The sequence below is a fragment of the Empedobacter sp. GD03797 genome (assembly GCF_029842105.1).
Classification (GTDB): domain Bacteria; phylum Bacteroidota; class Bacteroidia; order Flavobacteriales; family Weeksellaceae; genus Empedobacter; species Empedobacter falsenii_C.
Genome location: NZ_JAOCFS010000025.1, coordinates 1 through 48,888, shown reverse-complemented (window position 1 = coordinate 48,888; position 48,888 = coordinate 1). Strand labels below are relative to the sequence as shown.

Genomic DNA, 48,888 nt, shown 5'->3' with positions numbered 1-48,888 from the left:
GATGTTAGATGTTAGATGTTAGATGTTAGATGTTAGATGTTAGAAAGTTAAAATTTTAGTACAAAAAAAGCCATCTCGTTGAGATGGCTTTATTCAGTATTATTTTTAAAAATTCGATTATAAATCTTTCGCTTCCATAATCAACTCAGCTAAGTCTTTTACCATAACCGTTGATTCTTTTTCGAAGTGTTTTACACCGTCAGTCATCATTGTATTACAAAATGGACAACCTGTTGCGATAATGTGTGGCTCTTTCTCTAAAGCCTCTTCTGTACGCTCGATATTGACGTCTTTGTTTCCTTTTTCTGGTTCTTTGAACATCTGCGCTCCACCAGCACCACAACATAATCCACGTGTTTTACAACGTTTCATTTCGACTAACTCGGCATCTAATTTTTCGATTAATTCGCGAGGCGCTTCGTACACATCGTTACCGCGTCCTAAATAACAAGGATCGTGGAAAGTGATTCTTCTTCCTTTGAACGTTTCAGAACCTTCTAATTTCAATTTACCTTCGTTGATTAACTGTTGTAAATATTGAGAATGATGCAAAACTTCATACTCTCCACCTAAACTTGGGTATTCATTTTTTAAGGTATTGAAACAATGTGGACAAGTTGTAACGATTTTTTTCACTTCGTAAGCATTCAGAACTTCTATGTTCATTATGGCTTGCATTTGGAAAACAAATTCGTTTCCAGCACGTTTTGCAGGATCACCTGTACACGATTCTTCTGTTCCTAAAACGGCGAATTCTACGCCAATATTATTTAAAATCTTAACGAATGCACGTGTTATTTTTTTGGCTCTATCATCAAAACTTCCAGCACATCCAACCCAAAACAAAACTTCTGGTTGTTTGCCTTCGGCCATATATTGAGCCATTGTTTTAACTGTAATATTTGACATATTTTTTTGTAGTCTTTGTGTTATTTGAATGGATTCGGTTTAATGTTTTCCATCATCAAAAACTTGAATCGAAACATTTTTTTCTACCAAATCTGTAAATTTACCATTGTATCGTGTCGCTTTCACTAAATGGTTGTCTACCCAATGATAATTTCCTCCACGAGGTTTTCCCATTAAAAGTCCATGATATTTGAAACCATGTTTTTTCAACCAAATTTCTGTGTACTCACGATGTTCTTCTGTACGTGATGTAAAAAATGTGATAATATGTCCTTCGTCGTACCATTTGTTTAACGTTTCTAAAGCATCAGGATATAACTCCGCTGTTAGCATACGTTCTGGTTCTTCGTTAGGAATATCATCGCAAATTGTTCCATCAATGTCAATTAAATAATTCTTGACATTTTCTGGTAAAATAGGACTTACTCTTTCTCCGTTTTCAATTTTTTCCTCTAAGAAATTTTCCATGTGTGTTGTGTTTGTGTGTTATGTATAAAAATTAATAGTTCTTTGAGAATGAGTAATTGTATTTTACAATTTTAATCGTTTGCCCAATTCAATCTATCCGCATTGTTAAATTGCCAAGGAGCTCCATTGTTTTCGACATTTGTCATCATCATGTTCAACTCGTTTGGTGCAGCAGATTGTTCCATTACCAAATAACGACGTAAATCAACAATAATTGATAACGGATCGATATTTACTGGACAAGCCTGTGTACATGCATTACAAGATGTACATGCCCATAATTCTTCTGGTGAAATGTAATCGTTGACAAGCATTTTACCATCATCCACAAAACTTCCGTTTGCATCGATGTTTTTACTTACTTCTTCTAAACGATCACGAGTATCCATCATAATTTTTCGAGGAGATAATTTTTTCCCTGTCAAATTTGCTGGACATTCAGATGTACAACGCCCACACTCCGTACATGTGTAGGCATTCAATAATTGTACTCTGTTTAAATCAAAAATATCTTTTGCTCCAAATGTTTCTGGCTCTCCCTGTGGTTCGGCAGGTGCTGCGTAAGGATCTGCATTTGGATCCATCATCATTTTTACCTCATCTGTTACAGATTGTAAATTATTGAATTCTCCTTTTGGTTCTAACTTAGAAAACCATGTATTTGGAAAAGCCAAAATGATGTGTAAATGTTTTGAATAATACAAATAATTTAAGAAAAAGAAAATTCCGATGATATGAAACCACCAAGCTGCTCTTTCTATAATTGTAATAAATGTGATGTCGTTGAATTGACTAATAATTGGTGCTGTTAACCAAGAAGAAATTGGAAAAGATCCTGTTTCGATATAATGAGGTGCACCCATTTTTTGTAACACTTGATCTGCACCATTCATTGTAAATAAAGCCAACATAAATGCAACCTCCATAATTAGGATATAATTAGCATCGTCTTTTGCCCAGCCTTTCATTTCTGGTTTCCAAAAACGTCCAACTTTTACAAAGTTTCTTCTACAGAAGAAAATGATACACGAAACCATCACCAAAAAGGCTAAAATCTCGAAAAACCCTATCATTCCGTTATAGAAACCTCCTAAGAAACTTAGAATACGGTGTGTTCCGAATACACCATCGATGATAATTTCTAATACTTCGATATTGATTAAAACAAATCCTACATAAACAAAAACATGTAGAATACCAGCAAGAGGACGAACAGTCATTTTACCTTGTCCTAAAGCCACACGAGCCATCGTTTTCCACCTTTCCGCAGGATGATCGAAACGATCTATTTCTTTCCCTAATTTGATGTTACGTATAAGTTTCTTTACGTTTTGCGCAAAGAACCAAATACTTCCTATCATAATTAGAAGAAAGATTACATTTGGAATGTACTTCATCATTTTTTATTAGTTTTTTTTGAGTTTTGAGTATTTAAATTTTAGTTTTGATTTTATGGCTGAACTGGTTGCTTTTTACCAAAAACAGAGATGTTCACATAACGACTTGGGTTTTTCTTTAAGTCTGTTACCAATTCATTCATATTTTTGATTGTTGCTTCAAGTTCGTTAGCAAGCGTTTCATCTTTTGCTAATTTTCCTAAAGAACCTTTTCCATTGTTCATATCTTCTAACAATGTATTTAAGTTTTTAGACGCATTTTCAAAATTCTTAATCACTTGATCTAATTCTAACGCGTTTAATTTATCCGCAGTTTTTCCAAATTTGTCAACCGTAGCTTTTGCAGAAGCCATTGTAGCACTTGCATTGTTAAGCGTTGTGTTCAATGTCTTTTCGTTTGTTTTGATCAAATTATTTGCACTATTTGATGTTGCAGTCAACGATTGCGCTGTTTTGTCGAACGAATCAATTGTATGATTCAAGTTTCTCAACATTGCTTTAATATCTTGTTGAGTTGACGGATCCAAAACATTGTTTACACTTCCTAATGTTTGATTAAAACTTAATAAAACACTATCTAACTTTGCTTGTGTTGGCGTTAATTGTTTCGTCAAACCATCTAACATTCCGCCTGCAATACGACCTTGTAAATAATCACCATCTTTTGCTACATCTGGTCCATAGTCTAATAAAAGTCTAACTTCTGGTCCAGACATAATTCCTGGTTCGTAAATTTCTGCAATTGTTTTTTTCGAAAATTGAATATCTTTTTCGACAGAAATCACGACTTCAAAATAGATAGGTTTTGCAGTATCTATAATTTTAATTTCTTTCACCTGACCAACTCTCAAACCGTTTACAGAAACAGGTTTAGAAGGAGCTAATCCGCTTACATTTTCGTATTTTACAGTAAACAAACGTCCTGATGAAAAAATATTTTGACCTTTTAAGAAATTGAATAGCATGAAAAAACCTACTAAGGTTAAGATGGTAACAACTCCTATTTTTAATTCTTTAGATAACTTCACTTGTTATGATTTTATGCAAAAATAAAATTTAATTTGTAAAGAAACATTTTATATTACGTTTACATTGGTTCTTCACCATTAAATGTAACGATAAAGGCGTTTCTAAAACCTTTGTCTTGTACTTGTTTCAATGTTTTTTGAGCAGATTCCATTGTTTTATCAGAGCCATAATAATATTTCTGAAGTCCACCTTCTTTTACTCGCAACACATTTGTCAATCCATTAAATTTTTCGTCTTTGTCTTTATATTTTTTATTTGATGTCATAAACTGAACACGATAATTTTTACCACCTTCTAATTTTTTATTCGTTTCAAATTCTACAATTTTTGCACCAGAAAATCCTTTACGTTTTACCGTTTGCAACAAATCATCTGCACGAGATTGTAAATCTGTTTCTCCGTAATAATACACGTAATTATCACCTTCCTGAATTACATCTAAATCTGTTAAACCTCTTAATTGCGGCGAAGTTGAAGAAAATTTCATTTTAGACTCCATTACCCTTACCTTCAATTTTTTTCCTTCTACAGGTTTTTCAACTTTTTTAACTGGTTTAGGTTTTTCGTCCTCGTCCTCTACTCCACTTCTACGATCATATTCTTTTTTGAATTGTTTAAAAGCTTCATAAATTGTAGTCGTCGTTTTATCTTTTCCTTCGTCTGATGCTAAAAATGTTCCTTCATCATAATTCGAAATAAATCCTAACTCTACCAAAACAGAAGGAGAAGCATTTCCTCTCAACACGTGAAAATTTGCTTGTTTAACACCTCTACTTTTTCTGAAATCACGATTTACGAAACCTTTTTCTACCAAATCTGCAAAACGAATAGATTGTTCTTTATAAGCTGCATTCATAATCTCAAAAGCGATAACCGCTTCCGGATCATTTGGATTAAATTTTTCGTAACGTTCTTGATCTTTCTCTAAAAACACAACCGAGTTTTCACGTTTAGAAACTTCATCTGTTTCGTTAGATCGTTTCAATCCCATTACAAATGTTTCTGTTCCCGTTGCGCTTTTGTTATCAGCCGAATTACAGTGAATCGAGACAAATAAATTCGCATGATTATCATTTGAAATTCGTGTACGTTCCCATAATTCTAAAAAAATATCTGTATCACGTGTTAAAACAACTTTAACATCTTTGTGATTTTTCTTAATTAATTCCGCCAATCTTTTCGAAACATCTAACGTGATATTCTTTTCATAATCAGCGACTCCCCTTGCTCCAGCATCATGTCCACCATGACCAGCATCAATAACAATTACAAAATTTTGCTTTTTTTGTGCAAATGAAAATGTAGAAAATACCATCATCATCGCAAAAAATAAATACTTTTGTATGTTAATCATTTTTAAACTCATACTATAGGTTTGTTTTTTTGATTAATTTTGACGCAATTTATAAAAAATAAGTTTTTCAATTTGTTTACAAAGGCAATTAAATCGATTTTATTTTTTAGTCCAGTTATGGTTTGCACCGTTTCTTTTGGACAAGTTAAGCAAAATAATAACGATAAAGATCACTCTAAGATAGTTTCTGATTCAGTAAAATTAGATACTATTATCCCTGTAAAAGAGAAATTAGAGTTTGTGGTAGAGCACAATTCCGAGGACGAAATACATAATCGTAAAAAACGTATGACTTACCTTTTGCGTAAGGCACATGTAGTTTACGGCGATATGACTATTGATGCAGATTATATCGAACTAAATTGGGATACAGGTGATGTATATGCCGAAGGTAAGCGCGATTCTATTGGGAATATTATTGAAAAAACTAAGTTTACACAAGGTCAACAAGAAATTTTGCAAGATGCTTTCAAAGTAAATTTCAAAACGAAAGTTGGAATTGCATATAACATTCGCATGACGCAAGAAGATGGAATCATCATTGCTGATAAAGCGAAGCGTGTCAATGATTCGGTAATGTTGTTAAAACGTGCCGATTTTACAACGGATACTTATTTTAAAGAAGGAAAAGATACTCGACCAGATTATTTTCTTCGCGCCAAAGAAGGAAAAATGATTGATAAAAATGGTAAGAAAACATTAATTACCGGACCTATCAATATGTGGATTTATGACGTACCAACGCCCTTAGCATTGCCATTTGGTTACATCCCAGCGATGGGTGCAAAACGTGCCGCAGGTATTTTGATGCCTCGCCCAGGTGAGCGTACAAATCTTGGTTTCTTTATCGAAGATTTAGGGTTTTATGTTCCATTTGGAGATAATTTTGATTTAAAACTTTCGGGAGATGTTTATACAAAAGGTAGTTGGGCTGCTAGAGCCGAATCTACCTATAAAAAACGTTATAAATACAATGGACGACTTGCAGCGAATGTAGAAAATCGTTTAACTGGTATCAAAGGTCTTACCGAAGGTTCTAATGCGTTTTCTAAACAAAATATGTTTGGTGTAATGTGGTCGCATAGCCAAGACCCAAAAGCAAATCCATATTGGTTGTTCAATGCGAACGTTAACTTTTCGAGTTCGAAATATTACCGTGAATCTGTACGAAATCAATACATCAATACTGGACAAGTTTTTACAAACAACGTTAACTCGTCTATCAACTTAACAAAAAACTTTGAGAATGCACCTCTAACAGCTCAATTGAGTATGTCTCACTCTCAAAACTATAATACTGGAGATATTAACATTGCATTTCCTCGTTTCAACTTGACGATGTCTCGTATTTTCCCATTTGCAAAGAAAAATATGCCAAAAGAAGGTTTAATTCAGAATCTTGGTTTAACGTATAGTATGCAAGCTGGAAATGAAGTTAACACCAACGACAAAGACATCTTTACGGACAAAATGTGGAAAGATCAAATGCGAATGGGTGCGAATCACAAAATTGGTTTGCAAACAGGTATTACACTTGCTAATTATTTCCCATTAACACTTTCTTCTGACTATAATGAAGTTTGGGGTGATAATCGTTTGATTAAAAATTACAATTCTGTTAACGGAAAAGTAGAAGATACAACATTGAAAGGATTCAATTCTTATCGAACATTTAATTTCAATGCTTCTGTTTCAACAAATATTTATGGATTATATCTTAATCCAAATAAAGATGCTAAGATTTTAGGAATTCAGCACGTAATTACACCATCTATTGGTTATAGTTATACGCCAGATTTCCAAAGTCAATCTTGGGGATATTACAAACCTTATCAAAACCAAAATCAAGAAGAAGTTTGGTACAACCAATATCAAAACATGTTATATGGTGTATCAATTCCTGGTTTAACAAATTCATTAAACTTTGGACTTTCGAATAACTTGGAGATGAAAATTAAGGATGCTAACGATCCGAAAGGTTTCAAAAAAGTAAAGATTTTTGAATATTTACGTTTGAGTTCATCTTATAATTTCTCTGCGGACGAATTTAAACTTTCTCCAATTAGTATTAATGGAATGACATCTTTGTTTGATAGAAAAGTTAATGTGCAATTCTCGTCAACTGTTAATCCATATAAAATTCAACGTTACATTAATGCTGAAGGAAATGAAGTTGCTCAATACATTGATGAACTTGGCTTAGGAAATCTTCGTATTTCTAATATGACATTAGGAACTGGTTATACTTTTGACAATAGTACATTTGGTGGAAAACGTTTCGATGCCAAGAACTATAAAAAGCGAGGAACAGTTCGTGACGAAAATTTCTATTACGACAGCGATAATTATGCTCAATTTGCTATTCCTTGGAGTTTAACAGCAAATTTAAGTTATAATTATAGCAAAGGAACAGAACGAAAAGGAAGTAGCACAGGTTCTATTGCAATGAATGGTAAAATTTCGCCAACACCATATTGGGCAATTTCGGCAAATGCAACTTACGATTTCATCAAAAGTGAAATTACCTATGTACGTTTTGGTTTTGAAAGAGATTTACGAAGCTTTACCTTATCGTTCAACTGGACGCCAATGGGAACATATAAAAGTTATGATTTCTTTATCGGAATCAAAGCATCAATCTTACAAGATTTAAAATACAACGACAGATCAAGACTTAATTACTAAAAAAAATATTAATATGAAAAAACAAATCGTTCATACAGAAAAAGCACCACAAGCAATTGGACCTTATTCACAAGGTGTAAAATACAACGGATTTATTTACACATCAGGACAAATTCCTTTCAATGTAGAAAAAAATGAGTTGGTTACGACTGGTATTCAAGATGAAGTTCATCAAGTCATGAAAAATGTAATTGCTATCTTAGGAGCTGGTGGAACAACAATTGATCAAGTTGTAAAAACAACTATTTTCGTTAAGGATTTGAATGATTTCAATGCTGTTAACGAAGTTTACGCTTCTTATTTTAATGATGAAAATTATCCTGCACGCGAATGTGTAGAAGTTGCTCGTTTACCACGCGACGTAAATGTTGAAATTTCTGTAATCGCCATTGCAGACTAATAAAATATTATGCTAAAAGACAAAACTGTATTAAGAAACACAATTGCTGTAATAGTAGGATTAGCTGTAATCTATGCTATCATACAATTTGGTCTTATATACAACGCGGATAGATTAGGATGGGACGACAAAGTTTTTCCGGAATGGAGACACATCATCAAATATTTTTCGCACCAAGAAGGGAAAAAATTCGAAGTTCAATTTTTTGGATCAATGCTAGCAATTAGTGGAATTGCAGCTTTAGTTGGAGGTGTCATAACAGCACTTATCGTAAGAAGAGCTAAACAAGCTTACACGATGTTTGTAGGTTTTATTGTGCTAATCGTTGCTTTAGGCGACGTTCTTTTCACGCCTTATCACCCAACTTGGTACGAAATTGCGATCTGTCCAGTTTTATTCTTTTCATCATGGATTGGAGGTTTAATTGTAGATTTGATTTACAAGAAATTTTTCAAAAAATACAAACCATCCAGCCAATCATATTAAACTAACATTATGTCTGAAAAAGATAGAAAAATTAGAGTTGCCATTTCGATTGGCGATTATAACGGAATCGGAATTGAGGTTATCTTAAAAACCTTACAAGAAAAAGAAATAACTGAGTTTTTTACACCTGTTATTTTCGGTTCTACCAAATTATTATCGTATCAAAAAGATCGTTTAAAATTTGACCGAATCAATTTTCAAGGTATTCAAGATGCAAATCAAATTGTAGACGGAAAAATCAATGTGGTTAATCTTTGGAAAGATCAAATTGATGTACATTATGGTAAAGTAACCAAAGAAGCTGGTGAACACGCTTATCAATCATTAAAAGCGGCTGCAAAATCTGTTTCAGATGGTTTTACAGATGTTTTGGTAACAGCTCCAATTAATAAAGATAATATTCAGTCCGAAGAATTTCATTTCCCAGGTCATACCGAATATTTAGGAGAAGTTTGGGGAGGAAAACCTTTGATGTTCTTAGTTTCAGAGAAATTGAGAGTCGGTTTAGTGACGCAACATATTCCGATTAGCGAAGTTGCCAAACAGATTAATCCAAAATCTGTTTATGCAAAAATTCAACAAATTCATAAAAGTTTGATTGAAGATTATGCCATCGAAAAACCAAAAATTGCAGTTCTTGGACTTAATCCTCATGCAGGTGACAATGGTCTGTTAGGATCAGAAGAAAAAGAAATTATTTCGCCAGTTATCGAGCGTTGCATTAACGAAAATCAATTAGTTTTCGGACCTTATTCAGCAGATAGTTTTTTCAATCCAAGTAATTTAGACGCTTTTGATGCTGTTTTGGCCATGTATCACGATCAAGGATTGGTGGCTTTCAAAACAATTAGTTTTGATGAAGGAGTTAATTATACAGCTGGATTAAAATTTGTACGAACTTCGCCAGATCATGGTGTAGCTTACGACATCGCAGGAAAAGGAATTGCAAACGAAGAATCATTTAAGGAAGCTATTTTTTCGGCAATCGAATTATATAAAAATCGAAACGAATACCAAGAGCTAACAAAAAATGTATTGCAACATATTCCTCTAAAATTAGAAAAAGGCGATAATAAAGAATAAAAATTTAAAATAAGTTGCAAAGAGCTATTAATTTTAAATAAATTAGATTATCTTTGCACACCTTTTTGTGGTATGGACAAGTTAAAAAATTATAATATTGTATTTACAAGCTTGCCTTTTGGTAAGAGTGATTTTACATTCGAATTATCACAATCGTTCTTTGATTTATTTGAAATTGAGCAAGATTTTGACAATCCTAATTTAATTGCAACAATTATTTTAGATAAAAAATCTACAATGCTTGAGTTAGAAATCAGCTTAAAAGGGGACATTACAGTTCCTTGTGATTTGACTGGAGAATTGTTTCAGCAAGAAATTTCGAATAATGCAGAATTAATTGTTAAATTTGGCGACGAGTTTGACGATACTGATTTTGAGATGTGGGTAATTCCAAGAGAAGAATACCAAATCAATATTGCGCAAGTTCTTTATGAATTGGCAATGCTATCAGTACCAACAAAACGAATTCATCCCGATGTCTTGAATGGCAAAAGCGATTCTGAAATGATTGAATTGTTAGACCAATACAGCATTTACGAATTAGACGAAGATGCAGAAGACGAGCATTACGATGAAGACAACAACAATGATGACGATGACGATAATAACGACATTGATCCTCGTTGGGCAAAATTGAAAGATTTGAAACCTTAATTGGTTTTTATTATTAAAATAAATTATAGAAATAAAGAAAAAAAAGTAGTTAGATATGGCACATCCTAAGAGAAGACAGTCGTCAACAAGAAGAGATAAACGTAGAACACACTACAAAATCGAAGCTCCACAATTAGCAATCGATAAAACAACAGGTGAAGCACACTTATACCACAGAGCTCACTGGTCTGACGGAAAATTATACTACAAAGGAAAAGTAGTATTAGAAAAAGTACAAGAAGTTACTGAATAATATAATCTTCAAAGATTTTGAAGCTGTTTCTAAAAAGAAACAGCTTTTTTTATTTTTTTTTCAATACCTTTGAAATCGTTTTATAGAAAACAAACATAAAAGGTCAAATAAAAAACCGCATTATATGGACATTAAAGACATTCAAAATTTAATTAGATTCGTATCAAAAGCAGAAGTTGCTGAAGTGAGCATCAAACAAGATGACATTGAAATCAAAATCAAAACTTTAGCAAGCGTACCTGCACAAGTTGCATCTCAACAAATTTATGTACCACAAGCTCCTGTAGCTCCAGTTGCCGCTACTCAAGCGTCTGCAGCTGCACCAGCAAATAACTCTACAACATCAACAGAAGAAGAAAACAGTAATTTAATTACAGTTAAATCTCCTATGATTGGTACTTTCTACCGTTCTGCAGGACCAGGTAAAGAACCTTTTATTAATGTAGGTGATGCTATTGCTCCAGGTAAAGTTTTATGTATTGTTGAAGCAATGAAATTATTCAACGAAATCGAATCAGAAGTTTCTGGAAAAATTGTAAAAATCTTAGTGGACGACGCTAGTCCAGTTGAGTACGATCAACCATTATTCTTAATTGATCCAGCTTAATCAATTACATCTAAAAAATTATGTTTAAAAAGATATTAATCGCTAATAGAGGTGAAATTGCAATGCGTATTATACGTACTGCAAAAGAAATGGGAATCAAAACGGTTGCTGTTTACTCTAAAGCAGACGAGACTTCATTACACGTACGTTTCGCTGACGAAGCTGTGTGTATTGGTCCTGCTCCAAGTAAAGATTCGTACCTAAAAATGGCTAACATCATCGCGGCTGCAGAAATTACTGACGCGGATGCTATTCACCCAGGTTACGGGTTTTTATCTGAAAACTCTACTTTTTCTAAAATCTGTGCTTCTAACGGAATAAAATTCATCGGTGCTTCTGCAGACAATATCGACCGTATGGGAGATAAAGCTAATGCGAAAGCTACTATGAAAGAAGCTGGTGTTCCTGTAGTACCAGGTTCTGATGGTTTATTAGAAAGTTATGAGCAAGCCTTAGAAGTTGCGCGCGAAATTAAATACCCAGTTATGATGAAAGCTACTGCCGGTGGTGGTGGTAAAGGTATGCGTGCAATTTGGAAAGAAGAAGATTTATTACACGCATGGGAATCTGCTCGTACAGAAGCTGCTGCAGCTTTTGGTAACGACGGAATGTACATGGAAAAATTGATCGAAGAACCACGTCATATCGAGATTCAAGTTGCAAGTGACCAAAACGGTAAAGCTTGTCACTTATCAGAGCGTGACTGTTCTATTCAACGTCGTAATCAAAAATTAGCAGAAGAAACTCCATCTCCAATCATGACAGACGAATTACGTCAACGTATGGGAGATGCTGCAGTTAAAGCTTGTGAATATATCGGTTATGAAGGTGTTGGTACAATTGAATTCTTAGTTGACAAACATGGAGATTTCTATTTTATGGAGATGAATACTCGTATCCAAGTAGAGCACCCAATTACAGAGCAAGTAACAGGTTTCGATTTAATTCGTGAGCAAATTATGTTAGCTGCTGGTGAGCCAATCTCTGGTCAAAACTATTATCCAAACGGACATTCTATCGAATGTCGTATCAATGCAGAAGATCCTTACAACGACTTCCGCCCTTCTCCAGGGAAAATTACAAATATTAATATTCCTGGTGGTAATGGTGTTCGTATAGATACACATTGTTATGCTGGATATACAATTCCGCCAAACTACGATTCTATGATTGCAAAAATCATTGTTACTGCACAAACACGTGAAGAAGCAATTGCAAAAATGAAACGTGCGTTAGGAGAATTCTATATCGAAGGTATCAAAACTACAATTCCTTTCCACTTACAGTTGATGGATCACCCAGATTTTATCGCGGGTAACTACACAACTAAATTTATGGAGGATTTTGTTTTTGACGAATCTTACGCAAATTACGGAGAATTATAAGAAATTAAATTTTCGAAATATTAAAAATCCAGAACGAATGTTCTGGATTTTTTTATGTCATTGTGTCAGCAAAAATCAAATGGCTTAATTGTTGAAAATATCACCTCAGAAAAGTAGTAAATAATCAATTCAATCATTGTATCTAAAATCAAAATCTAAACTATTTGATAAGATTCAATCCGAATTGTTAATTTATAGTGAATGAATTGATTGTAATATTACTTTTTACTATTAAAAATCATTAATAATTTATACATTTGCACTCCAAATTTAAGGTAGATGAATATTACTAAAAATACAACAGACAAATTAAACGCAGTATTAACTGTAACTGTTGATAAGGCAGATTATCAAGAAAAAGTAGTTGACGTATTAAACCAATACAGAAAAACAGCTAACATCAAAGGTTTCCGTAAAGGACAAGTTCCAATGAGCTTTGTAAAAAAACAATACGAACAAGCTGTTATTTTTGATACAGTTAACGAAATTTTACAAAAAAGTGTATCTGAATACATCAACACAGAAAAATTATCAATCTTAGGAAATCCAGTTCCTGTAATGAAAGACGTTGATTGGGATGCTGATCAATTATCATTTGATTTCGAATTAGGATTAGCTCCAGAATTTGATGTTGATTTATCTAAAGTAGAAGTTGAAAGCTACAAAGTAAAAGTTGCTGACGACGAAATCCAAAAATATGTAGATAATTTCGCTGCTCGTTTTGGATCATTAAAATCTTTAACTGAAGCTGAAGCTGAAGCTGTATTGAAAGTAGAAGCTGCTGTAGAAGGGCAAGAAGCTAAACCTACATTTATCCGTTTAGAAGAATTGAAAGATGCTTCTGCATTTATCGGTAAAAAAGCTGGTGATGTTGTAGAAGTAAATTCTAACGATATTTTTGACACTGCTGAAGAAGCTGCACAACAATTGAACACAGAAGTTTCTGAAGAAGGAACTAACGTTACGTATACAATCAAAGAAATTAACAAAGCTGAAAAAGCTGAAGTTAACCAAGAATTATTTGATAAAGTTTATGGAGAAGGAGCTGTAGATTCAGAAGAAGCTTTCCGTAACAAAATCAAAGAAGAGTCAGAAAACATGTACAACAAAGAATCTGACAAACAAATTATCAATGACGTTGTAGCTAAATTATTAGATACAGTTCAATTTGATTTACCAACAGAATTTTTAACAAAATGGTTAATCACTTCTAACGAAAATGTAACTTCTGAAGAGCAAGCAAAAGAAGAATTGGTAAAAATGGACAAAGGTTTACGTTACCAATTAATCGAAGCTAAAATTGCTGAAGTTAACAATGTAGAAGTAAATGCTGAGGAAGTAAAAGAAGCTGCTTTTGCTGCAATCAAGGATCAATTAAAAATGTACGGTCAAACTTCTATTCCAGAAGAAACATTACAACAAATTGCAATGTCTGCTTTACAGAATCAAGAAGAATACAACCGTTTATCATACCAAGTGTTTACAGACAAAATGTTAGACATTTTCAAAAACAATGTAAAATTGAACGAGAAAGAAGTAACATTTGACGAGTTTGTTGACATTATTACAGAAAAAAATAAAGAATTAGCAGAAGCTTAATCACTTCTAAAAAATTCTTTATACCTTTCATTTAAAATCTAAATTTAATAATGAAAAACGTAGGAGAAGAATTTAAAAAATATGCGCTGTTAGACAAAGGAATTAGCTCTTTACATATGGAGAGTTACATCCAAAATACAACGCCTTATATCGTTGAAGAAAGAAAATTGAACGTTGCACAAATGGACGTTTTCTCTCGTTTGATGATGGACAGAATCATCTTTTTAGGAACAGGAATCGATGATCAAATTGCCAATATTATTCAAGCGCAATTATTGTTCTTAGAAAGTGTGGATGCGACAAAAGACATTCAGATTTATGTTAACTCACCAGGTGGTGGTGTTTATGCTGGATTAGGAATTTACGACACAATGCAGTTAGTAAAACCAGACGTTGCAACAATTTGTACAGGAATGGCAGCTTCTATGGGAGCAGTTTTATTATGTGCAGGTGCAGCAGGAAAACGTTCGGCTCTTAAACATTCTCGCGTGATGATTCACCAACCTTTAGGTGGTGCTCAAGGACAAGCTACTGATATGGAAATTACATTGAAGGAAATCTTGAAATTGAAAAAAGAATTATACGATATTCTTGCAACTCATTCTGGTCAAACTTTCGAGCAAATCGAAAAAGATGGTGAACGTGATTACTGGATGACGTCTACAGAAGCAAAAGAATATGGAATGATTGACGAAGTATTATTACCTCGTAAATAATTTTAAATTCAATAAAATACAAAAAAAGGATACTCAAAATTTTGAGTATCCTTTTTTTCGTTTACAAATACTTAAAAATTTGTAAAATCATAAGAATGAAGCATAAAAAACAATAGTCTAAAATAGGATAATTTTATCCTTTATTTTACCATAATTTATACTGATAGAAATTAACAAATAAATATTTTCTATCTAAAAGAAAATAAATACCTTTGCATCTTAATTAAGTATAGAAAATTGGAAGAAAATAAGTGCTCTTTTTGCGGAAAAAGCAGAAACGAAGTAAATATTTTAGTGTCTGGAATCGACGGTAATATTTGTGATAATTGCATAGAACAAGCTCATGGTATAGTTTTAGAAGAATCGAAATTTAACGAAAATAACGATTTGATAAAACCATTAACGCTAAAATCTCCGAAAGAAATTAAAGAGTTTTTAGATGATTATGTGATTGGTCAAGACCAGGCAAAAAAAATATTGTCGGTTGCCGTATACAATCATTACAAAAGAATATTATTAGACAAAGAAAATGATGTAGAGATTGACAAATCGAACGTTATTTTAGTTGGAGAAACAGGAAGTGGAAAAACATTATTAGCAAAAACAATTGCTAAATTATTGAATGTTCCATTTGCAATCGTTGATGCAACTGTACTTACAGAAGCTGGATATGTAGGAGAAGATGTAGAAAGTATTTTGACGCGTCTTTTACAATCTGCTGATTACAATGTAGAGCTTGCCGAAAAAGGAATCGTATTTATTGATGAAGTAGATAAAATTGCACGTAAAAGTGACAATCCATCTATTACACGTGACGTTTCTGGAGAAGGTGTACAACAAGCTTTGCTTAAAATTTTGGAAGGAACTATTGTTAACGTGCCACCAAAAGGAGGACGTAAGCATCCTGATCAAAAATTTATAGAAGTTAATACAAAAGATATTTTGTTTGTGGCTGGTGGAGCTTTTTCTGGAATAGAAAAACACATTGCAGATCGTTTGAAGAAACACGTAATTGGTTTCAAGAATGAGGATCACAAAGAAATCGAAAATCTTTTGGATGAAGTAAATGCACAAGATTTGAAAAACTTTGGTATCATTCCAGAATTAATTGGACGTTTACCAATTATTACGTATCTTAAAGCATTAGATAAAGAAGCGATGAGAGCTATTTTGACAGAACCAAAAAACTCTCTAATGAAACAATATACAAAACTTTTTGCCCTAGACGGAAAAGAGCTTGTAGTGACGGACGAAACCCTAAATAGAATTGTAGACCGTGCCAATGAACTGGGGTTAGGAGCTCGAGGATTGCGAGCAGTTACGGAAGAAATCTTTACTGATTTAATGTATAACATTAAAGATTTACCAGAAAAAGTTATAATATAATCTATTGTATAGTAACTTATTAATAAATATTTTTATATTTGTAATGAAATTATTTTTTAATTTTAATAAAAACCTACCAAAATAATATAATTTATGAAAAAGAATCTACTTGCTTTATTCGCATTAGGTGCGATATATAGTGCTTCTGCGCAAGATACATATATCAAAGACGCTGTAATAGTCAAAGTTAATCCAAACACTCTTTTTTACAACGGAGGCAATGTTAGTGTTGATACAGATGCTGCTGGAGGTACTACTGAAAAAATAATTAATGAAGGGAATATCCAAATTAAAGGTGGTTTTAGTAATGCTAATACCATTGGAAAAAACTTTGTTAATAGATACGCTGTAGGAACTACTGGAACTCAATATGGTCAATTAATAATTGATGGAGCTTCTACTGTTTCAGGTCGAGTGTCTATTGAGCGCTCAAAAATAGACGTTTCTTCTAATGATTATTTTCCATTTGGTTTACCATATCAAGGAGATAATGTCGATAAAATTTTCGAAAATATTATTGGAAATTCATATTCATTTAGAGGAGATTGTAAAGTTGATGTTAATTGTGGAACCACAAGATATTTACAGACATTATTAAGTTGGGATATTAAACAAAGTGAATATGACCATGTTCCTACAGGAACACTTGTTACTGCAGGAGCTAACTACACTGTTAATACAATGATTGGACCTTTTAAAACTTTTCTTGAGGGAATTTCTGGTACAAAATTTTCAACATATGGTAAACCTAATAACAAGGCTATCGTATTAAACAATGTTGAAAGTGGAATTAGAAATAAAACAAAAGCCGAATTTTCTGAATTAACTTGGGGGCAATGGAAAAACTTAACTAACAATTATAATGAAACTTATGATTCTTATTTAGGTAATAATACTAATGTAGATACAAATGCTAGATATGCTAAAAATTTACACCGTTTTTCAAATCCTTTCACATCAAATATTGACTTAAGTGATGTTTCTATTGCTACTTCATGGATAAAATTTGTTGTTAATGGTGTAACTAAAGGACCTACAGAAACATTTGAGCCTACTACAATTAAATTTAGAATAAACAAATTAGCTGATAATTATTCTGTAGATTGGAATGGTCAAACAGGAGGAAGTAATACTAACACTACTAGAATTAGTGCTTACCTTCAAAAAGCAACTCCTCCTGGAACTACTCCTTATTTTTGGGCAGGTAATCCTGATGCATTAATTGTTAAACCATTTGAATATTTTGAAATAGATTACTATACTATGTTAAAAGCTAATAATGGTGGTAGTAATATCGTTACAGCAAATTTTAATATAACAGATAATCAGAAAACTTTTAGTTATGATTTTGCTACTAAAGGTTCAAATGGAGCTTATGCTAGATCAAGTAATTCTTTAGCAAGTACAAATATATTGAATGATGAAAGTTTACAACAAAAAGGATTAATAGCAGGAAATGATTTTACTCAGGTAGAGTTTTTCTTATTAGATGACACTAATATATTAGGTGATGCTGCATATCTTGTTAATTCAAGTTTTTATAAAACAGGAAATTCAACAACTAGTAATATAGAAAAAAATCCTATCTTTTTATACGAAGAAAAGAATGACGGAACTGTTGTAACTGACGCTCAAACTTTGTTAAACCAATTTAATTCTAATGATTATGTTGGTAAACCTATTCGCGTTGGATTCAATAATTTAATTGATGGCCATAGTTATACAATTAATTTAAGATTATTTGAACAATCAATTTTAAATAGAGTTAATGATTTATCATTAGGCGAATATTATTTATTAGATAAATCAAAAAATAAGGTTACTAAAGTAAATGCAGATACACAGATTAAATTTGTAGCAAATCCAAATATAAATAATCAATTTGAACTATATTGGAATGAAGAACCTAAAACTCTTGGTACAAATGACATAGATGTTTCTAATACAACATTTATTTTTAAAGACAATCAAAATAAATATATTCGATTTGAAAAAAATAATACAAGTGCAAATATTGAAATCTATGATTTAACAGGTAGATTAATTACTCGTAATGTAAATATCACTACAAACTCAGATTATAAATTAAATCTTGCTTCATCATCGGGAGTTTATGTAGTAGTAATTACATACAAAGATGGAAAAGTTGTCTCTCTAAAAACAATTAATTAAACTTCTAACCTTATGAAAAATTATAGATTACTTTTAACTTTATTTATTTTTAGCATATTTACTTTAACAATTTATGCACAGGATTGCGATCCAGATGATCCAGATTGTACAGGGACTACTCCGCCTCCCCCTACAAACGTCCCTGGTAAACCAGCAACTCCAATAGATGATTATGTACCTCTTTTAGTCATTACTGCTATAAGTATTGCTGGAATAGTTTCATATAAACAAAGACTAATAATTAAAAAATAAATTCATACTTTTAAAACCTCAATCAATAGATTGAGGTTTTTTTTATATCAAACAAACTATGAAAAATAAATTTATACTGCCGCTTGTTGTTTTAGGAAGTTCTGTCTTTGGGCAGTTTAATGTTTCTGGGCAAATAGAAAATTATGCAAACAAACCTGTTTTGGTTAAAATTTTCGACAATGCCGAAATGAAATTAATCAACAATGCGATTACTGACAACAATGGAAATTTCTCTGTAAAAGTTCCGAAAGCATACAATGGTTTTGTACGTATTGATTTACCAACTGGAGAAAATCTTTCGTTATTAACAGATAACAAAAATCTAAAATTCAAAACGGTAAGTGGACAAGAAATGTCTTCTAAGCTTGAAATTTTAGAGGGAAATACACAAAAAGAATACAATAAAGTTTTAGCTCTTCAACCATTAAATGAAATTCAGAACCAAGTTTTTCCTTATTTAATGCAAATGTATAAACCGACTGACGAGTTTTATACAGCAATGGTAAAAGAAGATAAACGAATAAAAGAGTTGAAACGTAACGAAAATTTCTCACCATTAATTACCTATATTAATGAGTTGAATGATTTGAAACAAAAAGCTCAAACAAATAAAGATACTGAAACCCTAAATGAAATTGTAAATCATTTTGTAAAAGATGATGTACGATTGGAGCAATCTGGAATCTTTAATGATTTAGTTTTTGCTTATATTAATGGAAAATTAGCTGTTGCTAACAATCAAGATGTAGAAGGAAATTTAATTGCTGCTACAGACGAAATTTTGGCTAAAACAGATATCAAAACCACAAGAGGTCAAAATGTATTGACAACTATCTTAAACTTTGTTCCTGAAAAAGAATATGCAAATTTTCATAAAAAATACGTAGATAAAGTAAAAGGTTTGACTTCTAACGTAACAGATCAATTGAAAAAGAAAGTAGGACAAAGCGCTTCTATGCAAGCAGGAAGTAAAGTTCCAAATATCACTTTTCCTCAACCTATTAACGGAAAAAAATCGTTGTATGATATCAAAGCAGATCAAAAATTAATTGTTTTCTGGGCTTCTTGGTGTCCTGCTTGTCAACAAGAGATCCCGCATATTAAAGAGTTTTACAAGAACTTTAAATCAAAAGGCGGAGAAATTGTTGCCATTTCTTTAGACTACGATCAAACAGCGTTTAATAGCGCTACAAAAGATTTACCTTGGTACAATTATACTGATCTTTTGAGATGGGATTCACCAATCGCAGCTGAGTTTGGAATAGAGTCTACTCCTACTCTAATTTTGGTTGATAAAGACAACAAATTAATTAAGAAAGTTCATCATATTTCTGAGTTAGAAGTATCGAAATAATAACGAAAAAGCTACATTGATTTTCAATGTAGCTTTTTTATTTTATTGAATTATTTTCTAAATAAATCCTTGACTGTTCTTGTAATGAATGATTAGGAAAATTCCAATCAGAATAGTGAATCCCCACAACGAACTTCCTCCATAACTAAAGAATGGTAGCGGAATACCAACTGTTGGGAAAAGCCCAATTACCATTGCAATATTGATAAAGAAATGGAAAAATAAAATAGAGGCGACTGCATATCCATAAAATCGTGCAAATCTATTTTTTTGATGTTCGGCTAAGAAAAATAATCGTCCAACAAAAATTGCGTAGACAATTACCAAAGCTGTACTTCCTATGAAACCCCACTCCTCTCCAACTGCTGTAAAAATGTAATCGGTTTGTTGTTCTGGTACAAATCTTCCTTTTTTAATAGTTCCTTGATTGTATCCTTTTCCATATAATTCGCCCGAACCTATCGCTGTTTTTGCATACAACAAATTATATCCCGAAGTATCGCGGTATTTAGCTTCTCCTTCATACAAAACCATTACACGTTCTTTTTGGTGTTTTGGTAATTTTTCGAAAATAATAGGAGAAATAAAACTAACCGTACTTGCAAATAATAACAATACAATAGACGCTATAATACTAAAATTCAGAATATTTGCAGCTAATCCAGATTGTGTTTTGAATGGCGAATCATTAATTTCTTTTTGTTCTGTTAATTTTAAAATTAAAACTGGAATAATTGATATAAAGAATCCTATTAAACCAAAGAAAGTTGTATTAAAAAATATCGGTTCTGAGAAAAATAAGGAACGCATTGGAAATAAATGTCCGAAAGATTCTCTTGTTGTTTCTGATAAATCTTCTACTAAATAACAGATTCCGATCAATAATAAAAAGAAAATTGATAAACCGATTAAAACACCGTGCATTGCATCAACTACATTCTGATTATAATTGAAAGCTAAAATTAATAAAGCTATTGTAAGAATTATAAATCCAAAAACTAATAAAACGTAAAAAGGAATTTGTACAATCGAAATCAAGAAAATGATTAATAATATGATTGGCGCTAAAATTATCCATGGATTAAGCCCTTCTCTGTATAAAGCAATACTTAATGAACAGAAAATAATTACTGAACCTAAATCGGGTTGAAGAAGGATTAAAACTACTGGTATTGCGATAATCAACAATATTTTTCCTATAAAACCTAAGTCTTTTAGATTTGCATTTGAATGATTGATAAAATTAGCAATCAACAAAGCTGTACCAATCTTCGCAAATTCGGCTGGTTGCAAACTCAGAGGACCAAAACGATACCACGCTTTTGCACCATTAATTTCTTTTCCAACAATCAAAACTCCGACGAGCAAAACGAGGGAAATAATGTAAAAAACAGGACTATAAATTTCGAAGAAATTACGATTGTTTCCGCTCGCAATTATCAAAATCAATATCATCACCATTCCAAGTCCAAACCAAATTAGCTGTTTTACACCTAAATCTGGATTTACACTATACACATTCATAATCCCGAAAGTTACTATCAGAAACCCAAGGATCAGTACGGTCCAATCAATTCCTTTTAGTAATCTGCTTTGGCTCATGTTTTAGTTTTGTTGAATCTTTTTTTAATTTTAAACTATCTATTTTACTTCCGATCGAATCCTTTTTAACAGGTTCTACGTATAATCCTTTTCTTTTCAGATAATCTATCCATTGACGACGATATTCGCCTTGTAGATTACCATTTTTCATACGTTGCAATAAAGGAGTTCTTTTTATTGTATCTGTTACATACAATTCAGCCATCAAACTCGCCATTGGTCCAGCATAAGTTGTACCCCAAGAACCATTCTCTACAATTGCAGCAATCGCAATTTTTGGTTTATCTGCCGGAGCAAACAATACAAACAATGAGTGATCTTGTCCATGAGAGTTCTGAGAAGTTCCCGTTTTACCTGCTTGAGTAAATAAACTAGTTTCGAAACTACGACCAGTACCCATTGTAAATACATTACGCATTCCGCGTTGAATGATGTCAAAATGTTTTGGATCAACCAATGTATTTTTTTTCACCATATAAGTAGAATCCGTCAATGGTTTTCCATCAATACTATGTACAATATGTGGTGTAAAGAAAAAACCTTTGTTAGCAATAATCGCCGTATAATTTGCCATTTGCAGCGGAGTTGTATTAATATCTCCTTGTCCCATACCATTAAAGATAATACGATAAGGATTCCAAACACCTTCTCCAAAACGATTGTCGTAAAACTCGGCTGTCGGAATAAGACCTTTGCTACCAACAGGTAAATCTGTTCCCATAAATTTACCTAAGCCGAAACTATTCATGATAGAAGCCCATTCATTAATTCCGACACTATAATCATTCGGATCTTTACGAACAATATCTCGGTAAGCCTCTGAGAAAAAGTTGTTACACGATTTTCCAATCGCATGTTCTAAACCTTGTGGAGAATAATACATTCCGCAGTGACAACCAATGTGCATACGTCCATAACGGAAACCGTGTTTACAAACATATGTTGTTTTTTCTGTCATCGTTCCCATTTGCAAACCAGCCAAAGCCGTTACCATTTTGAATGTAGAACCTGGAGGATAAGTTCCTTGTAAAGCTCTATCATAAGTTGGACGAGCAATAGAATCGTTGATTAATGAACTTCTTAACTTTGTATTCAAATAATCATTTGGATTAATTGTAGGAGCAGATGCTAAAGCCAAAATTTCACCATTATTAGGATCAAGAGCGACAATTGCTCCACGCTTATTTTGAAGCATTTGTTCTGCTAATTCTTGCAATCTATAATCAATTGTCAAATGAACTGTTTTCCCACTTTTTACAGGTCGATCATAGTCACCATTTTTATATGGACCAACAACATTCATTGTTCGATCTACAATCCAGTTTTTTACACCTTTTACTCCACGCAAATCTTTTTCATACGATTTCTCAACTCCAGCAATTCCTACTAAATCTCCAGGTTGATAATAGGTAGAATCTGTTTTGATATATGCTTGATTGGCCTCATTTATATAGCCCAATATATTCCCGGCAGAATTTACCATGTATTTACGCTCAGGACGTTTGATGATACTAAACGCTGGATACAGATACAATTGCTCTTGCATACGAGCAAAATTTTCGCGCGAAATATTCTTTAAAAAAGGATATGGAGATAATTTTTTGTAATCTTTTGCAGTAACAATTTTATCTAAAATAGAATCAAATTGTTGTGTAGAAATTCCAATCATTTTAGAGAATTTAGGCTTATCAAAACCATTCATATATTCTCCATAACTGTCAATTAATTTTCCTGGAATAACATCTAATTCGTACGAATAGGTATTACTCACCAACAATTTTCCGTTTCGATCAAGAATATCACCACGATTGGGATAAATGATTTCTTGTTTGATCGACGTATTAAATGCATTTAACGTATAACGATCTGTAAATAATTGCAAATACGCCAAACGTCCTATAAATAGAAACACTATAAACAGGATGAGTGCATAAACAACCATCAACTTTTTCATACTCCAACTTTATTTTTAAATAAAATTTTATAAATAAAGACAAACACAAAAGTTATTCCCGAATTGATTAATGCTTTCAGCATCAAAGGTCCAATTCCTGATGGTTTAAAATTCTCAAGAAGTAATAAAATAATATGATGTGCAAGAATTAGAATAATCAAATAAAATAACCATTGCGCAAAACTGAACGAATTGAAAGAGAAAAATTCCATTTCGTAATCTTGTTTTCCTGCCAAAAGTTTGATAATTGGATTTCTAAGAAATGCGATAAGTGTTAATGCGAAAGCATGAATTCCACCTGTATATTCGAAAATATCTATCATTAATCCTAACATAAATGATAAGATTAATAACGCATATTTATTTTGATAAGGTGGATAAAATAATACAAATACAATATAGATATATGGTTGATAACTTCCTAAAAAGTTGATGTGATTGAACACAAAAACTTGTAGCAAAGCTAAAACGATAATCTTGATAATATTGATTAAAAAATCTTTATTGAACATTCTTTGGACTTGTTATTGTATCTGATTTTTCTACTTGTTGAATTTCAACTTTATTAAGGTTTGTAACCACATAAGCTTGTGCTAAATTGGCGAAATCTTGTTTCAATCTTACTTGAACTTTCATTTCTCCAGTTTCGTCAATTCCTTTGCTTACAACTTTACCTATAATAATTCCTTCTGGGAAAACTGGCGATTTACCATCTGTTTCGATGATATCACCTTTTTTCACTTCGATGTATTTCGGAATTTCATATAACTGGACAAAACGAGGATCTTTTCCATCCCATTTCACTGTCCCGAAATATTGATTTCCTTTGATACGTGCATTGATATTGATATCCTTGTTTAACAACGAAATTGCACGAGAATAATTTTTCCCTGCAAAAGTTACAATACCAATTACACCATTATTTGTAATGATTCCGTCACCTTTTTCTATTCCGTCATTTGTTCCTTTATCAATCGTCAAAAGGTTTTGCGTTTTGATAATCGAGTTATTAACAATCTCAGCAGGTACAAAAGAATACGTTTGATGATAACCTAAGGTATCCGATTTGTAAAACTTTTTAGTTTTCGCATCTTTAATCCCCAAATGCACCAATTGCTCACGCAAAAAGGCATTTTCGTCCATCAAATCTTTGTTGGTACTCGGTAAATTAATAAAGTTTGTCACCTTTGCAATTTTATCATCCACATAACCTGTAAACGAAGTGCTTGCAGAGGCAAGAATAGTTTCGTGATAAATATTTTTCTTAAAGACAAGAAACAACGCAATTAACTCTAAAAAGACAAAAATTAATAGCATTCCATTTCTTCTAATGGCATTCAGAATATATTGCATTGCTCTTTACTCTTCTATTTCATTAAGAAAGTGAATTTATCAATATTTTTAAGTGCAATACCTGTTCCACGAACAACAGCACGTAAAGGATCATCAGCCAAGAAAACTGGTAAACCTGTTTTTTTAGAAATACGTTGATCCAAACCTCTCAACATAGCTCCACCACCAGCCATATAGATACCAGTGTTGTAAATATCTGCAGCTAATTCTGGAGGAGTTTGAGATAACGTTTCCATTACACCATCTTCGATACGTAAAATTGATTTATCTAACGCACGTGCAATTTCGCGGTAGTTTACAGTAATTTCTTTTGGTTTTCCTGTAATCAAATCACGTCCTTGTACTGGCATATCATCTGGTGCATGCTCTAATTCTTCTACAGCAGCTCCAACTTCAATTTTAACACGCTCGGCAGTTCTTTCTCCGATATATAAATTATGATGGGTTCTTAAGTAATATGCAATATCATTTGTAAAAACATCACCTGCAATTTTCACAGATTTGTCACAAACAATACCACCTAATGCAACAACAGCAATTTCAGTTGTACCACCACCTATATCAATAATCATGTTACCCTTAGGTTGAGTGATATCAATTCCAACTCCTATCGCAGCAGCCATTGGTTCGTAAATAAGACGAACATCTTTAGCATTAACACGTGCACAAGAATCTTTTACGGCACGTTTTTCAACTTCTGTAATTCCAGAAGGAATACAAATCACCATTCGCAATGAAGGTGAAAATAATTTTCCTTGAATTCCAGGAATTTTCTTGATGAACTCTGTCAACATGAATTCTGAAGCTTCAAAATCTGCAATTACTCCGTCTTTCAAAGGACGAATTGTTTTTATATCATCATGCGTTTTACCTTGCATGTGTTTTGCTTGTTCTCCAACAGCAATAACTTTATTTGTTCTTCTATGTATAGCGACGATAGATGGACTATCTACTACAACTTTATTATTGTGGATAATTAAAGTGTTAGCAGTCCCCAAGTCAATCGCAATTTCTTGCGTGAAAAAATCAAATAATCCCATCGTTGATTATGTCTCAGTATTATTAAAAATGAATGTACAAAAGTATAATAAATTTAGATGATTATAAAAGAGAATTTAATTTTTTAATCATCTAAATATTTTTACTAAAATAGTAAGATTTTAACAATAAAAAAGGGTTAAAAATATTTTAACCCTTTTTTATGATTTTTATTGAATTTGAATATCGTAAGGTAGCCTAACTTGAACACCTTTTTGCTCATTCATCATCTTTATTTCTTTGTAAATTCGGATTCCGTCCGAACCTAATTCTTTTGCAATTGCTGCCTCAGTATTTTTTCCTTGAAGATTATCCATAAATTCTTCGAAAGAATCTTTTCTTTTTGGATAATTTTCTGTCGAATATTTTTCAATTTTAGCCAATTTAGCAGCTTCTTTTATCGCTGTATCTAAACTCCCAAAATCATCTACCAAACCAATTTGTTTTGCACGAGTTCCAGACCAAACACGTCCTTCACCTATTTTATCAACTTGCTCGTATGTTAATTTTCTATTTGTTGCAACGTGATTTACGAATTTTCCATAAATCAATACAATCGATTTTTGCATTGTATTTTTTGCCGTTGCAGACATTGGCGTCATCACATCTTTCAACTGATCTGCGTTTGCATTTGTTTTTACTTCGTCAAAATCTAATCCAAAATTATTGAATAATTTTTGCGCATTTGGGATCATTCCGAAAACTCCAATCGAACCAGTAATTGTATTTGGTTGAGCATAAATTTTGTCAGAAGCTTGTGCAATGTAATATCCACCAGATGCTGCAACATCTCCAAAAGATACTACGATTGGCATTTTCGTTTTCAATTGCATCAATTCATATAAAATTTCTTCTGATGCATTTGCGCTACCTCCAGGAGAATTTACACGTAAAACTAAAGCTTTGATTTTATCGTTTTGACTGATTTTACGAATCGCGTCCACATAAGTTTTTGATTGAATACCATCAAAACCATCTCCTTCAGAAATTGTTCCTGATGCATATAAGACTGCAATTTTATCTTTTTCAGATTTATCTGATAAGGTCTCGAAATAATCTTCCACTTTTATGATATGTTTTTCAAGAACTTCAAAATCAGTTTTTGATTTTTCTTCTTTCAACCCAAGTTTTGCGAATAACATTTTTTGATACTCATTTTCTTGCGCCAATACATCATAAATCTTGTTTTCTTTTCCTATTTCTGGAATAAAAGCATACAAACTGTCTGTAACTGTTGTGAATTGTTCAGGAGAAATTTTACGCGATTTTGTAATCGAGTTTGAAACATTACCCCAAACATCATTCAATAATTCTGATAATTGCAAACGATTTTCATCAGACATATTTGTTCTCAAATACGGCTCAACCGCACTCTTAAATTGTCCATGACGAATCACCTGAAAATCTACACCATATTTATCTCCTGCATTCTTGAAGAACATAATATTAGAACTTAAACCTTGCAATAAAGTTCCACCCAAAGGATTTTGATAAATTTTATCAGAGACACTACTTATATAATATGACAACTGACTTCCTGAATTAGAATATGAATACACAAATTTTCCAGATTTCTTAAAATCTTCTAGTGCATTACGAATATCAGTCGCTTGTGTAGCTCCACCAGAAAATTTATCCAATTTCAGACTAATTCCTTTTATTTTATCATCATTCTTCGCTTCTTCAATCGAATGAATAATATCTTGTAAAAAAACATCTGGATCTTCTGACATATCAAAAATAGAAACGGAACGATCCATATCACTTTCCATAATCGGATCTTCTAACGAAATTTCTAAAACGGAACCGTCTTTTACACTTTTTGTTGGAGCAGATAATGCTGAAACAAATATCAAAACGAAAAGCAGTATGACAAATACACTAATCGTTAATAGATTTCCTATGATTGTTGAGAATACTCTCCCGAAAAAGTTTTTCATTTTTAATTTATTATTACTTTTGCTCTATATGTCGCAAAATATAGTCATTTTGTTACTCGGTACAAACTTAGGTGACAAAAAAAATAATTTAGAAACCGCTAAAAACCTTATAAACAAAGAGGTAGGCGAAATAAAAAAAGAATCAAATATTCTTGAAAATAAAGCTGAAGGATTTACAACAGATCATTTATTCTTAAATCAGAAAATAGAAATCAATACAAGTTATTCTCCATTTGAGGTTTTGAAGAAAATTAAAGAAATTGAACAAAAAATGGGGAGAATCTATTCTCAACCTAAAGAAAATGAAAGCTACGTTGATCGCTTAATAGATATTGATATATTATTCTATAATAAGCTTTTAATTAATTGCAATTATTTAAAAATTCCTCATCCTCAAAATTACTCGAGAGATTTTATCAAAAGTTTATATTTTTATTAAGATATTAACTATTAATTCATTAGTTTTGTAAAATTATATTAAGATATGCTTTATATTAGTTATAAAAATAATTCTAACCTATGAAAAAACTTTTATCTTTATTAATCTTAGGTGCTGCGGCATGTGCTAGTGCGCAGACCAAGTACGATGAAAAACCATTCAACAATAGTAAAAAAGAATTCAACGATTGGTCTGTTTCTGCTTTTGGTGGATTGAATGCATTACAAAATACTGACTTAGTCTCTTGGATGGGAAAATATTTCACTCCAGGATATGATGTTCAATTACAAGTTAATAAACAAATCTCTCATGCTTTTGGTCTTAGTTTACAATATGAATTTGGTAAAACTAGACAAAAGGGTAATATTGATGATTCTGCTTTAAGTGGATATCATGGATATGCGTATGGTAAAACTAAATACCAAGCAATTGGAGTTTTAGCTGATTTAAATGCTTCAAATTTACTAAGAAGAGTTGATAACAGAACTGAATTTAAATGGGCTATGCATTTATATGCTGGAGTAGGAATACATGGCTATAAAGCTTATAGAAATAATTATGCTCCTCAAGGAGATCCTAACTTTACATTAATAACTGATCAAGATATCTCTGATAAATCTATTTATTCTCAAGTTGGTGCTGGTTTACGTTACAAATTGAATGACAAATTTGATTTAGAGTTACGTGGAATGTACTATATGTCTGGTGATGAAGAATTTGATGGATCAGGAAAACCAATGCCTTATCACAACTCAGGTGGTATGACTGCCGCTGATACTGAAGAAGGTCGTGATGACAATATGATAACATTCTCTTTGGGATTACACTATAAAATTGGTAAACACAAAGATGCATTACAATGGGTATCTCCTTTAGCTTACAAAGCTCCTGTAGAACAAACTCCATTCGAATGTATTGACGAAGACCGTGACGGTGTTTGTGACCAATGGGATAAATGTCTTGGAACTCCAGAAGGTATTCGCGTAGACGGATCAGGATGTTCTTTAGATTCTGATGGAGATAATATTCCAGATAGTGAAGATAAATGTCCTACAATTCCTGGACCTCCTACAAACGGTGGTTGTCCTGAGAAAGTAATCAGAATTTCTGGTGAAGATGTTGCAACAACAATTAATGCATACTTAGAGGGTATCGAATTCGATTACAACTCTGATCGTATCAGAGAGCAATCTTATGAAAAATTAAATCATGCTTCTGAGGTATTGTTAGCAAATCCAGATTTCAAATTCGTAGTAGAAGGTCATACAGATGCTGCTGGTGGTGTTGATTATAACCAAAAATTATCTGAAAGACGTGCTACTTCTGTTGTTCGTTACTTAGCTAACAAAGGTGTTGACACAACTAAATTGTCGTCTGTAGGAAAAGGTAAATCTGATTTAAAATGGCCAGAATGTAATCCTGTTACAAATTGTCCTGCTTGGAAAAACTTAGAAAACAGACGTGTAATTTTCAAAGAAATTAAATAGTCTAAAATTTAATCATACAAAAAAAGCTCAGTTAAATATAACTGAGCTTTTTTATTGTTTTATACTTTCTTCTTTTAAAGAATATTATTTAAATTAATTATTCAAGAATAATGATTTGATTAGGATTAGAAGAAACTTTATACAAAAAGTATTTAAGCATATTTTTTATTTCCTCTGTTTCATGAATCGGAATTAAGATATTAAGAATCTTCTCTAGCGTTTTTATTTGATGATGATATTCGTAATAACCATATCCTTTAAATTCTCCATTCTCCACTAAATAAAATGATTTTTCAATTCCTTTTCGTCCTTTATCAATAATCAAAAAAGTTTCGGAAGGATATTCAGTTGTTTTAATAAAACTTTGAATTCGCTCATTATAAACTTCCTTAGATTCCTCTTTAATACAAGCTCCTTTGCATTTGTTCACTTTATATTGGAAACACGAATCATCAGATTTTATTCCAGCATTTACTTGTTGACAAAGGTTATAATCATTCACAATTTTCTCTAAAACCTCTTTTGCACGTTCTTTAGTTTTAAATTTCAAAACAGGTTGTGTCTTTCTAACTTTCCCTATTTCTAATCTCGAATAACCACGTTTAGATTCTAAATAATACAATCCAAAAGGATAAACTTTATTCTCTACCAACTTTAGGTTATACATTGGTTGATTATTCAAAACCTCATTATTTTCTTTAATTGCTGCAAGAAAACCACTTCCGGTTTCTTCGAATTTTATAGAACGAGTATAACGCTTAAGTTTATTTGCTTTTAGAGTTTTTGATGTAAAAATTTGATTAATAGATCGTGCAATATTATTGCTTCGACTAATATAAATAAGTTGTTTTCGACTATTGTATAAATAATAAACCCCGATAGAATTAGGTAAACCTTCAAGAAGTTTCTGATATTTAGAATGTGCTTTTTTAGGTTGTTTCAAACCTGTTTTCTTCGTGATTATTTTCTCCGAATCTTTATCTAATAATAACTTAAACAAAGAAATTGTCGCTCTTGCATCTCCAGAAGCTCTATGTCTATCTGTGACTACAATTCCAAGCGATTCGCATAATTTTCCCAAAGAATATGAAGGTAATCCTGGAATCAATTTTTCGCTATATTCGAACGTATCAATCCATTCTTTTTCGTAATTATAACCCAAACGATCGAATTCTTGTTTTAGCATTCTATAATCAAACATTACATTATGTCCAACTAAAATACAATCATCTGTAATCTCAACAATACGTTTTGCTATTTCATGAAATTTAGGCGCTGTCAGCACCATTTTATCCGAAATATGCGTTAATCTTTGTACATATTGGTCAATCTTTTTTTCGGGATTGACTAATGATATAAACTGATCGACAATTTCTTTTCCATCATATTTATACACCGCAATCTCTATGATTGACTCTTCCCCTACTTTTCCGCCAGTCGCTTCTATATCTAAAATCGCGTACACGTGCTTATTTTTTTCCTTTTAAAAAATTAGTTAACATTTTCATTCCAAAATCCATCAATTTTCGAGTTGCAGTACGACTTACATCACGCACAACAGGATTATCTGTCCAATCTTTTTCCTTAGGAACACTTCTTGTTGAAGTTGCTTTAGCAGCAGGTTTCTCTATATTTTTTTGTTGTTCTAATTTTTTCGATAAAATTTCATTTGCAGATTCACGATCAATATCAGTTGCATATTTTATCACTAAATCTGAATTTGAGGTAATCGTATCGATTTCATTTGAAGTCAAAATATCCATTCTCGAATTTGGCGCTCGCATATACGTATACGCCAAAGGAGTTGGAATACCTTTTTCGTCTAAAGCTGTCACAAAAGCCTCTCCAATTCCTAATTGCGTGATGACCTCATCCGCTTTATAATAGGTTGTTGTCGGATAATTTTCGATTGCTTTTGTTATTTCTTTTCGATCTTTCGCAGTAAAACCTCTTAACGCATGTTGAACTTTAAGACCTAATTGACTCAAAACTGCATCAGGAACATCACCAGGAACTTGCGTTACAAAATATAATCCCACACCTTTAGAGCGAATTAATTTTACCATTGTTTCAATTTGATTCAATAAAGCTTTCGTAGCTTCCTTAAAAATCAAATGTGCTTCATCAATAAAAATCACCAATTTCGGTTTATCAGAATCTCCAGATTCAGGGAATTGAGAATAAATTTTATTCAATAAACTCAACATAAAAGTTGAAAATAAATTAGGCTGATTTTGAATATCAATCAAACGAATAATATTTACAATTCCTTTTCCGTCTTTCGTTTTCAATAAATCTTGAACATCAAAACTTGGTTCTCCAAAAAACTTTGTTGCTCCTTGTTGTTCTAATGCAACAATTTTACGCAAAATAGCTCCCAAAGAAGCTGGCGCAATTGTTCCATAATTTGAATTCAACTCCGATTTTCCTTCGTCAGAATCTGTCACATATTGCAAAACTCGTCGAATATCCTCCAAATCAATCAAAGGTAAATTACGATCTTGACAATATTTGAATATGATTGAAATAATACTTTCTTGTGTTTCATTCAGTTCTAAAATTTTACTGAATAAAATTGGTCCAAAATCACTTACTGTCGCACGAAGTCTTGCTCCTGGTTCATCAGAAATAGACAAAAATTCGACAGGAGAAGCTTGCGGATCAAAAGGCAAATTAAGGGCTTCCATTCTTTCTTGCGCATTTTTATCTTCCGAATTTGCTGCAGCCCCAATTCCTGATAAATCTCCTTTGATATCCATCAATAATGTTGGAACGCCTTTCAGAGAAAGTTGTTCAGCGATAATCTGCAAAGATTTTGTCTTCCCAGTTCCCGTTGCACCACCAATCAACCCGTGACGATTCATTGTTTTTAGCGCAACTGAAATTTCAGCTTCTTCTACAATTTCGCCATCTAATTTGGCTTTGCCTAAAATTATTTTATCGTTTTTATAAGAATAACGACTTTGTATCTCTTGAATAAAGCTTTCTTTCTGGTTCATTTTGATTGATTATTGAATAAATATAGGAAAAATTTATTCTGAAATTTTATATTTTACAGCTACTGGATAATGATCCGAGAATTTTTTCCGAATAACATGCGCTTCAACAGGTTTAAATGATTTAGAATGAAATAAATAATCAATTCTAATTGGAAATTTAAATCCATGAAAAGTTGTCCCATTTCCTTTTCCTACTTCGATATAAGAATCCTGAAGATATTTTTTCAACTTCTCATATTCGTACGAAACTGGAGTCGAATTAAGATCCGTTCCCAAAATAACAGGATGGCGCGAAGATGTGATATATGGAATAATTGCTTCTAACTGTTTTTGATGTTTTTGCATTCCTTGCACCAATTTCAACTCAACTTTTCGACTCGAAATTTCGGCAGTTCGTGAATCATCAGACTGAATAATTTCTTTCACCATCGCTTTATCAATGTACATTGGCTCAAGATAAACATTGATCACACGAATCGTATCATTTCCCAAATCGATATCAGCATAAGCGGCAAGTCCATTCAATTCTTCATTACCATCAGGCGTTATTTTTTTGGTTTGAATAATAGGATATTTACTATAAATCGTCAATAAACCATAAAATTCTGAATAATAATTCTTAAATTCTTTATTTTTTAGACTTTTCTGCTGACCTTCATACGCTTCTTGAAGCAACATAATATCTGCTTTATTCTTAATCAAAAGCTCTTTTGTTCCTTCTTCTTTAAAACCATGTACATTATATGTCAATACAGATAAATCAGCTTTTTTATCTTCAACTTTATTGAATTGTACAATTGGATATGAAAGATAAATTGGGTAAAACAATCCAGCTGAAAGAACTAAAATTAACAAAAAATGTCGCCAGCTAAATAGTAACCAATACAGTAAAAACATTGCTCCGAATGCAAATAATATTGGAAAACCGATCGAAATAAAGTTAAAATATGGAATTTCTGTAGGCGTAAAAATTTTATTTAAATAGACACAATAAGCCACCAACAAAAAAACGATATTAATTGTTAGTACTAAACGATTGAAATAATTTAGTTTAAACTTACTGATTATACTCATTTTATCTACCTTCTCTAAACAGAAAATCTTTTTCTTCTTTGGACAAACTCTCGTAACCTGAACGAGAAATCTTATCTAAAATTACATCAATTTTCTTTTGTTTTTCAACTTTTTGATGATTAAAATCGTAATCATCTTTCGGAACATTTGATCGCGAAGAAGTTGAAGAAGTATTTTTATATGTTTTGAAAGTTGATTTCTCTTTTTTCTTAAATAACTCCTCTATTTTGAAAATAAAGTTACCTAAAAAATCATTTCCTCTCTCAAATTGTTTCATATAAAGATAACCAAAAATAGCACCTCCCAAATGCGAAATACTTCCGCCCGCATTTTGATTAGCTATAATATTATACACATCAAAAGCAATAAATACATAACCAACATACAACAATGGAAATGAAGTTGGAATCAACAACAAACGAACGGGCATTTTCGGATTATACGAAATCATCGCAAAAAATACCGCATAAACAGCTGCCGAAGCTCCAACTATATGTGAATAATTGAAAACATTCTGAAACAATAGAAAGAAAATTCCACCAGCGATTCCTCCAAAAATATAGAATGTAACTAAATTTCTGTTCTGAAATTGTTGCAAAAACATTTGTCCAACAAAATATAACAACACCATATTCATTATCAAATGAAAAAGATTGCCATGTAACCAAGAATAGGTTAGGATTTGCCAAGGTCTTACAATCAAATCATTGAAAGATGACAACGCAAACAAACCAGTTGTTGTAATCGTAGAATTTGCTACCGTTCGAAGAACAAAATCAATAATCAACAAGGTGAAAAACACCACAACGTTAACGTAAATTAACTTCGTTGCACTATTTCCTGATGAATATTTTAATTTTAAATCGTCTAAGATATTATTTGCCATTTTTTAATTCCATCTATATAAATTCTTTTTCCAATGTCTTGCTAACAAGAAACCAATCAATCCGCCTCCTAAATGCGCAAAATGAGCCACATTTCCGATGTTTTGATATCCCATGTAAAACTCAATTAATACCATAATTGGAATAAAATATTTTGCTTTAATCGGCACTGGGAAAAAGATTAACATTAATTTTTCGTCCGGATATAATACTGCGAATGCTAACAATAAACCATAAATAGCTCCAGAAGCACCAACCATATTACTCAAGTAATAACCTTGTAATTCTTTAGCATTAATATTACTGTCAATTAAACCATTACTAAAATAAGAGCCGTCTAAACCTCTAACAGAATATTGAAGTATTTTTGATATAGGAAACGATTGTGAATTTAATATATCTTTTAAGTGTTCTATTTGAAAATAATTTACAACATTAAACAATATAAAACCTCCTAAACCTGCTAACAAATAAAGTGTCAAAAATTTCTTTGGTCCAAAAGTTTGTTCGACCACAGAACCAAACATCCACAACGCAAACATATTAAACAAAATATGCGAAAAATCGGCATGCATAAACATATGCGTCAAAATTTGCCAAAATTTGAAATTGGGAGATTCTGGATAAAAAGCACCTAAAATCATGCTCAAATCGATTCCTTTTGTACCAAAAACAAAAGTCGCAAGAAAGAACAAACCGTTTATAATAAGTAGATTCTTTGTAATCGGTGGTATAGATTGTCTCATTCGTTTATTGTAATGTTTTTTTGATATCAGCCGTATTCATCTGCACAAAAATTGGGCGTCCGTATGGCGTATAATTCGGATTTGGTAGTCTTAGCAATTCTTCGACCAAAGTTTGCATTTGTTCAGATTTTAATGAAACTCCTTTTTTAACAGCTGCATTTTTTGCTAAAATTTTTGCAAACGTATTTTCTAATTCAATTGATTCTTGGTATTCCAATTCCTCGATAAAATCCATAAAAACAGACACAACATCCTCTTGTTGCACATCAACAGGAATCGCATTAATCTGTATCGCTTCTTCGTCTAACGAAATATCAAAACCAAAACTCAACAATTGATGTTCTACATTAATTAATTTCTGACGATCATTTGGCGAAAGTTCCAACTCTATCGGGAAAAGCATTTGTTGTACCAAAGCACTTCCATTATTTGAATGTATAAATTTTTCGAATAATATTTTTTGATGCGCACGATGTTGATCAATGATTAACAATTCGCCACGGTATTCCACTACCAAATATTGATTCATCCATTGAATGACTTCAAAACTGTCATGAAAATCTTCAGATTCAAATAATTGATGCGCATGATTATTTTCGATTTCTAACTCAACAGCATCTTTATAAAAATCCATATTCGCACGAATATCAGACGGTTTTGGAGCTCTTGTTTGTTGATGCTCGAAAGGATTGAAACTTGAATCAACCGTAATTTCTGGCATTTTAATTTCTGTATCTTCTGTCGCAGACGGAATAAAAGCCCAGTTTGGATCTTGTTCAAAATCCAACGAAGGAATCACATTAAATTGTCCCAAAGCGTGTTTTACAGCAGCTCTAAGAATCGTAAAAATCAATGCCTCATCCTCAAATTTTATTTCTGTTTTGGTTGGATGAATGTTTATATCAATTTTTGAAGGATCAATTTCTAGATACAAAAAGTAAGAAGGACTATATCCTGTTGGCAACAAACTCTCGAAAGCGTCTACGATTGCATTATGCAAATATCCACTACGAATAAAGCGATTATTCACAAAGAAAAATTGTTCGCCACGAGATTTTTTTGCTGCATCTGGTTTTCCAACAAAACCTTTTACTTTTACAATTTCTGTATCTTCTTCAACCGAAATAATTTGCGAACTTAATTTCTTTCCAAAAATTTGAGCAATTCGTTGCTTCAAATTTCCAGCTTTCAGATGATAAACCTCTGCATCATTATGATGTAAAAAGAAACTAATATTTTCGTGCGCCATCGAAACACGTTGAAACTCATCTTGAATATGACGAAATTCAACTTGATTTGATTTTAAGAAATTACGACGAGCAGGCACATTATAGAAAAGATTTTTTACCGAAATAGACGTTCCGACTGGACAAACAACAGGATCTTGGTTGCGAACTTCTCCGCCTTCTATCACCAATTGAGAACCAACCTCATCATCTTCTCGACGCGTTTTCGTTTCTACTTGCGCAACCGCAGCAATCGATGCCAAAGCCTCTCCACGAAAACCTTTTGTATGAATATTATAAATATCCTCTGTCTTTCTGATTTTTGAAGTCGCGTGACGTTCAAAAGCCATTCGGACATCTGTCACACTCATTCCCGAACCATTATCAATCACTTGAATCAAGCTTCTTCCAGCATCTTTTACAATCACCTGAATAGAAGTTGCGCCAGAATCCACCGCATTTTCAATCAATTCTTTTATCACAGAAGCTGGTCGTTGTACAACTTCTCCTGCGGCAATTTGATTGGCTACATGATCTGGCAGTAATTGAATAATATCGTTCATCTTTTCGTATAAATTGATTTAATTTTGACTAATTTTTTAATCAAACTTTACAAATATACAAACAAATCTCTCTTTTGACCTTATTCTCTACAAGTGAAACTTATCAACAATTGTTGATGTTTTAAGTTTTAACTTTTGAATAATAAATTGATAATTTTCAGCAATAAAAAAGGTAGACATTTGTCTACCTTTTTTATTTATATTTTATTGATATTGTTCTAATTCATCTTTTAAATCTTTAGCGAATTCTTCTAAACTGACGACAAAACCTGTTTTATCTGTAGGAAAAACATTTAGCAATAAATTATTTTCATCAATATAATCGAAAAGAGTTTCTTCAAAATCATCAAAAGTTAATTCAATAATATTACAACTTTCCCAACCATCTGTTTTAGATAATTCAGCAAATTCTTTCGCAGACCAAATTGGAAATAGTTTTTTATCATCAATTTTAGAAATAGCGTAATTTCCATCAGGAAAAATCAATGTATAAGCAATTTCCCAGTCAGCAATTTTTCGAATAAAATATTGATAACGATCAAAAGGATTTAGCTTTAATATATTTTCTATTTCTTTTGGATGCATTAATTTTCTTTCAAAACAGCTTTCATTTCCTCAAATTCTTTATCAATCTCTTGATTCGGTTTTTGAGTTAATAATGAAACCACATAAATTGCAATAACTGAAGAAATAAACCCTGGAATCATTTCGTACCAATCTTTGTAATCATGATTGGTATAAACCCAAGTTAACACCACAATTCCACCTGTCAACATTCCTGCTAATGCACCTTGCCAAGAAGTTTTTTTCCAAAAAAGTGAAAAAACAATCACTGGTCCAAATGCTGATCCAAATCCTGCCCAAGCGTTTCCAACTAAATTTAGAATAGAATCTTTTGGTGTTAAGGATAATAAAACTGCGATAACTGCTACAATTAAAACCGATAAACGGCTTGCTGTTAATAACTGTTTCGATGTTGCTTTTTTGTTCAAAAATGCTTTATAAATATCTTCTGTTAACGAACTTGATGTTACTAATAATTGTGAAGAAATTGTACTCATTACAGCTGCTAAAATTGCTGATAATAAGAATCCTCCAACTAATGGATGAAATAAAACACGCGAAAAATAAATAAAAATTGTTTCTGCTTCTGTTTTAGAACCATCAAATTTCAACATTGTTGTTTGATCAAATTTCATCATATATGCAATTCCAACCAATCCAACTAAAAGTGCTCCACCAACTGTAAAAATCATCCAAGTAATCCCAATATTTCTTGCTTTCGCTAAATCTTTCGGATTTCCAATTGCCATAAAACGAACCAAAATATGCGGTTGTCCACAATATCCCAATCCCCAAGCCATCAAGGATAAAATACTAATAGTTGTTGTACCTTTAAATAAATCCAAATATTTATCGCCTTTATCATTAATCAACGAAAATGTTTCTCCTACTCCACCAATTTCAGAAATCGCCACAATAGGAACAATAACCAAAGCCAAAACCATAATCGTTCCTTGCACGAAATCTGTTAAACTAACTGCCAAAAAACCTCCTAAGAAAGTATACAATACAACCACAAAACTTGTCATCCAAAGTCCAGTCATATAATCTAATCCAAAAGCAGATTCAAATAATTTCCCTCCAGAAACCATTCCAGCAGAAGTGTATAATGTAAAAAATACTAAGATTAATATCGATGAAACAATTCTTAATAATCGAGATTTATCTTTGAAACGATTTTCAAAAAATACTGGTAAAGTAATCGAATTTTGAGCAATTTCTGTATAAATTCGTAATCGCGGTGCGACAAAAATATAGTTCAAAAAACATCCTGTTGTCAATCCAATTGCAATCCAAGCACTCGACAAACCTGTAAAATACATTGCTCCAGGAACACCCATTAACAACCAACCACTCATATCAGCAGCACCAGCAGAAAGCGCCGTTACAGCCGCTCCCATCTTCCTTCCTCCAATCAAAAAATCTTCGGAATTACTTGTTGATTTTCGGTAGGAATAAATCCCGATTCCAATCATCAGAGCCATGTATGCGCCAATAGAAATGTATTCGTAAATGTTCATGTGTTTTAATTTTTGTCGAAAATATAATTTTTCATCCACAAAAATTGTACGAACTTTAAATTTCTAAACAAGAATCATGAATTTTCAACAAAATAATCTAAAATCAGCGACAAGTCCATATTTGAAACAACACGAAAACAATCCTGTTTGGTGGCAAAGTTGGAGTGACGAAGTTTTGAATCATGCAAAAAAAGTCAACAAACCTTTGCTTATTTCAATTGGATATTCTGCTTGTCACTGGTGTCATGTGATGGAACATCAATCTTTTGAAGACGATGAAGTCGCAAAAGTGATGAATGAGAATTTTGTTTGCATTAAAATTGATCGCGAAGAACGTCCTGATTTAGATGCTTTGTATATGAATGTCTCACAATTAATTCATCAATCTGGCGGTTGGCCACTCAATGTTTTTGCTTTGCCTGATGGTCGCCCTTTTTATGGCGGAACTTATTTTCCGAAAGTTCAATGGATTGAATTGTTAGAAAACATTAATCATTTATATCATCACAATCAAGCTAAAACAATGGAATATGTCAACTCTATTGCAGATGGTTTAAATAAAATGGAAACAATTGAACTGAAATCTTCTTCAACTTTTTCAACAGATAAAATAGATGAAACTTTCGAATTTTGGCAACAACAATTTGATGATGAATGGGGAGGTTTTAATCGTGCACCAAAATTTATGTTACCAAATGCTTGGGAAACTATTTTGCGATATGGAATTCAAACTAACAACGAACATTGTTTGATTCAGACCAAAATTACATTGGACAGAATGGCTTTTGGCGGAATTTGCGATCAACTAAAAGGCGGTTTTTCACGCTATTCTGTTGATCCGTATTGGAAAGTTCCTCATTTCGAAAAAATGTTATATGATAATGGGCAATTACTTTCGCTTTACTCAAATGCATGTAAAGTTTTTGGAGAAGAAGAATATAAAACAGTTGTCGAAGAAACGATTAATTGGTTGAAAGATGAAATGCTTTCGCCTGAAAATGTTTTTTATTCTGCTATTGATGCCGATTCTGAAAGCGAAGAAGGAAAATATTATGTTTGGAAATCGGATGAATTGAAAACAATTTTGAAAGATGATTTTGACTTATTTCAAAAATATTATAATGTTGATGAATTTGGTGAATGGGAACATGGTAATAATATTTTGATGAGATTGACAGATGATGAAGATTTTGCATCGAAACAGAATATTTCAGAAAAAGAACTTCAAGCTAAAGTTTCTGAATGGAAAAAAATCCTTAATCAAATTCGTGAAAAGCGTATAAAACCTCATCGCGACGAAAAAGTTTTAACTTCTTGGAATGCGCTAACTATAAAAGGTTTGTGTGACGCATACATAACTTTCGAAAATGATGAATATCTTGATTTAGCAAAAAATGCAACCAATTTTATTTTAGAAAATCAATGGAATGGGGAAATTTTGTTCAGAAATTATAAGGATAATCAAACAACAATTCCAGGATTTTTGGATGATTATGCGTTAATGATTGAAGCGTTAATCAAACTTTACGAAGTCACTTCGAAAATGCATTATTTAGAAACTACTCAAACCTTAACAGAAGAAGTTTTTAATCAATTTTATAATCACAATAATAAAATGTTTGCGTATAAATCACATTACGACACGCCTTTGGTTAATGAAACATTTGAAATTTATGACAATGTTATTTCATCTTCAAATTCGGTCATGGCAAATAATTTGTTCAAATTAGGGAAGATTCTCAATCAAGAAAAATACATTGAACAAGCAAAACAAATGTTAACCAATATCGAAGAAAAAATTCACGATTATCCAACTGGTTTTGCAAATTGGATTCAGTTGTATCTAAATTTCGCTTATCCATTCAAAGAAATTGTAATCATTGGCGAAAATGCATTAGAATTCTCGAAACAAATTCAACAATGTTATGTTCCGAATGCAATTTTTGTTGCTTCAAAAACAGAGAATTTAGAAATCACTCAAAATCGATTCATTGAAAATAAAACATCTATTCATATTTGCGAAAATTATACATGTCAATTACCCGTTTATTCGGTTGAAGAGGCTTTTAGAAATTTATCATTATGAGTAAACTAAATTGGAGTGACGAAAAACTTATTTCTCGTTTAATAAACTACAAAACTGATAAATCTCGCTGGGAAACAATTCGGATTTTAAGAAGTCGCCCAAGTCAAGATTTATTTGAAAAATGTGTAGAACTTATTAATTCCAACGATCAAAATAAGAAAATTGTTGGAATTAAAATTTTAACTCAATTAGGTATTCCTCCAAGACCTTTTTTGAAAGAAACTATCAACATATTTTTTAATCTTTTAAAATCAGAAAAAAATGTTGATGTATTATTTTCAATATTTTTTGGTATCAGTCATAATAATTCTGATTTAAACAAAGAACAAATTGATCTTATTTGTTCTTTTGAAAATACTGAAAATATTTTAATAAAGAAAAGCCTTGTTGCTGCGCTTGGATTCATAGAAGATGAAAAAACTATTGATGTTTTGATTAAATTTTCGAAAGATAAAGCGAATCACATAAGAAATTGGGCTACTTTTTATATCGGTCAAAGTGATTTTGATAATGAAAATATCAGAGAAGCATTATGGAATCGTGTAAATGACAAACACCAAGAAACAAGAATGGAAGCTATCACTGGATTAGCAAAAAGAAAAGATGATCGAATTATTGAAGTCATTAAACAAGAAATTATAAAAGATGATTTTGGCTCTTTGTTATTTGAAGCTATTTTAGCAACAGAAAACAAGGATTTCATTCCTATTTTACAACAAGAACTCGATGAATCAAAAAATATAGAAACCATAAATCCTGATTGGGTAAAAGGACTTGAAGAATGTATTGATGATTTACAAAAATTATAAAAAACCATGGAAAAAACACGTTGCGCTTGGGTAAATAAAGACCAAGATTACATCGATTATCACGATAACGAATGGGGAAAACCTGTAAAAGATGATAAAATTTTATTCGAATTTTTGATTCTCGAATCTTTTCAAGCTGGATTAAGTTGGTTTACAATTCTTAAAAAAAGAGAAAATTTTAGAAAAGCTTTTGCTGATTTTAATGTAGAGAAAGTAGCCAAATTTGATGAAACTAAAATTGATGAATTGGTACAAAATGAAGGAATTATTCGTCATCGAGGAAAAATTTCGGCAGCAATTAATAATGCAAAATTATTTATAGAAATTCAGAAAGAATTTGGTTCTTTTTCCGATTTCATCTGGAAATATGTTGATGGAAAACCAATTATCAACAATTGGGATTCGATAAAAGAAGTTCCCGCAACAACCGAAATTTCGGATCAAATTGCAAAAGATTTGAAAAAACGTGGCTTCAAATTCTTTGGTTCAACCACTATTTATGCGCATATGCAGGCGACCGGAATGGTAAATGATCATACAACAGATTGTTTTTGTAAATAACAACTCAATAAAATCATCTGAAATGTGCATCTTTGCGCAAACTTAGAAAATGAAAATCGAACTAAAACATTGGATCATCCTTGGCGTTTTGGCGCTAACTTGGGGAAGCTCGTTTATTCTCATCAAGCAAGGATTGGTCGCGTACACGCCATATCAAGTTGGAGCATTAAGACTAACAATTGCAGGAGGAATTTTGGCAATTTGGGGAATTCCAAGTCTATTTAAAATTCCGAAAAATAAATTAAAATATGTCGCATTGGCTGGTTTCTGCGGAAATTTCATTCCAATGTTTTTATTTCCAATGGCGCAAACACACGTTTCGAGTTCAATGGCTGGAATTTTAGATTCTTTAGTTCCATTATTTATTTTACTTTTTGGTGCTTTATTTTTCAATATCAAAGGAACTAAAAATCAAGTTTTGGGAGCAATAATCGGATTTATTGGAGCTGTTTTATTAATTGGTGGCGATGGTTTTTCTGGGGAAAATAGTCTTTTACATTGTTTATTAATTGTATTAGCAACCGCTCTTTACGGTTTAAACAGTTTAATCTTAACGCGCTATTTAAACGACGTTCCATCATTTCAATTATCCTCAGCTTTATTCACAATTTGGTTATTACCTTCTGTTTTAATTTTAATTGTTTCAGGATTTTTTGATGTTTTCGAAGGAACAGAACAACAATTAAAAAGTTTAGGATTCGTTGCTATTTTAGGACTTTTAGGAACTGCTTTAGCCATGATATTATTCTACCGATTGATACAATCAACAGGTTCGATGTTTGCCTCAATGGTGACTTATTTAATGCCCGTAATTTCTGTATTTTGGGGATTTTTAGTCGGTGAAAAAATCTCATGGATCCATTTATTTGGATTCGGAATGATTTTATCAGGCGTTTATTTAACACAGAAAAAAGAAAAAGAAGTTGAAGTAATTTAGATAATATATTTCATAATAAAAGTGCCTTACAAAGCTAGCTTTGTAAGGCATTTTTATTAATTTAAGACTTCTTTTGGAATTATTTTCCCTAAAATTGATTTCAAATTAGGATCAATCACAAGAAATTTCCATGTCATTTTATTATCTAAAGAACTTCCTACAACTTCTGAATTATCTGTTATTTTAAAGAATTGAGTTTCTTTATCAAAAACTACATTTCCATCACCATATTGTTCTTCTAACGCAGTTAAAACATATTTAAGAGTCTCTTCATCTGCATTATCAAAATCTATTTCAGCTATCTTCATTTCATAAAAAGAAACTACATTCATTTTTACATAATCAATCTTATCTATATTTTTAATCTCACCAATTTTAAACGAATTTGGTAAAGTCAGCTTCAACTCTAAACCTTCTGTTGCAAAAATAGCTTCCATTGCAGATTTAAACTGTTCCCTTGAATAAAATTCAAAAATTCTTGGATCTGTATATTCCAGAGCTTGATCAAATTTTTTTTCTATAACAAATTGAGTATAGGCTATATAATCACGTTTTATATTTTGTTGAAAAGATTGCGCATTCATCGTTACGAATGTCAATAAAAGAAAACAAAAGGATAGTGTTTTTTTCATTATTAAAGTTCGTTCTATTTTATATATTTTTTCAAATCTTTTGCTAATTCTTTTGTGAAAGCATCCGCACCTTTGTAATTCATGTGTGTTGTATTGTAGAAATATTTTTGATCAAAACTAATCGAATCAGTCGAATAATCTAATAACGGAAGATGATGCTTTTGTAATGTTGTTTGATAACGATTAATCACTTCTTCTCGATTCAACATATAATCTTGACCTTTATAAAATTCGGGTGCAATTGTAAAAATAAGCTGAATATTTTCTTGCTCACATTTCGCAATTAATTCTTCTAATAAAGTATAATCTGAGAAGTCAAAATCAGAGTTTTTCTTTTTCATTTTTTCCCAATCAACATTCCATTTTCGGTTATATGATTTGAAACCATCATCACGAAAAAGTCCGTCTTTATGCAATTTTTCTTTCTTAGCCCTTACAATTTGATCTTTCCAATACGTTTGATCTCTGTAACGATAAAGCGGTACAATAAAATCAACCAATTTCGTGTCTTTATATTCTTTTATTGCACCATAAAGTTTAAAATTCCATAACATAAATGGCGCATATTGATTTGGCTGAAAAACTTCATCAATGTGTGAAAACGAAAAAGTATCTAAATTCCAAACAACAACTTTCGGTTTTGGATTATGATTCAAATATAAATTGAAACGATACAATTGCATTTTGAATTTACTTCCGTTTAATCCAAAATTATGCGTTGTCAGTTTTAAGTCTTGTTCTAAAATATTCGGATTAATTTGAATAAATGCTCGAGAAGAACCAAAAATAGCCAATTCAACATTCGTTTTTCCTTCTTTTATTTGATTCCATTCTTGTACTTCTCCGCTAAACAAAGCTATTTTTTTGAGCTGATTCGAATAATAGACATCAACCAAAACCAATGCAATGAAAGCTGAGAATAAGGTAATAAAGAAGTATTTTAAAAATTTCATTTTATTTTAAATATGGTTTTATATCTTCAGCTAATTTTTTTGTAAAAATATCTGCCCCTTTAGAATTTAAATGAAGTTTATCTGCAAAATATTGTTTATCCATTATTTCAGGCATTCTTGAATAATCAATAAAAAGGATATTATTTTCATTAGAAATCTTCTTCACTTTATCAATTATAAAATCATGATTTTTTTGATGATGAATAAAATCAATATAAGTAGGTGAAGTAACTAGTATTAAATTAATATTTTTCTTTTTGCAATCATCAATAATTTGCTTTAGCAAATTAAAAATATTTTCATCAAAATCTATAATTGAATTTTGAGATGTATATTTTTCTTCTTTCCATTTCAAATCCAATTTACGATACCCATTAACTTTAAATGTTTTCGTTTTAGAGTATGCAAAAACCTTATATAGTTCTTTAAACCAATTATTTTCATTATAATTTTTAAAATATCTTATTAGAGGAATATAAACATCATAAATTTTATAATAATCAATACCTTTCTGAATATTGTAAAGTTTTATATTATATAATAGGATTGGTGATAATTGATCTATTTTAAAGATCGTATTGTCTCGAAAAGTAAAATCATCAAGAACTAAAATAAAATTTTTTGCATTTGTTTTACTTTCACTAACGTCTATCCTATATTTTATTAAAGGCAGATTTTGAGCATTATACCCTAAATTATATGTTGATTTATTTGTTATTGATTTAAAAATTACAGGATTAACATGTGCCATCGCTCTTGACGAACCGAAAACTAAAATATCTTTATCTAAAATATCATTATTAATTACACTCCATGTTTTCAACTCATCATTATATAAACTACTTTTTAATAATGATTTTGAGATAAATACATCTAACATCAATGCAAATAGATATAAACTCAGTATTCCTAATAGAATTCTTTTAATCCATTTCATTATTTTCTCAACATTTCGATATGCGGAATATCGTCTTCTAAATATTCTTCCGAAACTTGCTCAAAACCAAACGATGAATAAAACTCTTTCAAATAAGATTGAGCAGAAATTCTAATTTCAGATGTTTTAAATTGATTTTCGATGACTTGAACCGAATTTTTCATCAATTGTTTTCCTAATCCATAACGGCGAAACTTTTGATTCGAAATTACACGACCAATCGACGGTTCGTTTTCATACGAAATTCCTTTCGGAACAATTCGAGAATACGCCGCAACCTCATCAACAATCGTTGCCCAAAGATGTCCACATACCAAATCCTTATCATCACAATCTTGGTAAATACAATCTTGCTCTATTACAAAAACCTCGTTGCGCAATTGCACTATTTTATATAGCTCTTTCGACGTTAAATCATTAAAAGATTTGTAATGCCAAATTATTTCTTCCATGGATTAATCTAATTTTGAGTATTTTGCAATAATATTTTCGAACATTTTTTGAGGTAAAATATTTTTCAAGGTTACAGAAAATTTCTGCATTGATTTTCCAATATAATAATGTGGTTTCAAATTCTTCTGAGCCAAAATATTTTCGATAATCGGAATCAAATCTTCTGTTGGTGTACCATCTTGCACTTCGTGATCGATATCGGCAACCATTGCATCGTATCTTTTTTGATAAAATTTTGAAACAAAAGTTTTCACACGACCTTCTGCAATATTGGTTTTGATATCTCCAAAATTCAATGTTGCAATTTCCACTCCTGTATGACGATTTTCTAAACGAGCCGATTCAACCAAACGATCAATCATCGCTTTAGAAGCTGAATAATAACCTCTAAACGGTAAACCATTGTTACTCGCAATCGACGAAACATTTAGGATATAACCGTTTTTTTGCGCACGCATTGTAGGCAAAACCTCTTGCATTGTATAAATTGGACCATAAACATTAACGTCCAATAATTTCTCGATATCAGCTTTCGAAGCATCTTCCACTGCACCTAACATTCCAATTCCAGCATTGTTAATCAACACATCAATTTGATTGTTCGTTTCCGAAAAAATCTGCTGAAAACTACGTTTTACATTATCTTTATCCGAAACATCTGTCGCAATATGTTTAAATTTTTCTTGACCTTTAGCCGTTCTTGATAATCCATAAACTTGATGTCCTTTATCGTGAAAATAATTTGCTAAAGTCAATCCTACACCCGAAGAAGAGCCTGTAATTACAATAACTTTTGATTGCATGATTCGATTAATTTAACCGCAAAACTACATAATATCAGACAAATATTGGTAGATAAATAATTTTTTGAATGGTTATTAGAAGATTCTCTAAATTTGTGCGTTAATTATCAAAAGATTTCAATTGAATCCAAAAACTAAAAAATATATTATAACAGGAATTAAATTAACGATTAGTATTGCGTTAATCTATTATATCTTCTTTGTTAAACTACATATTTTTGATATTTTCAGTCATTACAAAAATGCGAATTGGGCGTATATTTTTATAGCTGTTATTCTTTATGTTCTTTCGCAAGCCTTGTCTGTTTTTCGATTAGATTATTATTTTCGGGATATCAATCTCGACTTATCGTACAAATCAAATGCACGATTATATTTCTTAGGAATGTTTTACAATACCTTTGTTCCAGGTGGAATTGGTGGCGATGCATACAAAGTCTATGTGTTGAATAAAAACTATAAAATCAGTCTAAAAGAAATTTCGCAGGCGGTTTTTCTTGACAAAATTATCGGTCTTTGTGCAATGTTGTTAATCATCATTTTTCTAATATTTTTCTCAAATCTGACTGATTATCCTTGGGTACAATATGGTTCATTAATCCTTTCTTTGGTTGGTTTTATAGCTGTTCCATTTATTTTAGGAATGATTTTCCCTATTCATAAACGCACATTTTATAACTCGATGATTTATTCGATTGTATTACAATTGATACAAGTTGGTATGTTGTATTTTGTTTTGGAAGGATTGAATATTCATCCAGATAATTTCAGTATATATTTATTGATCTTTTTAGTTTCAGGAATTTTATCGATTATCTCTTTTAGCGGATTTGGGATTAGAGAAGCTGTGTTTATGTACGCTGCACATCGATTCAATTTTGATGAAACTTTAGCAACAAGTGCGGCATTTATCTTCTCTATCATCACCATTTCGATTTCATTTATTGGGATTATTTACCTGTTTAAAGGGGTTAAAATTGAAGAGAAAAAGAAAAAGACGAATATTTCTTTTTAAAATCTGAAAAATTATTTCTTTGAAATGAAAAGAGTTAAGTCCTAACATTAAATTTTATTTAATTTTTTTCATTTTAACTATTTGGATTATTCAAAAACAGCCCTATATTTGCAATCCAATTACG

At 31.7% G+C, this 48,888-nt stretch carries 45 protein-coding genes; 21 read left to right on the top strand and 24 right to left on the bottom strand.

The features are described 5' to 3' along the window. Window positions 1–117: 117 nt before the first annotated feature. The 5 genes from N5D90_RS13750 to N5D90_RS13730 all read right to left on the bottom strand — a co-directional run bounded on the left by N5D90_RS13750 (window position 118) and on the right by N5D90_RS13730 (window position 5,157). Complete coding sequence (locus tag N5D90_RS13750; RefSeq protein WP_280062871.1) at window positions 118–909, bottom strand: (Fe-S)-binding protein; 792 nt, start codon at window positions 907–909, stop codon at window positions 118–120. Window positions 910–948: 39 nt separating this feature from the next. Next, on the bottom strand, window positions 949–1,377 hold the full coding sequence (locus N5D90_RS13745; RefSeq protein WP_125348737.1) for a phosphoheptose isomerase: 429 nt from the start codon (window positions 1,375–1,377) through the stop codon (window positions 949–951). Between the two features lie 71 nt (window positions 1,378–1,448). Further along, a complete protein-coding gene (locus N5D90_RS13740; protein WP_185144083.1) occupies window positions 1,449–2,774 on the bottom strand; it encodes a (Fe-S)-binding protein in 1,326 nt (441 codons plus the stop codon). A 53-nt stretch (window positions 2,775–2,827) separates the two neighbouring features. Next, a complete protein-coding gene (locus N5D90_RS13735; protein ID WP_038332017.1) occupies window positions 2,828–3,802 on the bottom strand; it encodes an MlaD family protein in 975 nt (324 codons plus the stop codon). Between the two features lie 59 nt (window positions 3,803–3,861). Continuing rightward, on the bottom strand, window positions 3,862–5,157 hold the full coding sequence (locus tag N5D90_RS13730; protein WP_257467976.1) for an N-acetylmuramoyl-L-alanine amidase: 1,296 nt from the start codon (window positions 5,155–5,157) through the stop codon (window positions 3,862–3,864). A gap of 72 nt (window positions 5,158–5,229) precedes the next feature. Here N5D90_RS13730 and N5D90_RS13725 point away from each other — a divergent pair, with 72 nt between their 5' ends. From N5D90_RS13725 to N5D90_RS13660, 14 genes are all read left to right on the top strand, one after another. After that, window positions 5,230–7,842: a putative LPS assembly protein LptD gene (locus N5D90_RS13725; RefSeq protein ID WP_115002116.1), complete on the top strand. Its 2,613-nt coding sequence runs from the start codon at window positions 5,230–5,232 to the stop codon at window positions 7,840–7,842. 13 nt (window positions 7,843–7,855) lie between these two features. Next, window positions 7,856–8,242: a RidA family protein gene (locus N5D90_RS13720; protein ID WP_038332013.1), complete on the top strand. Its 387-nt coding sequence runs from the start codon at window positions 7,856–7,858 to the stop codon at window positions 8,240–8,242. Between the two features lie 9 nt (window positions 8,243–8,251). Further along, entirely contained in the window at window positions 8,252–8,728 is a 477-nt protein-coding gene (locus N5D90_RS13715) for a hypothetical protein (protein ID WP_038332010.1), read from the top strand. A 9-nt stretch (window positions 8,729–8,737) separates the two neighbouring features. Continuing rightward, on the top strand, window positions 8,738–9,811 hold the full coding sequence (pdxA, locus tag N5D90_RS13710; RefSeq protein ID WP_038332007.1) for a 4-hydroxythreonine-4-phosphate dehydrogenase PdxA: 1,074 nt from the start codon (window positions 8,738–8,740) through the stop codon (window positions 9,809–9,811). A 72-nt stretch (window positions 9,812–9,883) separates the two neighbouring features. Beyond that, window positions 9,884–10,465, top strand: a complete 582-nt coding sequence (locus tag N5D90_RS13705; protein WP_280062870.1) for a DUF177 domain-containing protein — start codon at window positions 9,884–9,886, stop codon at window positions 10,463–10,465. 55 nt (window positions 10,466–10,520) lie between these two features. After that, window positions 10,521–10,718 carry a 50S ribosomal protein L32 gene (gene rpmF, locus N5D90_RS13700; protein ID WP_019975824.1) on the top strand — a complete coding sequence of 66 codons (198 nt, stop codon included), beginning with the start codon at window positions 10,521–10,523 and terminating at the stop codon, window positions 10,716–10,718. 124 nt (window positions 10,719–10,842) lie between these two features. Continuing rightward, complete coding sequence (gene accB, locus N5D90_RS13695) at window positions 10,843–11,325, top strand: acetyl-CoA carboxylase biotin carboxyl carrier protein (RefSeq protein ID WP_115001483.1); 483 nt, start codon at window positions 10,843–10,845, stop codon at window positions 11,323–11,325. A 20-nt stretch (window positions 11,326–11,345) separates the two neighbouring features. Then, window positions 11,346–12,710 (top strand): acetyl-CoA carboxylase biotin carboxylase subunit, encoded by a 1,365-nt coding sequence (gene accC / locus N5D90_RS13690; protein ID WP_280062869.1) that lies wholly within the window; start codon window positions 11,346–11,348, stop codon window positions 12,708–12,710. 279 nt (window positions 12,711–12,989) lie between these two features. After that, complete coding sequence (locus tag N5D90_RS13685) at window positions 12,990–14,309, top strand: trigger factor (RefSeq protein WP_038331998.1); 1,320 nt, start codon at window positions 12,990–12,992, stop codon at window positions 14,307–14,309. Window positions 14,310–14,359: 50 nt separating this feature from the next. Then, the gene (clpP, locus tag N5D90_RS13680) at window positions 14,360–15,025 is read left to right on the top strand and encodes an ATP-dependent Clp endopeptidase proteolytic subunit ClpP (protein WP_115001487.1); all 666 of its coding nucleotides are present in this window, start codon (window positions 14,360–14,362) and stop codon (window positions 15,023–15,025) included. Between the two features lie 237 nt (window positions 15,026–15,262). After that, on the top strand, window positions 15,263–16,411 hold the full coding sequence (clpX, locus tag N5D90_RS13675) for an ATP-dependent Clp protease ATP-binding subunit ClpX (protein ID WP_280062867.1): 1,149 nt from the start codon (window positions 15,263–15,265) through the stop codon (window positions 16,409–16,411). Window positions 16,412–16,504: 93 nt separating this feature from the next. Continuing rightward, window positions 16,505–18,583, top strand: a complete 2,079-nt coding sequence (locus N5D90_RS13670) for a T9SS sorting signal type C domain-containing protein (protein ID WP_280062866.1) — start codon at window positions 16,505–16,507, stop codon at window positions 18,581–18,583. A gap of 12 nt (window positions 18,584–18,595) precedes the next feature. Then, complete coding sequence (locus N5D90_RS13665) at window positions 18,596–18,835, top strand: hypothetical protein (RefSeq protein WP_280062865.1); 240 nt, start codon at window positions 18,596–18,598, stop codon at window positions 18,833–18,835. A gap of 58 nt (window positions 18,836–18,893) precedes the next feature. Further along, window positions 18,894–20,189 (top strand): TlpA disulfide reductase family protein, encoded by a 1,296-nt coding sequence (locus N5D90_RS13660; protein WP_280062864.1) that lies wholly within the window; start codon window positions 18,894–18,896, stop codon window positions 20,187–20,189. A gap of 57 nt (window positions 20,190–20,246) precedes the next feature. Here the strand turns inward: N5D90_RS13660 and rodA are convergent, their stop codons facing one another. The 6 genes from rodA to sppA form a co-directional block, all read right to left on the bottom strand. Then, window positions 20,247–21,791 carry a rod shape-determining protein RodA gene (gene rodA, locus N5D90_RS13655; protein WP_280062862.1) on the bottom strand — a complete coding sequence of 515 codons (1,545 nt, stop codon included), beginning with the start codon at window positions 21,789–21,791 and terminating at the stop codon, window positions 20,247–20,249. Then, the gene (gene mrdA / locus N5D90_RS13650; protein ID WP_280062860.1) at window positions 21,760–23,745 is read right to left on the bottom strand and encodes a penicillin-binding protein 2; all 1,986 of its coding nucleotides are present in this window, start codon (window positions 23,743–23,745) and stop codon (window positions 21,760–21,762) included. Before mrdA ends, rodA begins: the two co-directional genes overlap by 32 nt. Continuing rightward, window positions 23,742–24,257: a rod shape-determining protein MreD gene (gene mreD, locus N5D90_RS13645; RefSeq protein ID WP_125348710.1), complete on the bottom strand. Its 516-nt coding sequence runs from the start codon at window positions 24,255–24,257 to the stop codon at window positions 23,742–23,744. Before mreD ends, mrdA begins: the two co-directional genes overlap by 4 nt. Then, window positions 24,247–25,098, bottom strand: a complete 852-nt coding sequence (mreC, locus tag N5D90_RS13640) for a rod shape-determining protein MreC (protein WP_038331976.1) — start codon at window positions 25,096–25,098, stop codon at window positions 24,247–24,249. The genes mreD and mreC overlap by 11 nt, the downstream gene beginning before the upstream one ends. 14 nt (window positions 25,099–25,112) lie before the next feature. Beyond that, complete coding sequence (locus N5D90_RS13635; RefSeq protein WP_038331974.1) at window positions 25,113–26,138, bottom strand: rod shape-determining protein; 1,026 nt, start codon at window positions 26,136–26,138, stop codon at window positions 25,113–25,115. A gap of 168 nt (window positions 26,139–26,306) precedes the next feature. Beyond that, a complete protein-coding gene (sppA, locus tag N5D90_RS13630; RefSeq protein WP_280062859.1) occupies window positions 26,307–27,992 on the bottom strand; it encodes a signal peptide peptidase SppA in 1,686 nt (561 codons plus the stop codon). Window positions 27,993–28,005: 13 nt separating this feature from the next. Between sppA and folK the strand changes: the two genes are divergently transcribed. Both folK and N5D90_RS13620 read left to right on the top strand, forming a co-directional pair. After that, entirely contained in the window at window positions 28,006–28,515 is a 510-nt protein-coding gene (folK, locus tag N5D90_RS13625; RefSeq protein ID WP_280062858.1) for a 2-amino-4-hydroxy-6-hydroxymethyldihydropteridine diphosphokinase, read from the top strand. 80 nt (window positions 28,516–28,595) lie between these two features. Then, window positions 28,596–30,002 (top strand): OmpA family protein, encoded by a 1,407-nt coding sequence (locus N5D90_RS13620; protein ID WP_280062857.1) that lies wholly within the window; start codon window positions 28,596–28,598, stop codon window positions 30,000–30,002. Window positions 30,003–30,099: 97 nt separating this feature from the next. Here N5D90_RS13620 and N5D90_RS13615 read toward each other — a convergent pair whose 3' ends face one another. The 8 genes from N5D90_RS13615 to putP all read right to left on the bottom strand — a co-directional run bounded on the left by N5D90_RS13615 (window position 30,100) and on the right by putP (window position 39,578). Beyond that, window positions 30,100–31,467, bottom strand: a complete 1,368-nt coding sequence (locus N5D90_RS13615; RefSeq protein WP_280062856.1) for an exonuclease domain-containing protein — start codon at window positions 31,465–31,467, stop codon at window positions 30,100–30,102. 4 nt (window positions 31,468–31,471) lie between these two features. Then, a complete protein-coding gene (locus tag N5D90_RS13610) occupies window positions 31,472–33,001 on the bottom strand; it encodes a helicase HerA-like domain-containing protein (protein WP_280062855.1) in 1,530 nt (509 codons plus the stop codon). A 33-nt stretch (window positions 33,002–33,034) separates the two neighbouring features. Continuing rightward, window positions 33,035–34,075, bottom strand: a complete 1,041-nt coding sequence (locus N5D90_RS13605; protein WP_280062854.1) for an endonuclease/exonuclease/phosphatase family protein — start codon at window positions 34,073–34,075, stop codon at window positions 33,035–33,037. Between the two features lies 1 nt (window position 34,076). Beyond that, a complete protein-coding gene (locus tag N5D90_RS13600; protein WP_280062853.1) occupies window positions 34,077–34,961 on the bottom strand; it encodes a rhomboid family intramembrane serine protease in 885 nt (294 codons plus the stop codon). Between the two features lie 3 nt (window positions 34,962–34,964). Further along, entirely contained in the window at window positions 34,965–35,705 is a 741-nt protein-coding gene (locus N5D90_RS13595) for a rhomboid family intramembrane serine protease (RefSeq protein WP_280062852.1), read from the bottom strand. Window positions 35,706–35,709: 4 nt separating this feature from the next. After that, entirely contained in the window at window positions 35,710–37,494 is a 1,785-nt protein-coding gene (gene mutL / locus N5D90_RS13590; protein WP_038331948.1) for a DNA mismatch repair endonuclease MutL, read from the bottom strand. A 204-nt stretch (window positions 37,495–37,698) separates the two neighbouring features. Then, entirely contained in the window at window positions 37,699–38,079 is a 381-nt protein-coding gene (locus N5D90_RS13585) for a DUF2750 domain-containing protein (protein ID WP_125348692.1), read from the bottom strand. Then, window positions 38,079–39,578, bottom strand: a complete 1,500-nt coding sequence (gene putP, locus N5D90_RS13580; protein ID WP_125348690.1) for a sodium/proline symporter PutP — start codon at window positions 39,576–39,578, stop codon at window positions 38,079–38,081. The genes N5D90_RS13585 and putP overlap by 1 nt, the downstream gene beginning before the upstream one ends. A 76-nt stretch (window positions 39,579–39,654) precedes the next feature. On the opposite strand from putP, the gene N5D90_RS13575 reads away from it, so the two are divergent. The 4 genes from N5D90_RS13575 to N5D90_RS13560 are packed head-to-tail and all read left to right on the top strand — an operon-like array spanning window position 39,655 to window position 43,971. After that, a complete protein-coding gene (locus N5D90_RS13575; protein WP_280062851.1) occupies window positions 39,655–41,664 on the top strand; it encodes a thioredoxin domain-containing protein in 2,010 nt (669 codons plus the stop codon). Then, window positions 41,661–42,473: a hypothetical protein gene (locus N5D90_RS13570; RefSeq protein WP_038331939.1), complete on the top strand. Its 813-nt coding sequence runs from the start codon at window positions 41,661–41,663 to the stop codon at window positions 42,471–42,473. The genes N5D90_RS13575 and N5D90_RS13570 overlap by 4 nt, the downstream gene beginning before the upstream one ends. Window positions 42,474–42,479: 6 nt before the next feature. Then, window positions 42,480–43,034: a DNA-3-methyladenine glycosylase I gene (locus N5D90_RS13565; RefSeq protein ID WP_280062849.1), complete on the top strand. Its 555-nt coding sequence runs from the start codon at window positions 42,480–42,482 to the stop codon at window positions 43,032–43,034. Window positions 43,035–43,083: 49 nt separating this feature from the next. Next, window positions 43,084–43,971: a DMT family transporter gene (locus N5D90_RS13560; protein ID WP_280062848.1), complete on the top strand. Its 888-nt coding sequence runs from the start codon at window positions 43,084–43,086 to the stop codon at window positions 43,969–43,971. Window positions 43,972–44,027: 56 nt separating this feature from the next. Here N5D90_RS13560 and N5D90_RS13555 read toward each other — a convergent pair whose 3' ends face one another. From N5D90_RS13555 to N5D90_RS13535, 5 genes are read right to left on the bottom strand one after another with little or no spacing between them, the layout of a single operon-like run. Continuing rightward, complete coding sequence (locus N5D90_RS13555) at window positions 44,028–44,603, bottom strand: hypothetical protein (protein WP_280062847.1); 576 nt, start codon at window positions 44,601–44,603, stop codon at window positions 44,028–44,030. A 14-nt stretch (window positions 44,604–44,617) separates the two neighbouring features. After that, entirely contained in the window at window positions 44,618–45,556 is a 939-nt protein-coding gene (locus N5D90_RS13550) for a hypothetical protein (protein ID WP_038331930.1), read from the bottom strand. A 1-nt stretch (window position 45,557) separates the two neighbouring features. Next, window positions 45,558–46,493: a hypothetical protein gene (locus N5D90_RS13545; protein ID WP_152606089.1), complete on the bottom strand. Its 936-nt coding sequence runs from the start codon at window positions 46,491–46,493 to the stop codon at window positions 45,558–45,560. Beyond that, on the bottom strand, window positions 46,493–46,945 hold the full coding sequence (locus N5D90_RS13540) for a GNAT family N-acetyltransferase (RefSeq protein WP_280062844.1): 453 nt from the start codon (window positions 46,943–46,945) through the stop codon (window positions 46,493–46,495). Before N5D90_RS13540 ends, N5D90_RS13545 begins: the two co-directional genes overlap by 1 nt. A gap of 3 nt (window positions 46,946–46,948) precedes the next feature. Then, window positions 46,949–47,749, bottom strand: a complete 801-nt coding sequence (locus tag N5D90_RS13535) for an SDR family NAD(P)-dependent oxidoreductase (protein ID WP_280062842.1) — start codon at window positions 47,747–47,749, stop codon at window positions 46,949–46,951. Window positions 47,750–47,870: 121 nt separating this feature from the next. Here N5D90_RS13535 and N5D90_RS13530 point away from each other — a divergent pair, with 121 nt between their 5' ends. Next, window positions 47,871–48,764, top strand: coding sequence for a lysylphosphatidylglycerol synthase transmembrane domain-containing protein (locus tag N5D90_RS13530; protein WP_038331920.1), 894 nt, complete (start codon window positions 47,871–47,873; stop codon window positions 48,762–48,764). The last annotated feature ends 124 nt before the right edge of the window (window positions 48,765–48,888 follow it).

What these genes read in the sequence shown, in the direction of transcription:
- N5D90_RS13745 (WP_125348737.1), bottom strand. Translation starts at nt 1,377, where the DNA reads ATGGAAAATTTCTTAGAGGAAAAAATTGAAAACGGAGAAAGAGTAAGT.
- pdxA (WP_038332007.1), top strand. Translation starts at nt 8,738, where the DNA reads ATGTCTGAAAAAGATAGAAAAATTAGAGTTGCCATTTCGATTGGCGAT.
- N5D90_RS13750 (WP_280062871.1), bottom strand. Translation starts at nt 909, where the DNA reads ATGTCAAATATTACAGTTAAAACAATGGCTCAATATATGGCCGAAGGC.
- rpmF (WP_019975824.1), top strand. Translation starts at nt 10,521, where the DNA reads ATGGCACATCCTAAGAGAAGACAGTCGTCAACAAGAAGAGATAAACGT.
- N5D90_RS13660 (WP_280062864.1), top strand. Translation starts at nt 18,894, where the DNA reads ATGAAAAATAAATTTATACTGCCGCTTGTTGTTTTAGGAAGTTCTGTC.
- N5D90_RS13565 (WP_280062849.1), top strand. Translation starts at nt 42,480, where the DNA reads ATGGAAAAAACACGTTGCGCTTGGGTAAATAAAGACCAAGATTACATC.
- N5D90_RS13605 (WP_280062854.1), bottom strand. Translation starts at nt 34,075, where the DNA reads ATGAGTATAATCAGTAAGTTTAAACTAAATTATTTCAATCGTTTAGTA.
- N5D90_RS13730 (WP_257467976.1), bottom strand. Translation starts at nt 5,157, where the DNA reads ATGATTAACATACAAAAGTATTTATTTTTTGCGATGATGATGGTATTT.
- N5D90_RS13610 (WP_280062855.1), bottom strand. Translation starts at nt 33,001, where the DNA reads ATGAACCAGAAAGAAAGCTTTATTCAAGAGATACAAAGTCGTTATTCT.
- mrdA (WP_280062860.1), bottom strand. Translation starts at nt 23,745, where the DNA reads ATGAAAAAGTTGATGGTTGTTTATGCACTCATCCTGTTTATAGTGTTT.
- mreC (WP_038331976.1), bottom strand. Translation starts at nt 25,098, where the DNA reads ATGCAATATATTCTGAATGCCATTAGAAGAAATGGAATGCTATTAATT.
- rodA (WP_280062862.1), bottom strand. Translation starts at nt 21,791, where the DNA reads ATGAGCCAAAGCAGATTACTAAAAGGAATTGATTGGACCGTACTGATC.
- N5D90_RS13715 (WP_038332010.1), top strand. Translation starts at nt 8,252, where the DNA reads ATGCTAAAAGACAAAACTGTATTAAGAAACACAATTGCTGTAATAGTA.
- N5D90_RS13740 (WP_185144083.1), bottom strand. Translation starts at nt 2,774, where the DNA reads ATGAAGTACATTCCAAATGTAATCTTTCTTCTAATTATGATAGGAAGT.
- N5D90_RS13540 (WP_280062844.1), bottom strand. Translation starts at nt 46,945, where the DNA reads ATGGAAGAAATAATTTGGCATTACAAATCTTTTAATGATTTAACGTCG.
- N5D90_RS13545 (WP_152606089.1), bottom strand. Translation starts at nt 46,493, where the DNA reads ATGAAATGGATTAAAAGAATTCTATTAGGAATACTGAGTTTATATCTA.
- N5D90_RS13620 (WP_280062857.1), top strand. Translation starts at nt 28,596, where the DNA reads ATGAAAAAACTTTTATCTTTATTAATCTTAGGTGCTGCGGCATGTGCT.
- N5D90_RS13635 (WP_038331974.1), bottom strand. Translation starts at nt 26,138, where the DNA reads ATGGGATTATTTGATTTTTTCACGCAAGAAATTGCGATTGACTTGGGG.
- mreD (WP_125348710.1), bottom strand. Translation starts at nt 24,257, where the DNA reads ATGTTCAATAAAGATTTTTTAATCAATATTATCAAGATTATCGTTTTA.
- N5D90_RS13535 (WP_280062842.1), bottom strand. Translation starts at nt 47,749, where the DNA reads ATGCAATCAAAAGTTATTGTAATTACAGGCTCTTCTTCGGGTGTAGGA.
- N5D90_RS13595 (WP_280062852.1), bottom strand. Translation starts at nt 35,705, where the DNA reads ATGAGACAATCTATACCACCGATTACAAAGAATCTACTTATTATAAAC.
- accB (WP_115001483.1), top strand. Translation starts at nt 10,843, where the DNA reads ATGGACATTAAAGACATTCAAAATTTAATTAGATTCGTATCAAAAGCA.
- accC (WP_280062869.1), top strand. Translation starts at nt 11,346, where the DNA reads ATGTTTAAAAAGATATTAATCGCTAATAGAGGTGAAATTGCAATGCGT.
- clpP (WP_115001487.1), top strand. Translation starts at nt 14,360, where the DNA reads ATGAAAAACGTAGGAGAAGAATTTAAAAAATATGCGCTGTTAGACAAA.
- folK (WP_280062858.1), top strand. Translation starts at nt 28,006, where the DNA reads ATGACAAATACACTAATCGTTAATAGATTTCCTATGATTGTTGAGAAT.
- N5D90_RS13600 (WP_280062853.1), bottom strand. Translation starts at nt 34,961, where the DNA reads ATGGCAAATAATATCTTAGACGATTTAAAATTAAAATATTCATCAGGA.
- N5D90_RS13560 (WP_280062848.1), top strand. Translation starts at nt 43,084, where the DNA reads ATGAAAATCGAACTAAAACATTGGATCATCCTTGGCGTTTTGGCGCTA.
- N5D90_RS13555 (WP_280062847.1), bottom strand. Translation starts at nt 44,603, where the DNA reads ATGAAAAAAACACTATCCTTTTGTTTTCTTTTATTGACATTCGTAACG.
- N5D90_RS13570 (WP_038331939.1), top strand. Translation starts at nt 41,661, where the DNA reads ATGAGTAAACTAAATTGGAGTGACGAAAAACTTATTTCTCGTTTAATA.
- N5D90_RS13720 (WP_038332013.1), top strand. Translation starts at nt 7,856, where the DNA reads ATGAAAAAACAAATCGTTCATACAGAAAAAGCACCACAAGCAATTGGA.
- N5D90_RS13575 (WP_280062851.1), top strand. Translation starts at nt 39,655, where the DNA reads ATGAATTTTCAACAAAATAATCTAAAATCAGCGACAAGTCCATATTTG.
- N5D90_RS13705 (WP_280062870.1), top strand. Translation starts at nt 9,884, where the DNA reads ATGGACAAGTTAAAAAATTATAATATTGTATTTACAAGCTTGCCTTTT.
- N5D90_RS13550 (WP_038331930.1), bottom strand. Translation starts at nt 45,556, where the DNA reads ATGAAATTTTTAAAATACTTCTTTATTACCTTATTCTCAGCTTTCATT.
- mutL (WP_038331948.1), bottom strand. Translation starts at nt 37,494, where the DNA reads ATGAACGATATTATTCAATTACTGCCAGATCATGTAGCCAATCAAATT.
- N5D90_RS13685 (WP_038331998.1), top strand. Translation starts at nt 12,990, where the DNA reads ATGAATATTACTAAAAATACAACAGACAAATTAAACGCAGTATTAACT.
- putP (WP_125348690.1), bottom strand. Translation starts at nt 39,578, where the DNA reads ATGAACATTTACGAATACATTTCTATTGGCGCATACATGGCTCTGATG.
- N5D90_RS13670 (WP_280062866.1), top strand. Translation starts at nt 16,505, where the DNA reads ATGAAAAAGAATCTACTTGCTTTATTCGCATTAGGTGCGATATATAGT.
- N5D90_RS13665 (WP_280062865.1), top strand. Translation starts at nt 18,596, where the DNA reads ATGAAAAATTATAGATTACTTTTAACTTTATTTATTTTTAGCATATTT.
- N5D90_RS13585 (WP_125348692.1), bottom strand. Translation starts at nt 38,079, where the DNA reads ATGCATCCAAAAGAAATAGAAAATATATTAAAGCTAAATCCTTTTGAT.